The 53545-nt window shown below is 56.3% G+C and carries 42 protein-coding genes and 2 pseudogenes; 20 read left to right on the plus strand and 24 right to left on the minus strand.

Features of this window, described 5'->3' with window-relative positions; genetic code table 11:
- From AC27VU_RS24585 to AC27VU_RS24595, 3 genes are all read left to right on the plus strand, one after another.
- Positions 1–690, plus strand: a 690-nt coding sequence (locus AC27VU_RS24585) for a DUF4123 domain-containing protein (protein ID WP_488725089.1), incomplete at its 5' end; no start/stop codon positions are given.
- Positions 690–5564, plus strand: a complete 4875-nt coding sequence (locus tag AC27VU_RS24590; RefSeq protein ID WP_488725090.1) for an RHS repeat-associated core domain-containing protein — start codon at positions 690–692, stop codon at positions 5562–5564. The genes AC27VU_RS24585 and AC27VU_RS24590, both read left to right, overlap by 1 nt.
- Before the next feature lie 2 nt (positions 5565–5566).
- Positions 5567–5788 (plus strand): hypothetical protein, encoded by a 222-nt coding sequence (locus AC27VU_RS24595; protein ID WP_488725091.1) that lies wholly within the window; start codon positions 5567–5569, stop codon positions 5786–5788.
- Positions 5789–5998: 210 nt separating this feature from the next.
- Here the strand turns inward: AC27VU_RS24595 and AC27VU_RS24600 are convergent, their stop codons facing one another.
- The 10 genes and pseudogenes from AC27VU_RS24600 to AC27VU_RS24645 form a co-directional block, all read right to left on the minus strand.
- Positions 5999–6628 carry a hypothetical protein gene (locus tag AC27VU_RS24600; protein WP_488725092.1) on the minus strand — a complete coding sequence of 210 codons (630 nt, stop codon included), beginning with the start codon at positions 6626–6628 and terminating at the stop codon, positions 5999–6001.
- 460 nt (positions 6629–7088) lie between these two features.
- Complete coding sequence (locus AC27VU_RS24605; protein WP_488725093.1) at positions 7089–8045, minus strand: hypothetical protein; 957 nt, start codon at positions 8043–8045, stop codon at positions 7089–7091.
- Complete coding sequence (locus AC27VU_RS24610; protein WP_488725094.1) at positions 8042–8371, minus strand: hypothetical protein; 330 nt, start codon at positions 8369–8371, stop codon at positions 8042–8044. Before AC27VU_RS24610 ends, AC27VU_RS24605 begins: the two co-directional genes overlap by 4 nt.
- A gap of 262 nt (positions 8372–8633) precedes the next feature.
- A pseudogene (locus AC27VU_RS24615) lies at positions 8634–8783 on the minus strand (terminase small subunit); the annotation flags it as partial.
- A gap of 327 nt (positions 8784–9110) precedes the next feature.
- Complete coding sequence (locus AC27VU_RS24620; RefSeq protein WP_488725095.1) at positions 9111–9443, minus strand: phage holin family protein; 333 nt, start codon at positions 9441–9443, stop codon at positions 9111–9113.
- Positions 9444–9982: 539 nt separating this feature from the next.
- The gene (locus tag AC27VU_RS24625; protein ID WP_008080173.1) at positions 9983–10342 is read right to left on the minus strand and encodes a PA0613 family protein; all 360 of its coding nucleotides are present in this window, start codon (positions 10340–10342) and stop codon (positions 9983–9985) included.
- A complete protein-coding gene (locus AC27VU_RS24630; protein WP_488725096.1) occupies positions 10335–12554 on the minus strand; it encodes a VapE domain-containing protein in 2220 nt (739 codons plus the stop codon). The genes AC27VU_RS24625 and AC27VU_RS24630 overlap by 8 nt, the downstream gene beginning before the upstream one ends.
- Entirely contained in the window at positions 12544–12768 is a 225-nt protein-coding gene (locus tag AC27VU_RS24635) for a TraR/DksA family transcriptional regulator (RefSeq protein WP_116254822.1), read from the minus strand. Before AC27VU_RS24635 ends, AC27VU_RS24630 begins: the two co-directional genes overlap by 11 nt.
- A complete protein-coding gene (locus AC27VU_RS24640; protein WP_009049401.1) occupies positions 12761–13279 on the minus strand; it encodes a phage regulatory CII family protein in 519 nt (172 codons plus the stop codon). The genes AC27VU_RS24635 and AC27VU_RS24640 overlap by 8 nt, the downstream gene beginning before the upstream one ends.
- Before the next feature lie 319 nt (positions 13280–13598).
- Positions 13599–13856 (minus strand): hypothetical protein, encoded by a 258-nt coding sequence (locus tag AC27VU_RS24645; protein WP_085700750.1) that lies wholly within the window; start codon positions 13854–13856, stop codon positions 13599–13601.
- Positions 13857–13932: 76 nt separating this feature from the next.
- Between AC27VU_RS24645 and AC27VU_RS24650 the strand changes: the two genes are divergently transcribed.
- The 7 genes from AC27VU_RS24650 to AC27VU_RS24680 all read left to right on the plus strand — a co-directional run bounded on the left by AC27VU_RS24650 (position 13933) and on the right by AC27VU_RS24680 (position 17618).
- Positions 13933–14655 carry a LexA family protein gene (locus AC27VU_RS24650; protein ID WP_488725097.1) on the plus strand — a complete coding sequence of 241 codons (723 nt, stop codon included), beginning with the start codon at positions 13933–13935 and terminating at the stop codon, positions 14653–14655.
- Between the two features lie 272 nt (positions 14656–14927).
- The gene (locus tag AC27VU_RS24655) at positions 14928–15518 is read left to right on the plus strand and encodes a hypothetical protein (protein ID WP_488725098.1); all 591 of its coding nucleotides are present in this window, start codon (positions 14928–14930) and stop codon (positions 15516–15518) included.
- 10 nt (positions 15519–15528) lie between these two features.
- The gene (locus AC27VU_RS24660) at positions 15529–15810 is read left to right on the plus strand and encodes a phage antirepressor KilAC domain-containing protein (protein ID WP_488725099.1); all 282 of its coding nucleotides are present in this window, start codon (positions 15529–15531) and stop codon (positions 15808–15810) included.
- Positions 15811–15835: 25 nt separating this feature from the next.
- Positions 15836–15976: a hypothetical protein gene (locus AC27VU_RS24665; protein ID WP_170929787.1), complete on the plus strand. Its 141-nt coding sequence runs from the start codon at positions 15836–15838 to the stop codon at positions 15974–15976.
- The gene (locus AC27VU_RS24670) at positions 15969–16325 is read left to right on the plus strand and encodes a pyocin activator PrtN family protein (RefSeq protein ID WP_488725100.1); all 357 of its coding nucleotides are present in this window, start codon (positions 15969–15971) and stop codon (positions 16323–16325) included. Before AC27VU_RS24665 ends, AC27VU_RS24670 begins: the two co-directional genes overlap by 8 nt.
- Positions 16312–16548, plus strand: a complete 237-nt coding sequence (locus AC27VU_RS24675) for a DUF4224 domain-containing protein (protein WP_116254740.1) — start codon at positions 16312–16314, stop codon at positions 16546–16548. The genes AC27VU_RS24670 and AC27VU_RS24675 overlap by 14 nt, the downstream gene beginning before the upstream one ends.
- A gap of 2 nt (positions 16549–16550) precedes the next feature.
- Positions 16551–17618: a tyrosine-type recombinase/integrase gene (locus AC27VU_RS24680; protein WP_488725101.1), complete on the plus strand. Its 1068-nt coding sequence runs from the start codon at positions 16551–16553 to the stop codon at positions 17616–17618.
- Between the two features lie 247 nt (positions 17619–17865).
- Here the strand turns inward: AC27VU_RS24680 and AC27VU_RS24685 are convergent, their stop codons facing one another.
- Complete coding sequence (locus AC27VU_RS24685; protein WP_488725102.1) at positions 17866–23241, minus strand: NACHT domain-containing protein; 5376 nt, start codon at positions 23239–23241, stop codon at positions 17866–17868.
- A 257-nt stretch (positions 23242–23498) separates the two neighbouring features.
- Here AC27VU_RS24685 and AC27VU_RS24690 point away from each other — a divergent pair, with 257 nt between their 5' ends.
- Positions 23499–23699 (plus strand): hypothetical protein, encoded by a 201-nt coding sequence (locus tag AC27VU_RS24690; protein ID WP_488725103.1) that lies wholly within the window; start codon positions 23499–23501, stop codon positions 23697–23699.
- A gap of 626 nt (positions 23700–24325) precedes the next feature.
- On the opposite strand, the gene AC27VU_RS24695 is transcribed toward AC27VU_RS24690, so the two are convergent.
- From AC27VU_RS24695 to AC27VU_RS24705, 3 genes are all read right to left on the minus strand, one after another.
- On the minus strand, positions 24326–25021 hold the full coding sequence (locus AC27VU_RS24695; RefSeq protein WP_488725104.1) for a hypothetical protein: 696 nt from the start codon (positions 25019–25021) through the stop codon (positions 24326–24328).
- A 464-nt stretch (positions 25022–25485) separates the two neighbouring features.
- On the minus strand, positions 25486–26958 hold the full coding sequence (locus AC27VU_RS24700; protein ID WP_488725105.1) for a hypothetical protein: 1473 nt from the start codon (positions 26956–26958) through the stop codon (positions 25486–25488).
- Positions 26959–27180: 222 nt separating this feature from the next.
- Positions 27181–28818, minus strand: coding sequence for a restriction endonuclease (locus AC27VU_RS24705; protein ID WP_488725106.1), 1638 nt, complete (start codon positions 28816–28818; stop codon positions 27181–27183).
- 656 nt (positions 28819–29474) lie between these two features.
- Between AC27VU_RS24705 and AC27VU_RS24710 the strand changes: the two genes are divergently transcribed.
- Complete coding sequence (locus AC27VU_RS24710; protein WP_003224440.1) at positions 29475–29633, plus strand: hypothetical protein; 159 nt, start codon at positions 29475–29477, stop codon at positions 29631–29633.
- Positions 29634–29737: 104 nt separating this feature from the next.
- On the opposite strand, the gene AC27VU_RS24715 is transcribed toward AC27VU_RS24710, so the two are convergent.
- Positions 29738–30220: a GNAT family N-acetyltransferase gene (locus AC27VU_RS24715; RefSeq protein ID WP_262142900.1), complete on the minus strand. Its 483-nt coding sequence runs from the start codon at positions 30218–30220 to the stop codon at positions 29738–29740.
- Between the two features lie 614 nt (positions 30221–30834).
- Between AC27VU_RS24715 and AC27VU_RS24720 the strand changes: the two genes are divergently transcribed.
- Positions 30835–31002 carry a hypothetical protein gene (locus tag AC27VU_RS24720; RefSeq protein WP_232324067.1) on the plus strand — a complete coding sequence of 56 codons (168 nt, stop codon included), beginning with the start codon at positions 30835–30837 and terminating at the stop codon, positions 31000–31002.
- A gap of 83 nt (positions 31003–31085) precedes the next feature.
- Here AC27VU_RS24720 and AC27VU_RS24725 read toward each other — a convergent pair whose 3' ends face one another.
- Positions 31086–31361: a hypothetical protein gene (locus tag AC27VU_RS24725; protein ID WP_488725107.1), complete on the minus strand. Its 276-nt coding sequence runs from the start codon at positions 31359–31361 to the stop codon at positions 31086–31088.
- A 368-nt stretch (positions 31362–31729) separates the two neighbouring features.
- Positions 31730–32866, minus strand: a complete 1137-nt coding sequence (locus AC27VU_RS24730) for an MFS transporter (protein ID WP_488725108.1) — start codon at positions 32864–32866, stop codon at positions 31730–31732.
- Positions 32867–32964: 98 nt separating this feature from the next.
- Between AC27VU_RS24730 and AC27VU_RS24735 the strand changes: the two genes are divergently transcribed.
- Both AC27VU_RS24735 and AC27VU_RS24740 read left to right on the plus strand, forming a co-directional pair.
- Positions 32965–33744, plus strand: coding sequence for an AraC family transcriptional regulator (locus AC27VU_RS24735; protein ID WP_488725109.1), 780 nt, complete (start codon positions 32965–32967; stop codon positions 33742–33744).
- Between the two features lie 270 nt (positions 33745–34014).
- Positions 34015–34266: a hypothetical protein gene (locus AC27VU_RS24740; protein ID WP_003224431.1), complete on the plus strand. Its 252-nt coding sequence runs from the start codon at positions 34015–34017 to the stop codon at positions 34264–34266.
- A 45-nt stretch (positions 34267–34311) separates the two neighbouring features.
- On the opposite strand, the gene AC27VU_RS24745 is transcribed toward AC27VU_RS24740, so the two are convergent.
- The 3 genes from AC27VU_RS24745 to AC27VU_RS24755 form a co-directional block, all read right to left on the minus strand.
- Positions 34312–34641, minus strand: coding sequence for a hypothetical protein (locus AC27VU_RS24745; protein ID WP_003224429.1), 330 nt, complete (start codon positions 34639–34641; stop codon positions 34312–34314).
- A gap of 130 nt (positions 34642–34771) precedes the next feature.
- Positions 34772–40855, minus strand: a complete 6084-nt coding sequence (locus tag AC27VU_RS24750) for a hypothetical protein (protein ID WP_488725110.1) — start codon at positions 40853–40855, stop codon at positions 34772–34774.
- Between the two features lie 202 nt (positions 40856–41057).
- Positions 41058–41768 carry a TetR/AcrR family transcriptional regulator gene (locus AC27VU_RS24755; protein WP_488725111.1) on the minus strand — a complete coding sequence of 237 codons (711 nt, stop codon included), beginning with the start codon at positions 41766–41768 and terminating at the stop codon, positions 41058–41060.
- Between the two features lie 55 nt (positions 41769–41823).
- Here AC27VU_RS24755 and AC27VU_RS24760 point away from each other — a divergent pair, with 55 nt between their 5' ends.
- Entirely contained in the window at positions 41824–42972 is a 1149-nt protein-coding gene (locus tag AC27VU_RS24760) for an alpha/beta hydrolase family protein (protein WP_488725112.1), read from the plus strand.
- Between the two features lie 255 nt (positions 42973–43227).
- Here AC27VU_RS24760 and AC27VU_RS24765 read toward each other — a convergent pair whose 3' ends face one another.
- Positions 43228–43458 carry a hypothetical protein gene (locus AC27VU_RS24765; RefSeq protein WP_003224423.1) on the minus strand — a complete coding sequence of 77 codons (231 nt, stop codon included), beginning with the start codon at positions 43456–43458 and terminating at the stop codon, positions 43228–43230.
- 232 nt (positions 43459–43690) lie between these two features.
- Here AC27VU_RS24765 and AC27VU_RS24770 point away from each other — a divergent pair, with 232 nt between their 5' ends.
- Entirely contained in the window at positions 43691–44230 is a 540-nt protein-coding gene (locus AC27VU_RS24770) for a GAF domain-containing protein (protein ID WP_488725113.1), read from the plus strand.
- 131 nt (positions 44231–44361) lie between these two features.
- Entirely contained in the window at positions 44362–44823 is a 462-nt protein-coding gene (locus AC27VU_RS24775; protein ID WP_488725114.1) for a hypothetical protein, read from the plus strand.
- Between the two features lie 107 nt (positions 44824–44930).
- Here the strand turns inward: AC27VU_RS24775 and AC27VU_RS24780 are convergent.
- The 3 genes and pseudogenes from AC27VU_RS24780 to AC27VU_RS24790 form a co-directional block, all read right to left on the minus strand.
- Positions 44931–48119, minus strand: a pseudogene (locus tag AC27VU_RS24780) (beta strand repeat-containing protein); the annotation flags it as partial.
- A 903-nt stretch (positions 48120–49022) separates the two neighbouring features.
- Positions 49023–49463: a hypothetical protein gene (locus AC27VU_RS24785; protein ID WP_201137809.1), complete on the minus strand. Its 441-nt coding sequence runs from the start codon at positions 49461–49463 to the stop codon at positions 49023–49025.
- A 298-nt stretch (positions 49464–49761) separates the two neighbouring features.
- Positions 49762–51267, minus strand: a complete 1506-nt coding sequence (locus AC27VU_RS24790) for a sensor domain-containing diguanylate cyclase (protein WP_488725115.1) — start codon at positions 51265–51267, stop codon at positions 49762–49764.
- A 350-nt stretch (positions 51268–51617) separates the two neighbouring features.
- On the opposite strand from AC27VU_RS24790, the gene AC27VU_RS24795 reads away from it, so the two are divergent.
- Both AC27VU_RS24795 and AC27VU_RS24800 read left to right on the plus strand, forming a co-directional pair.
- The gene (locus tag AC27VU_RS24795) at positions 51618–52313 is read left to right on the plus strand and encodes an SDR family NAD(P)-dependent oxidoreductase (RefSeq protein WP_201137810.1); all 696 of its coding nucleotides are present in this window, start codon (positions 51618–51620) and stop codon (positions 52311–52313) included.
- 90 nt (positions 52314–52403) lie between these two features.
- On the plus strand, positions 52404–53423 hold the full coding sequence (locus AC27VU_RS24800) for an AraC family transcriptional regulator (protein ID WP_338801677.1): 1020 nt from the start codon (positions 52404–52406) through the stop codon (positions 53421–53423).
- Positions 53424–53545: the final 122 nt, after the last annotated feature.

Raw genomic sequence — 53545 nt, forward strand, 5'->3', positions numbered from 1 at the left:
TTGCAGACTGGCGAGCGCCTGTACCTGATCATCAGTGCAGCGAGCGATGCCGACGCGCTGAAAACCCTGTACCTGACCGAACCCACCGCCCAGCTCCTGCCGATCTGGGGCGGCACGCCCTACTCCACCTGGCAACCGGTGATGCCCTACGTCACCGAACTCAAACCGAACTCGGCATTCCTGCCGTGGATCGCCGAAACCGACGCCCTCGACTGGGGCTGGCTGGCAGTATCACGCGCCGAACCGAACGACGTGTTCGAGCACCTGCGCAGCCTGACACAGGTGAAGATGCCGGACGGAACTGAGGTGTTTTTCCGCTTCTGGGATGGGCGGCATATCTACCCGATTCTGAAGGGGCTTGGGGAGAAGGCTGGGGAAGTAATGCCGATGTTTGAGCGGTATTTGATTAATGGGCAGACGCTGGAGGTTGGAACGCGGGTGTTGCCGAAGGTGAAGGATTGGCCGTGGTGGGAGGTGCCGAAGGATTTGCTGGATGGCTTAGCCAAGGACAACCCGACGACACTGATCAGCAACCTGATGCAGTGGCTGGAAGAAGACCGCCCGGATATTTACAACGCTTGGCCTGAGAACAACCTGAAGCTGAAAGTCAGCCGTTTCGTGCGCCGCCCGGATGCGCCGAAAAACCTTAAAGAAGCACTGTTAAACCACCTGATTCTGGAGCAAGGCTGATGGATCGCGTTGCCACTATCGAAACCCAATTGGACTCCTTCAAAAACAGCCTCAAGCTTTACCGCGAGGAAACCAAGAGCTGGTACGCACAGCTTGCTGACAAAGCCAGCCGAGCAGCTAACATGCCCTCCCTGCTTGGTATGGAGCGCGTGATCAAGGCCGGTGACTCCAGCAAGTCTGTCAGCATGACTGATGGTGATTTTTCATACGTCGCCAAGTGCCCGCTTGTAGGGCCACTGCTGATTGAAAGCAAATTCGAATCGGTTTTCGACATTCCTATCGGCGATATCAAAGTCGATATCATTGCCGTGGACGGGGGCGCCAAGTCGACGATTACCTTGGACAAACAGGGTAAAGGCAGTTTTCAGGGAGAGCCTGGAAAATCCTATAAAATCCACGTCCACGATCAGGTGACGCCTGCGCAGATCGACACGCTGTTCAAATCCTACGACGGCTTAGCTGCCGATCTCGAAGGATTCCTGCGAAAAGAATGGGCAGGCTTCAAACCGCAGTGGTCGAATCAGAGTGCGTCAGCCAAAGCGATGGCAATTGGGGTCGGCATTCTTGAGGGTGGATGGGAGGCTATCAAGGGAGTTTGGGATGGCATCTCGAAGGCCCTGGACATTCTTCAGAACCCTAAAGATTTCGCAGCAGATTTGGGTGCAGGAGCAGCGGAACTGGTAAAGCTTGCCGAAGACGCGCCGGACGTCATGAAGCAAGCCATGCTGCTGGCAAGTGACGAAGCTGCGTTGTTTCTGATGGTTCACTGTGCGTCTATCTGGGTCGCGGGATTACCACCAACACAGATGGCCGGCCAAACGGCGAAGATGACATCCGCTGCCGTTATCGGGATCCTCATCGACATTGTAATTTCAGTCGTGCTGACCGTTGCGGCCGAAGGCGCCGGGTTGTTTTACCTCGCCGCGCGCCTCGCTAAGTACAGCCAGATCATCATCAAGGCTGTTACTGGCTTTGTGAAGTCGTTGTTCTCCATCATCAAAGGCTTCATGGGTTACGTCGGTAAATACGTCGCTGTCGCAGCTCGTGGAGTGGCGACTCGTGTAGAAAAAGGAGTCGCGCAGCTACGCTTTGATGGCAAACGTAATGCGACCGTTGAGCACGGCAAGCGTCCCGATGACGCCTCGAAACAATCGAAGAATCCTGACGACAAAAGCGCGGCGCCGGCGCAAGACACTTGCACCAATGGCTGCCCGGTCTCGATGGTCACGGGCGAAGAATTACTGACTCTTACCGATGGTCAACTCGATGGTCTGCTTCCGTTTGAGTGGACGCGCCTCTATCGCACCAGTGCGGTCGAGATCGACAGCCGCCTTGGGTTTGGATGGAGCCACGCTCTTTCTCATCGATTGGCTCTGGATGATGAGGGCGTCCTGTGGACGGATAACGAAAACCGAACCACTCGTTTTCCCATGCCGACGCAGCAACGCCCCGCCATTATCAACAGTCTGTCGAAAGCGGCCATCTACCTGGGATCGACACCAGGCGAACTCATCCTGACGCAGGCCGGGCAGGATCCGCGCTTTTATCATTTCCGTGCGGGACGCTTGATCACCATCAGTGACGCGTACAACAACCAGTTACAGCTGAGTTACGACTTCGCTGACCGAATCCAGCGTATCGACAACAACGCCGGACGCTCCCTGTTAGTCCGCCACGAAGATCGTCACATCGTTGCCGTGGATTATCAGCAGCGCCGTGCTGAGTACACGGAGCAGGGTCAACGGCAGGAGCCATGGATCACCGTTCAAACGCTAGTGACCTATCGGTATAACGCACAGGGCCAACTCATCAGCGCCACCAATGCTGCCGGTGAAACTGAACACTATCGTTACAACGACCAACACGTCATTTTTGAACGACAACTGGCCGGTGGTGCGAGCTTTTTCTGGGAGTGGGAAAACGAAGGCAAATCGTCACGCAGCATCCGTCACTGGGCCAGCTTTTCGCAGATGGACTCGCAGTACGCTTGGGACGATGCCGGCAAGGTTACCGTTACAAACGCGGATGGGAGCGAGCAGGTTTATGTGCATGACGAAAATGCTCGACTCATCAGCGAGATCGCTGCGGACGGCGCTGAGACTCAAAAGACCTATGACGACAAAGGTCGGCTGATTGCAGAAAAGGATCCTCTCGGAGCAATTACCGAATACCGTTACAACGATGCCGGCCTGCTTGCCGTTGTTATTCCTCCTGAAGATGCGCCGACGTTCTACGAATATCGACATGGCTTTGTGAGTGAGATTCACCGAGGTAAAGCGAGCTGGAAATACCAGCGAAATAGCCAAGGCGATATCACCCGCCAGACAGATCCTGACGGCAACGAAACACACTACAGCTACGATGCCCAAGGTCGCGTGCTGGAGATCGTTCATCCAGACGGCGGACGGCATCAGCTCGCCTGGAATGGACTGGGTCAATTGCTCGAAGAAGCATTGCCCGATGGTGGTCGTCGTAAATACCGCTACGACGCACTGGGTCGTCAAATCACCCGCCAGGACGAACACGGCTCGATCACCCATTACCAATGGGATGCGGCTGGCCGCTTGACGCAGACCACACAGCCTGGCGGTGCGACCCGCACTTATACCTATAACGCCTACGGCAAGGTCACAGCCGAGCGCGATGAACTAGGCCGTATCACACGCTACGAATACGCCGACAATCTGCAACTTGTCAGCCGCCGCATCAACCCGGACGGCAGTGAGCTGCTCTATCGCTACGACAACTCACGCCTGCTGTTGACTGAGATCGAAAACGAGCGCGGCGAACATTATCAGCTCGACTATTACTCAAACGGGCTGATACAGCAGGAGACGGGATTTGATGGTCGCCGTACTGCCTACGAATATGACCTGAATGGCAACCTGCTGAAGAGAACTGAGTACGGCGACGACGGTAGCGAGCTGGTCACTGAATACCAACGTGACTCCGCTGGCCGCTTGCTTGTGAAGAAATTGGCCGATGGTGAGGAAGTTCACTACAGCTATGACGCACTCGGTCGCTTGGTCAATGTTGATGACGGTCATTGGCCACTGGCTTATGAATACGACTCCCAAGATCGGCTGATTACCGAGCACCAGGGTTGGGGCACCCTGCGCTACGAGTACGACAACGTAGGCCGACTAAAGCATTGCCGTCTACCGGACGGTAGCAAGCTCGACTATCGCCGGTTACCCGGCGGCAATCTCAGCAGCATTGACCTCAACGGTTCTCGCCTGACATCTCACCAGTTCAAAGCTGGTCGTGAACAGCAACGTCAGCAAGGCTTGCTGTTGAGTCAGTATCAATACGACGATCAGGGTCGACTGCAGGCGCAAAACGTTAGCCAGCGTGATAGCGTTCTGCTGCAGCGCCGATATAATTACGACGCGGCGGGTAACCTTGCAGGTATCAACGATAGCCTTAAAGGTGCCCGCAACTTTCACTATGATCCGCTTGATCGCCTGATCAGTGTTCGCGGTTCAATACCGGAGAGCTTCGCGCACGACCCAGCCGGCAATCTGCTGGGCCAGAACAACGAAGGCACCGCCAACCTTGCCAACATCAAAGGCAACCGCCTGCTGATGCAGGGTGACCGTCACTACGACTACGACGCCTACGGAAATCTGATTCGCGAGCGCCGCGGTACAGGGCAGAAGCTCGTCACTGAATACCGCTATGACTGCCAGCATCGCTTGATCGGCGTCAGCCTACCCGGCGGCAGTATCGCGACCTACAAGTACGACGCCTTCGGTCGACGTATCGAGAAAACAGTCGATGGCCACACCACCGAATTCCTCTGGCAAGGCGAACGGCTGATTGTAGAGAGCGGTGAAAGTCGGTATCGCACCTATGTCTATGAACCAGACAGCTTCCGCCCCTTGGCGATGCTCGACGGTGAAGGCCCGCTCAAGGCAGCGCCTTTCTATTACCATCTCGATCACCTGGGCACACCGCAGGAAATCACCGATTACAGCGGCGCGGTAATGTGGTCAGCCCAGTATCGGGCCTACGGCAACCTGGCTAAGCTGGATGTCGCAGAGATCGACAACCCGCTACGGTTTCAAGGCCAGTATTTCGACGCAGAGAGTGGACTTCACTACAACCGCCACCGGTACTACAACCCGGGCACAGGACGGTTTCAAACTCCGGATCCGGTTAAGCTTGCAGGTGGACTCAACAACTACCAGTACGTACCGAACCCTACCGGCTGGGTAGATCCGCTTGGTCTGATGTTTAGGGCGATTACCAGGGCGGCGACCGGTGTCGCTAAAAAGGCACCACTGAAGCCCACTGCAAACTGCCCCAAGCCCGGAGGGGGATCATCTCCGAGCACTACCCCTACCCTTGCAGACTCCAGCGTAAAGACGGGAGACGTCACTCCACCGGCCGTCATCGAGTCGAAACCAGACTTCTATGTCGGACCATCCGGGCCGGACTCGACTTTGCCTGCGACAGGGTATCGGTATATGGGCTACAAGAATGCTGACGGAACTGTAAACACACACGCACAGAACACGATCAACACTCAGGAAGCTCGGCTGTCGTATTTTGGATTTGAAAAATTCGAGACGGGGGACGCGGCAACGGAAGCCTTCCAAGTACGAGCACCAAAGCACGTTACTGCGGCTGACCCGGATCCGGCATGGAGTGATGGCCGTCTACGCTTGAAGTTTGACACGCTTCAGCTCTACAAAGATGGTGTGCCCAACGCTACAGTGCCGTACGAGCTTGGTGGGAAAGGTCCTAATCTGGAACCTTTCACCAAAGCGTATCCTGAGTACGGTACTGGGGGAGCTCAGCAACTCATCCCCAAACCGGGTAATCCCACTGTTATCAAAGTGGATGAAGTCACGATTTTGCCGGAGAAGTAATAGTGCTAACCGATCTAGAGGCGCGCGTAGCGCTCAAGGAACTGATTGAAAAATACCTCAAGGGTAGAGATCCCGATTACGACCGTTTGATCGAAATTGTTCAGGACACTTCGCGGCAAGTTCCGATCAGGGGTGTGCTTGAGGATATTCGAAGACACAACAAGGTCCAGTACACGCAGCAAGAGCTTGAGCTGATCGACGACCTTTTGTACATGTATGGGTAGAGCGCTCTCCGACCTAAGATCTTCAGCCCAGGAAGGAGCGGAAGCATCCAAAGCAGTTTGATGGTGCAGACTCTTAAGCAGACTTCAAATAGCTAGCCCCCCCCTGGCAAGTTTTGCTGGCCCTGTCGGCTAGGCTTATCAGCGAACACAGCGCGGAAAGCATCTTTCCATAACGGAAAAGCCCAGCCAAAGCTGGGCTCTGTTTGCATGCTATTGCAGCGGCCAGTTGGTCTGACCGTGGGTAATCACGCCGGGAGTACGACCGTAGCGCTGCGCCAGAGAGGGAGCCAATTCAGGAAGAAGCTCTTCGATATACGGGACCATCATGGCCACGTATACCTCGAAGGATGGGTGCTTACGCCATTGGCCTGCTTCGATAGCACTGCAATACGAGCGATCAAACCATCCGCGCAAAACCAACAGTGCCCCCTCTATACGATCTTCCATGGGGCCGCCACCGCGCGCCTTGGTATAGCCATCCTTTTTCAAGATTTCGCGCTCCACGTAGGTACCCGGGCGATAGCCGGTGATCTCGTGGACCTCCATGATCCGTTCGTGAATCTCGCGGTGCTCCCGCTGATCATCCTTAAGATCAGCCGCGAACCGGAAGTCACAGTAGAGGCAATGCGCGACCGCATTCGGGCCACCTGGTGAATCCAGGTACTGATCGATCACTGCCTGAAACCGGCGGTTCAGCTCGTGATAGTTGCGAAGACCGAGAAGGTCAGCCGCGGCAAGGTCGAGCCGCTTGCCGTGAGGCAGTTCAGGATGTGCTTGTTTGAGTTGCTTCGCGAGGCGCTTGACGTTCTGTACGTCAGCGAAAGTAAGGACATGTTGCATAATCAGCCTCCAAAAGGCTGGGCCTGTTGTCCACTACGAGAACCCAATACAGGGTTGGTTGAAACGGGTGAAATCACGATAGCGCTATTGCTTCGCCAGAGTGGACGGCGGGCACCTACCGAACGTGCCTGTTGCTAGGTTACTTGAATCCTAAACATCTCCGCAAGTAACCCAAAATAGAGGTGAGCGTCCGGCGCCTACCGAGGCTGCGGAGTCGGCAGGCTACTAATGGCGATCATTCACTTCACGGCTAGAAACGCGGGGTCGCTGCCCGGTGCGGATATCGATTACTGCAGAGGGCTTCACGAGACTTTGAGCTACAGGGTGTATGAATTTCAAGGGAGCGAGCGGATCATCATGAGGTTCAGCTTTAAGTCTGGGCAGCCAGCCTGAATAGCAGCCATGAGTACAGCTGCCGCAGGTCTCTAGCCCCCTGATCCTGAAACGCTAACGCAGCACTTTACTCCTCCGACTGCTCTTGAACCCCCAGATTTCGATACCTTTGCTTACCCCACACGGTAGGATCAGGAGTAACCTCAATCACCGTGGTCGGCGGAGTATTGATACGAAACCCAGGCTCCATTTTTGCCCGCATTTCGAGATACTGGCCGAGGAAGGCGTCGTACGCCAGGCGGGGCGCGTACTGTACGTTTCCTTTCTGGTCCACAGCCTCGCCATGGTAGAAAAAGTCCACACCCTGGGCGAGTGGCAGCGACAGACTAGCGATAGGCTTGTAGTCCCCCTCATAAAGCGTGAGTCGCAGCTTGGCCCTGGTCCCGTACAGCAACCCCATCTGTTCGGCGAACCAGTTGATGTATCTGTCGCCGTTGATCCGTGTCGGTTCGACAGGCAATGTATAAGCACTGTCCAGCTCACGGTTTTTACGCAGGCGGCTGGCCATGCCATTCAGCTCCAACCCCTCACCGAACTTGATGTCGACCTGTTCTCCAGCCTCGATCTTGATTGGCTTGTTCACTGAAAGCGCAGGCCACAGCAAGTTCCTTGAGCCGAATGAGCCGCCGCCCTTCGACAGATTTGTCGCCTGGACTATCTCCCACTTGGCTGCTGTCAAGACAATGGGTGCAGCCGTGATGTTCGTCGCGCGCACGGACAAGAAAACCTGCTCGTTAACAGATTGCTTGTCACCGCTGGGTTGTCCGAATATCGGAGTCGGGCTGAGCCAAGCCTCTGCAACAAAGACCCTGCGGCCTTGGCTCGCAGCAGTGATGTTGGTCAGGCGCTCCAACGCTTCTTTGGTGATACCGATGCAATAACTTGTCCCCGATGCGCCCGCACCGCTGACGATGGACGAACATGGACCCGTGGTCTGCATACTCGGTGACTGAGCCTCGGCCAGCTGAGGCATCACCAGCACAGAAAGCATCATCACCGCACTGCGAAGTTTTGCCCAGCTCATGGCCGAGTATCGACTGTGGATTTAACCACAGCGCCTTGCCCGGTCACTATCGGCGAGGCCGCTCCGTGGGTGGACATTCCGTCCTTAGCGGAGGTTTGTGCAGGCGCCGATTTAGTTAGTCCCGTGACGTGGACCTCGACCTTCGCATCAGGTGCGGTAACGATGGGAGAGCCGTCGTCGTGGGTGGCAATATAGGGGGCCGGCTGCTCCGACGGATTGAGCTTCACGCCGAGTCCATTGGGCTTTGCATCAATCTGCAGCCCGCGATTTTGGACCAGTGCTGCAGCGACCAATAGTCCGACCACAACGAACAGCGTGATAGTCACAAACGATCTCTTGCGGCTGCTTCTCCCGCCCGCGCGCGTTCTCTGCGAGAAATTGTTCAACTTCAAACTCCTGTAAATGATGGGTGCGGTATCCGTGCGGCCGCTGCACACAGCGACGGTTTCAAACTACTTACGAAACCCACAAGAGTACATGAGCGCACTCATTGGTGATCTCGAAATCTTCATTGCTCAGATTGCAAGCCTATGACTAGGAATTGGGCAGGTACTTGCGCGCCACACGGGAGATAAGTCGGCATTGGCCTATCAGCGCTTCAGTGGCCAGCACATCAACCTGCTTGCCATTGGGAGACAGGACCAGGCGACCGTTTTCTTTGAGCCAGGTGATGTAGCTCGGCGACCGGCCGATGTGCGCAGCGAAAGCGCTCTTTGACAGGTACGTAGCTGTGCTCATAAGCCCTCCTTTTCAGCGGCTTTTCAATGAATCCTTTCAAGATTTCAGTGGATTTAAATTTCAGTAAGCTGGCGGGCCTCCCACTAACAAGATCCCGCGGGTTTCCGACCCCGTGTCCTTTGGAAATCCCCAGGGTCCCCGGCGGGTTCTGCCCGGTCCGGTCGGTCGAGCCGGCATCCGAGTGCCATGTCCTGCCCCCACCCCTTTGGAAAGACGGACATCCCTGCAAAGGTTTCAGCTAGAGAGATCTCGCGAGTTCGATAACCCGTGTAGGGGGCGGCCCTTGGGGAGGACCCGTGAAATCTGCGCCTACCCGGCCTGCCCGGCTCACGCCTTCGGCTCGGCCTCGCCCAGATCCAGCCGCCTGGCCACCCAGCGCTCGTACAAGCCGATGGCGACATCGGCGCCGGCCATCGCGGTCAGGCAACCCAGGGCGCCCGCTGTCCAGATCGACAGGCCCGCCCCGAACAGCAACATCATCGCCGACACGCCGCAGACGATGCAGGCGCCGGACCTAAGTGCGAGGCGGCGCAGTAACACCCAACCTCGTGCCCCATCCTTGTCAGCGCGCCACATCTCGCCGGACACGCCGCCTACCAGGGATAGGGCAATCACCAACCAGATCGGCATCTCTGCCAGTGCCTGTTGCTCGTTCGTCATTGCCCTGCCCCTTAAACAAAAAGACCCGGCGCTATGGCCGGGTCAGGTGGTGGGTGGCCTGCCGCGCTTTGCGCTCGCACCCATCGAAGATGGCCCCTTTTTACAGGTCGATTCTGGTGGCAGCAAGACCGTTTTAATGCCATCCGGTGAATGTGTGGGTGACGCCCGGTGAACGGCTGGCGCATGTCGGTGAATATCTCAACCCGGCTGGCTTCTGCTTCTGGTGTTTCGGCGGCGTCCCATGTGTCCCACCTCTGTAAAATAAGGTGGGACGTCTGAAAGCCCCGCAGATTGGGGCTTTGCCCCACCGTCCTACTTTTATCTCTCTTTTCTCGTGTATAGAGAGAATATTTAAAAACACGCGTGCGCGTGGACACGCGCATTGATGCCCGCTACGCATACACGGGCGGGAAGCCTGAAAAAGGTGGGACGGTGGGACAGCCCAACAACGACACGGCCTGCGCCCGTCCCACCACTGCAAAAAGCAGTGGGACGGAGGCAGGCCGGTGGGACGGCGTGAGCCAGAGGGATGCCCACGATCAAGCCGCTTCCCCCAGGAGGAAGTGCTCGACCACGATGTGAGCGTCATGCAGGCGCTGGTAGTAGAGGTTGCGTGTGCAACCACTGTTCGCAAGGCGTGCAGCCAGAGGCGCATCGGGCTGGAAGTAATGCACCTTGACCACAGTCATCAACTCGGGATCGAGACGTTTCTTGACGATGCGCTCAATGTCCAGAGAGGCTTCCAGCGGCACCCTGCTCCCACGCCTGCCGCGCACCAGCTGACCACCGCTGTCCATCATCATGGCTACCATGTTGCCGCCCGAGTAACCGGCGGCGACCTCATCGCTGTGCAGCTCCTGCGCCCATTGCTTGAGGGCCATATCGATCGCTTTAATCATCGAAGCACGGCTCCTCAAACGCAGGTTGTTCCAGCGCAGGCGCCCTGCCCCAACCCTCAGGTTTCTTGTACGCCCAAGGCCGCTGGCCGCTCTTGCTCAAGGCACCTAAACGGAACCGTCGCCACCCCAGTCGATGGAGGATCGCACCCACGCGCATCTGCTCCGGTTTTCCCCAGTGACCCGGATCGAGCTTGAGCGCCTGACTCATCACTTCACTGCCGGTGGTGGTCTCGCCAATCTGCGACTCTTCGAGCCAGGTCAGGATGGGCGTTTCCCATTCGTCCACCACAAAGCGTTCGTCCTGTTCCTCGCTGAACATTGGCGCTTCCTCTCGCGTGACCCACCAGAGGTCCCCGGCCTCAAAGCAGAACATCGCTTCGGCCCACAACTGGTCGCGGATCTCGCGCAGCAACGGCACGTCGACCTTGGTACAGGCCACCGGCCAATACCGGCGGTTGCCGGTGGCATCCTTGAGGTACTCGTCCTGGTTGGTCGTGCCGACGAAGACACACTGGCGTGGCACGTCCAGGGTTCTGCGACCATAGCTTTCGCGGTAGGTGTCTGTGGACGCCGAGAAGAATTGCTTGGCCTTGGTGCTCTCGGCCTTGTTGAAGCTGTCCAGCTCGCCGAGCTCCACGATCCACTTACCGCGGATCGCCTGGAAGCCGTCCTTGTCGCCGAGAGAAAACGGCGTGTCCATGAACCAGTCACCGCCGAGCACGCTCATCGCGGTCGACTTACCGGCGCCCTGTACGCCTTCGAGGATCATCACCGAGTCGGCCTTGCAGCCGGGTCTCATCACCCGTGCCACGGCCGAGAGCAGCCAGCGTTTACCGACCTTGGAGGTGTAGTCGGTTTCCTTCACCCCCATGACATCCGTCAGCCAGCGGTCCAGGCGCGGTACACGATCCCATTCGAGTTTTTTCAGGTACTCGCGCACCGGGTGAAAGGCATGGTCATGGGCCACGACGCTGACGGCCTCGATCACGTGCGAAGACTTCACACGCAGGTTGTACTGCTGCGCGAGCCACTTCATCACCCGCACGTCGTCGATGTCGGCCCACTCACCGGTGCCGCCGCCATAAGGCGCTGCACGTAACTTGACGATCTTCGAGCTGAAGGCGCAGTAGCTGATCACCCCGGCCCAGCGTTCATCGTGAGCGAGGATCAGTTCGACGTTTTGCATGTGCGCGATCAAGGCGCCGCTCTCGCTGCGGGCGAGCTGATCTTTCCAGCCACCCGCCGCCGGCGGACGCACCACGGCCAGCACTTGCCGGCGAACCGCGTCCAAACCCTCAGCGACGTGCAGGTCGTTGAAGTCGGTCCACTTGTCGTGACGCTCGACCGAAAAGATCGGCGCAACCACCTGGGCACCCACGATCAACGCGGCGTTGCTAGCCTTCTCGTCGCCGGGGTTCCAGGCATCGCCGTTGGGCTTGGCGGTCTTCCAGTCGTCATCGCGGCAGATGATCAGCGGGCATCCGGCAAAGCGCTCGCGCATGACCTTGCACACGGCCAACAGGTTCCCCGCATCGAAGGCCACCGCCACTGCCAGCGACGTCGCCATGTGCAGGCTGGCGCCGGTAGCGTAACCCTCACAGACCAGCACCGGTTCGCCCGGTACAGGATGCGGGCCGAGCAGGTGAAAAGTGCCCTCTTTCGCCATCCCGTAGGGCCAGTAGGATTTGTCGCGGCCGGTGTCCTCCTGCTTGTTTGGGAAGATCACCTGCAGGCCCATGACCTGGTCACGAGCGTTCTTCATTGGGACCAACACGGCGCCGGTACGCGGTGCATAACGCACGTTGATGCCAACAATCTGCTTGCGGTCCAGATAATCGCTGCGGCCGGTGGTCGGCATGCGCTCAAACAAACCCTGCGCCCTTTTCGCGGCCCGCCGCGCAGCGTTGTTCGCGATTTCGGCGGCGCGGCGCTTGGCTTCTTCCTGGCGAGCGCGCATCACTTCGCGCTCTTCCGGCGACATGCGACCGGCCTTGACCTTGATCTTCTGCGTCTCGCCCGAACGCCAGTCACCGAAAGCACCGAAGATCAGCGTGTCGCCCTTCTCCGTGCGCTGCTCGTGGACCACGTACCAGCCGTTCTTTTCCTTGCCCTTGTCCTGCGATGTCTTGCAGCGGGTCAGCTTGCCGAACACCAGCGGCTGCGCTGGCTCCAGACCGTAATCGGCGAATTGACCCAATACCTCATCGAGCATGCTGAATCCCCCGTTCAGAGAGGGACTGGCAACTGATGCACTGCGAGCAACCCGGTGAGGCCAGGCGGCGCGCTTCCGGGATCGGGTCGTCACAGGCTTCGCAGAACAGCAAGGAATGGGCAGCGCTTTCGGCCTTGGCAGCGCTGCGCGCGGCCATGGCCTGATCGATACGTTCCTGCACCAGATCGTTGGCGAAGTCAGCAATATCAGCCACGGTCGGCACCTCGCGTCGTCTGGTTGACGTAGGTGGCGCGGTTGAACAACCCCAGCAGTCCTTGAATACCCCGGAACACCTGCAGACGAATCGCCGCGAGTTCCTGATCAGTGACGACGCCGTCGCCGATGCTCTTGGCCCAGGTCTCGGCCAGATCAGCGACTTGGCGGAAGTATTCGGCGATGCCGGTGGTGAGGGTCTCGGGCATGTCGTTGGTGTAGGTGTCGGCCAGCTCCTGCCAGATCGTGTCGCCGACCAGCGCATGCACCGCATCGAGAATGCGGCGATCCTTGGTCAGTTCGAGGATCTCGCCAAACTCCTGAATGTTGATGGAGTGGCTCGGGTGGGTTGGCGACAGCTTGTGCTGCAGCGTGGTCGGGTTACGACCGGTTGTGGCAGCGATGGCAGCAGCACCGCCCGGGTAATCGCGAGCAGCGTGGTACAGCGCTAAATCGAGCGGCAGGATTTCCCGCTGCGCCCGTTCCAGAGAACTGAGAGCAATTCGGCTCATGGCATTAATCCTAAAAGTTGCCAGTGCCGCGCGACAGGGAGTGGTGATACATTTGTCGCGTGGCTTGGTATGGCCCAAACGCCGGTAACCCTTGCAGGGGACAACCGGCACCGTGCCGGGGCGAACAGTCCGTTGTTCACCCCTGGCGCAACAGCTGCCAGCTCTGTGGTAAGAACGGCAGCAACACCAAGGCTTCCGAGCCTTGGAAACGCGATGGAGGTCGGCGGCATGTGGTGTGCGCACCTACCGACATCGCGGCCCGATAGCATTGTGGTGATGCTGTCGGGAGGAACTGGGCGACCTTTGGGTCGCCTTTTTTCTATGCAGTCTTCTGCGGTGCAGATTTTCCAAGCAGCCAATCGGCGTCGAATGGGTTGCCTTTTTCTCCTGCAGCTGCAGCAAGCAATTTCGCGTACTCAGTCTCACCTGTGTAATCGGTGCGTGGTAACGAAGCTGCTAGCCTCCACTTGTTGAGTGCTTGGTAACTGCGTCCACACACACGTGCTGCCGCTCCAATACCGCCTACGGCCTCAAAGGCGAAAGCAATGGCATTAGGGAAACTCTGTGGGTCCAGCATGAATGCCTCCTTTCAACTGTCGGTTGATAATAATATTCAACTGACAGATTAGCAATCATTATGTGACTATCAACCTATGATTGATAAAGAATCCGAAAGACTTATGTTTGCCGAACGGCTTAATACTGCGCTGGACGCCAATGGCGTTCGCCAGCGTGGCCGAGGGGCAGACATCATCAAACAGCTCAGCTCCAAAGGAGTGGTTAAGACCGCCCAAGCCGTTAGTAAATGGCTTAACGGAGCGGCCATTCCTGAAATAGACAGTTTGACGGCGCTATCCGCTTGGCTGGGCGTGCGCAGAGAATGGCTTGAGCACGGGGTCATGCCTGTTTTCCCTCACGAAGCAGGTAATTCGCAAGCAGCGCAGGACGAGAACGTCATTGCCTTGACATCAAGCATGAACAAAGTACCGCTGATTTCATGGGTTCAAGCGGGAGCTTGGTGCGAGATTGCCCCCACCGTTGAACTACTCCATGCCGAACAGTGGGTGCCCTGTCCCGTGAATATCAGCAGATCAGGGTATGCGCTTCGCGTTGTTGGAGACTCAATGACAAACACCGGTCCAGGTCGCAGTTACCCTGAGGGCTGCATCATTTTTGTCGACCCTGATCTCGTTGTGAACAACGGTGATCGAGTTATCGCTTCTTTGCCGAGCAGCAACGAAGCCACGTTCAAGGTGCTCGTGAAGGACGCCGGAAAGCATTACTTGAAACCGATCAACCCGCAATACCCCATCATAGAAATGACGGACGATATGCAAATTTGCGGAAAAATCGTTGGGTCATTCACCCCCGAGTGAATACTCACTCCGTGTTTTTCACCTGATGGTTGTTGACTTAATTTAACCACTGGTTGATATTTGCCTCACTCTTTACCACAGAGCGAGGCAAAACCTATGCGCACCACTGCAACCTTGCATGTTCATCCGGCATGTGTCAGTAATCGTAAATTGATCGAACAACTGCAGCTCGCCACGGGCTGCCTAGTCGTCATTCATAACAACAAACCCAAGCTAGTCTCCAAGTCCTGCCAGCCCTCTCCTGTCGACCCGAACGGCGGAGGGCACGCGGCATGATCAAGTACAAGATCGACAACCGCACCCTCCAACTGCTCAACGCCCAGGTCAACCTGACCGAGACCTTCAACCACGTCTTGCGCACAGCACCGAAGCGCGAGTGCCTGGCATTCCGCCTCAAGGCCGAACGCGGCCCCGTGGAAAGCACTTTTGTCATCGAACTGGGCAGCGAACGCCACACGCTGACCCTGCCGAACGACAAGAAGATGCACCTCAAGCTGGCCGACTTCATCGAGGAGATTACCAACGGCCCGCTCGATCCGAGCAACACCAGCGATCGGGTGCATCGTACCCACGCAGGTCGACAGTACGGCCGCTTTGAAGTGCAAGACAAGCAGCGGGTATTCGAGCTGATCCGCACCGGCGGCGTGCTGAGCCTCGACATGGGCTTCGATCTGCCGCTGCACGTCGTTGTTCATCGCCCGCACACCCTCTCCTGCATCACCGCCATCCTCAGCATTGGCACAAAGAGCCCGCGTACCCGGTGTTTTACCGCGTGCGGTACCGATGTCGAGATCTACGGCAAGGTCAGCGAATCCATCAGCCAAATTGCTGCAGCGGCCACTCCTGCCGCACACGCGGCTTAAGGAGGGCGCCATGGAACGTACCCTCGCCCAAACAGCTGCTCATCTTGGCCTGACCCGTCCCAAGCTCATCGCCCGCATGCGCGAAAAGGGTCTGCTCAAGGGAAACCTGCCGGCAGATCTGAAACGCGACGATGAGTATCTACGAATCAAAGACACTCCCTGGTACGACGAGAAATACGGCATGCAGTACAGCCAGTCGACCCGGGTCAAGCAAGCCGGCATCCGCTGGCTGGCTGAACAGCTGGACATCGATCTTCCCGCCATCCCGGCAGACCGCCGTGACGTGGCCTAGAGAATACGCCCGCCAGATCGTTGCCATGCGCACACGCGAGGAGCGCAACGCCGCGCTCCTCGAAGTGCCAGAACATCTGCGCGAGCTGACGAAACGCCACTGCCTGAATGCCTGGAACCACCCGGCACGAAAACAACTCAAGGAGGCTCGACAAGGCCATGAGTAAAGCCACGCAGAATCCGCTTCGCCTTCATCCGGCGCCGGAATCGACCACCGTCGAAATGCTCTATCGCACTTTCGGAAATGTGCTGATCCCTCTGGAAAAAGTGCGGGAGGCCTATTTTCGTAACCTGAATTCACAGTTATTCGTGACTGAGATCTACAACGGCAGGATCCAGCTTCCGATCACCACAATCGACGCCAGTCGCAAGGCACTCAAATACGTCCACATCCGGCACATGGCCTCGTTGATCGACATCTGCGCCTACAAGGCTGATGAAGACATGCAACGACAGCAGGACGAGTCCATACAAGCCGACGTGAATTCAGAAAGGAATAGCCGTGGAAATTCATAGCGAAACACTTGCCGAGGACGAACTGGTCGCAATCACCGGATATCAACGACCTTCGTTGCAACTGGACTGGCTCAATCGAAATGGCTGGAAGTATGTACTTACTGGCGCAAGAAGACCCGTTGTAGGCCGCGTATATGCCCGAATGAAGCTGTCAGGTGTAAAGCCTTCATCTGACAACATTGCGGCTGAAGCCTGGTCGCTAGATCTTTCTCGTGTGGGGTGAAAATGCGACCAAGAAAGGCAGTAAATCGCGATCTTCCCCCTCGAATGATCAGGCGAGTCAGGTCAATGAAAAATGGCTCCGAGTGGGTCGGGTACTATTACGACGGAAGGGACGCTCAGGGAAAGAGGAAGGAAATTCCTTTGGGTAGCGACTTAGATGTCGCCAAGGCGGAATGGGCAAAACTCGACTGCAAACCTATTCCACAAAAGAACACCTTGCTGGGTAAAGTTTTCGACCGATACGAGGCCGAGATCATTCCAGGGAAAAAGCCTAGAACCCAAAAGGACAACTTGCTTTCGCTGACGCAACTCAGGAAAGTATTCAATGAAGCGCCGATCAATGCGGTGACACCACAGGTGATAGCCCAATACCGCGACAAGCGGACTGGCAAGGTTCGGGCGAACCGCGAGATCTCATTGCTCTCGCACATTTATAACATCGCAAGGGAATGGGGAATCACCGACAAGGAAAACCCAGCCTCCGGTGTGCGCAAAAACAAAGAGACGCCACGTGACTTTTACGCTGATGCCACGATTTGGAATGCCGTCTACGGCGTTGCCGTGCCAGAACTCAAAGACGCCATGGACCTGGCCTATCTTACTGGTCAACGCCCTGCTGATGTTCTGTCCATGCGCGCTACCGATGTCACCGACAACTTTCTGCAGGTTGCCCAGGGTAAGACCTCGAAAAAGCTCCGCATCCGGCTTGATGCCGGCGAGATCATTAACGGCTTGGGTGAGCTGATAGAAAAGCTGCTCGCACAGCGGAAGGCACGCGCAGTCCGAAACCCATACTTGATCGTCACGGAGGACGGTCGTCGCGTGACCGCACCAATGCTTCGCCTGCGGTTTGACGATGCGCGAAATATTGCCATCACGAAAGCTCTAGAGGACGAAGATACGCAACTCGCTTCGAACATTCGACAGTTCCAATTTAGGGATATCCGGCCTAAAGCAGCCAGCGAAATTGACGATCTTGGGCATGCCAGCAGACTGCTTGGGCATACCGATAAGCGCATAACAGAAACGGTTTACCGACGCGTCGGTGAGATCGTGAAACCTACCCGATGAACCCAACGATCGATTGGATTCGTACACGATTTTTCTTAACCTCCGCTTTTCCTGAAGTACGGATGTCGGCCGGAGGCGGACATTCGTGAAGGGCAGCTTTCGGCAAAAGCGGGCATACAAGGCAGTCGGCCAAGCCGTCACTTTGGGACAGGGTACCCTTTGATTGTCGCACTCATGGCCCCAGCGTTCGGCCCCTCATCGGGGCCATCTCCTTGCTGGAGTGACGGCCCTCCTCGTATAGATCACGTCAGGCTGATGCGGCGAGACACACGCCACGGAAGGACTCGCTCTGTTGTAAGGCCGCGCTACGACGGTCGCCAAGATCGACCAGCGCATCAAGCACCTGTAGCAGCTTGCGGGCCAGAGGAGCCGGTAGCGGATGCAGTCGGTCAGCGTGTGCCTGCACCAGAGCCGCAATGGCGGCTGGTACCGAGGAGCCCTTCCAGCCTGGAGGCAGGCGTCCATCGACGATTTGCGCCAGCACCTGGTCGGCGAACGTTTCGACAGGGTAGGCAGCACCGGAACGCTCGCACAGTGAGACGAACTGGCGCGCGACATAAGGGTTCCAACCGGCGACGCGCACCATGCGATTTACGAGCGGCATCACTTGGCCAAGATCTTCCCAGCGGTTGTTGGCAAAGCGCGTGGCGCCAGGGGCGTGTTCGACGTCCACGAAGAGCAGTGATTTAACTAGCCCTGGTAGATCGAAGCCACCAATGCGCCCGTCGTTGTATTCCGAGCTGCGCAGGTCATGGTTCTCCAGCGTTCGTTCAAGCACGGTGTGCAGCAGTTGCAAGGTGTCAGTCCGAAGCTCAGGCGAATCGAGGACGTCGCAGCAGACTACCGAACAAGTAAACGGCGCAAGCAGCCGCATCGCAATCTCGTCAGGCTGCGCGAGGATTGGCCTTAGCAACCGCTCCTGGATTTCGTCAGCAGGAAGATAATGTGCAACGCTTGCCACCATCCGACTCAGCTGATTCTGCCACTGGTACAAGTTACCATTGCCATGCTCACGCCCCCGTCGCTGCTCAGCTCGCCACACTGGGTTAATCGTATCGAGCGTCCAACCAACAAACGACTCGATGGCGTCGACAAAGTGCGCGCGGGCCGTGCTTGCCATAACCGCCACGACAGGGACTTGCTGCAAGACACTCGCGGCGTACTGGCCGTCCCACAGATCATCGGTGCTCTGCCAACCGTCTTCCTCGTATTCATCAATAACTTGCTGATTTTCAGCATCCTGCGTGACCTGTGCCCACGAAGGCCGTGGGCGCACCCAAGTAGGCAACACGCCTGGCGCTCGGTACTCTTTGAGAGCCTCCGCCAACGTCGCGGCACGCCTGTCGGACTCTATTTGCCGCCGAGCCTCGGCATCAAGCCTGTACATGTCTCGATTTCTTGCGAGCTGTGCCAACCGCAGCCCGAGGTTGAAGCCACACCAGGCGAACCGCGCATCGCGCTCCCAGCAGCCTGCGACGCCGGCCAGGGCAACGAGCGAGACCGCATCAAGCGGGTGCGCGATCAAGCGATAGAGCGCTTCGCGGTCGTCAGCATGTTCGCGACCAGACTTAATACGCGCCGCCAACGCGTGCGCCACGAAGATCTTTGGGTGCCAAGGGATCGCTGATCCGGCAAACGTGTCGTCAAAAATCTCATCTTCCGCAACGAGAAATCGTTCGATAATCGCATCGGCCCAAGCCTCATGCGTGGTCACACCGGCAAAGCAAATCACCCCCGCCGCTGCTCCTGCAATCGTGCCTTCCAAGTGCCCACTGCCTGGCATCAGCGACATTAACCGCCTCTCAGCGGTCGCTGCATCCAGCTCCCTAGCGCGCTCGACGGCTTCGTCGACCGAGAAGCCCGCCGCCCAGTGGCGCGAGGTGAAGCATTGGTCAACCCATAGCCACAACTCAGTCTCGCGCGTCACCTGCACATGGCGCTGCATGGTGGCTAGCACCTCGGGAGCTTCGTGCCGAGGACTGTTTACCGAAATTTGGATGGCATCATCGCGACCTGGGATCGGCTCTGTGGTGTAGTTCTCGACATGCCCCAGCTCGGACCAGAGTTCAGCCGTGCCGCGCAATTCCGCCACATGTTCGAGGTCCTCCGCCTCTTCCTGGTAGGCGAATTCAAGCTTGTTCGGGAAATCGTCGAGAGCCATACGGCAGGAGTGCCGGAGTGCCGCGTCGTCGCTGAGGACAAAAAGAGGTACAAGGTCGCGTAATTCCAAAAAGCGCGATTTCATCTGGAAGTTGTCGACAACTGCTTGTCGGTGGGCCTCATCAGCGCTCCCCTTTTCGAAGCCGATCAACCCGGCACTTTGCACTTGCCGCTCCTCGAGCTTGCGGCTTAGGTCGACTCGCCATAGTCGAAGACTACTCAGTAGCGCCAAGGTCGTTGGCGACACTTGCTTTGCTCGCAAGGCAAGGTGAACCGCAATACCCAGGATTCCGATACCAATGTGCCCTTCGAGCAGCTGTCGCAACACTTCGTCCAACGGGCGTCCGGTATCCAGTTGCCCAATAGCCCAACGTTCTAGCGCCATTAGCGCGCATTCCACGACCTGCGGCCCACCATGGCCGCGGAACCAGATGTAATGCCGGTTGCTTCCCCAGAACTCCTGCGGTCCCCATGGAAACTTCATCACGAGCGGAATAGGTGTCGAGCTACCATGGCAGTGTCGATGCAACTGACGCCATGCAGTGGTCGCATGATTAGTCACGTCGCGAATGAGCGCTAATGCTGTAGCCGGATTGCGCGTTAACAGTGAATAGAACGGCTCGCGCAGCGGCGAGGCGGGAAAGTAGCCTTGATGGTCGCCACCGATCGACAGCCGGTCCCAATCGTGGTGGGAGAACGAATTGTGCACTATCGACGTACTTGAGAGCATCAGCTTATCGAACCGAGATCGGTTCTCCGGCGAGATAGCCTCCACTTCCTGGCGACGGCGGTAATGTTCATCAGCTTCGCGGCGCCATCGTACCAACGTGTCGTCAGGTAGTTCCTCCAAGAACCAGCGCCGTGCGACCCGCGCCAACAGCTCCGGATGCGTTTCTGCTAGCACTGGTGCATAGGTCATGAGCTCGCGGAACGTGCTGTCAGACCGGCGTTCAATTGCCTCGACCTTGCAAAGATAAGTATCCACGACAGTCGGGTAGGCTCGTGCGGCTCGTAAGACCAACGCCCGTAATTCTGCCTCGAATTGCGTAGGGGCTCGCGGGCGCGGCGCGGCATCGTTCGCCGACCAACTGAAACGGCGGTCCATATGCCCGTCCTCAATCGCGTGCAACCAGGTTGCGCACTGCGCCACGATGCGCTCCGATACTGCGTTGGGGTAATCCGCGACAGCGACTTGCCAGGTTCCGAATAGTGTGATGAGGTCTCCGAGGAGTGTGTCTGGCATCGAGTCAGTGTGATCGATGGCCCATGTAATTAAGCGGCCCCAAGCCGCGAAGTCCGACGGCCAGCCCAGCGAGTCCGCGAGACGGATGCGCGCGGCGGCGTCCAGATTGCCGCCGAAAGCTCCAGACAGCACCATTGGATTGGGCGTTGTCTTCTCAGCCTGCATCCATACCAGGAGCTTTCCAAAGAGTCGGTGGCCGTTTGCCGCTAATGTCGAAGCGAATATTTCGACGTGCTCGGCGAAGTTTGGATTAAATACGGGCGCCACGAGCCAAGCGCGTAACCACTGCGGCCTCACCTGAGCCTGCTCTAGCGCTTGAAGATCGCGCAACCACTCGTTAGGGACCGTATAAGTCGACTGAGCGAGCAGCTCCACCACCCGCGCCAAGGCAGGCGGCTCACCGGCGGCGGTCAGAGCTGCGATCCAGTCGTCTCCTTTGTCCAGCAGCAGATGAAGGAAGGACCACTCGAAGAAGATGTCGTGGCTAAACTGCGCGGTATGGCCCATGCGCACTTGATGCACCAGGCCATCCTCCTCCAAGGCCGGGAGCACTCCCTGGGTCGCGGTCGACAGGTCGCGGATGCGGACATTACGGCCTAGGTTGGGCGCGCTGCACTGCGCCAGCTCAACCAATGCCCGCTGTCGCGCCAAAGCCTGAGGTGCGTGGGCGTCATAGCCGCCCCGCACCCACCAGGCCTCCACAAGGTCCACCTCCGACTGAGGCTCGAACCCGGAGGGGTAAGCCGACAGCGAAAAACCCCGTGCCAGCACAGCAGCAAAGAATGGACGGCGCGCCAGTGTGAGTACGCGCTCGTTTCCGCCAGTCAGGAGAGGCCGCAGCGCCGGCAGCGAATCTGCGAGCGAGCTGGCCTCTTCGTCTGTCAAGTTCTGCACATCGACATAGCCGACGCCACTGTTAAGCAGCGCTGGAGGTATCCAATTGCGCAGGGGCTCAATGCCGGTGTCGCGTGCGGTAGCGACCACGCGCCAATCGGAAAGCGTCGGGTTCGTCAGTAGCTGACCAAGTAAGTCAGTCAATATCGCGCGCTGTTCCGGCGCAATGCGGTCCAGACCATCAATGAGCATAGTGGCCTGCCCAGTGGCGGCAACCTCTACAAGCAGCGACTCGATCGATGTCGTCGCCAACCCCATCGACCGGGCATGCTCTGACCAACTGCGACCCGAGATCCGGTTGGCGGCGAGGAACAAGGTGGTGCCATCGGCAGCCAGCTCTTGCAGCAGATCTCGTAATAACACCGTCTTCCCGACGCCTGGCAGGCCCTTAATCAGGGTCAAGCGGTGAGCAGTCATCTGATCGCTGAGCTGGTTGCGCAGCAGCCCGCGCTTGATGTGAGTTCCCCCGATGTCGACTGCCTGCTGGTCAAGCCAGTTGCGCGTGTTGTCACGCAGGATTTGCATGTCACCGATAAATGCGGGTGCCCCGATGAAACGCCAGCCCGCCAGAGCGCGTACCAGCGATGCACGGGTGTGCACGGCGCAGCTACCCGCGCCATCGCGAGCGAATTGGCGCAGCAAACCCCACAAGTCGTTGGCACGTGCGACTTGCGCCGGCACCAGCGCGCGTTGCAGGCTAACGATAGCCTCCGCTTCATGCGTCGATCCGGAGTGAAGGAAGTCAAATCGGATCAGCACCAAATGCGAAAGGAGACGGTGCAACTGGTCGTCAGTTAGTGATATGCCTGTAATCTGTGCAACCGTTCGAACAGCTTCGACCACAGCGCGGTGGGCGGCTGAGGCGTTCCCACCGCCGGCAAATCGATGCATGAAAACCGCAGTTGTATCGGAGGCTCGCGCCCATTCGCATACGGTGGTGAAAGCCCGGGATGGCTCTTCCGCAACTGCTCCTGCAACCACTCCGGCACGGTCCACGTGCTCGCGAAAGTTGGGATTCTGTAGCGTCTGCCAACTGCGCTGGATCACCTCGCGGAAGTCGGTGTTGGTCTCCGCCCCCGAGATAGTGAGTGAACGCTTAACTTGTAGCGATAGCCGCATGACCGATCCGTCAGCCAAAGAAACCGCATCCACGATCACATCGTCGAGCGGTTCGCCAAAGTCGGCCTGCTGCTGGGCCACACGCTGCACAATCCTCGTATCAAGGGCCGCCGCCGTTGTACCGCCGACCATTGCTGCGAGGTAATGAGCCGCGACCGCATCTTCATAGGTAAATCCGGCGCCGCCGGTGAGTTCAGGCGAAGTCATGCTTTGTCGGTAGGTCTCGTCTGATTATAAGAATGATACTTTCGACTAACACCAGCTAGGTCCTTGAGAGGCTATTTCCTACATCATAGCGGCCAGACGCAGCTATCGAAAAAGCCGACTGTATCACGGGACATTCTTAAGAAAAGAAGATAAGGCCCGTAACCCTTCGGCCATAAGTAGCGCGGGTCGTAGAGCTTAGTCGTGCTGATATTGGCCTCGTGCTCCAAGGTAATGGTCGTGGCAGTGGTGCACACGCAGTGGATTTCGAGCCCGGCCACCTGAATACCCGACGCCTTGACGCAATCGCCGGCAAGGGCAGAGTTCCTTTCACCGCAGCCATGATGTTCGACCAAACCGGTGACGACAGGCAGAAAACGGCCAAAAGCGGACGCTCGGGAGTTACCGAATACGGCCAATATCAGTCGACGGAGCCGATTGCGGCTGTTCCATTTTTCTAATCCGCATTGCGCCCCGACACGTGGCCGTTCCACTCCATATCTGTAAATCCACTGGTTTTGAATTAGCAGCGACGTTTAGGACGACTGTATCCGGCTTGTTCTAGAAGTTTACTAGCCTCGTGAATGTCGAGTGAGTACCTATCTGGATCCATTAGATCGGTGTAGAACTCTGCGCAACCGCCGACTACATGACCGCTCCAGATTGAGACCTCTCTACTTTCTTTGCGAAATAATTGAAGAAAGAAACGTTTAAAGTCAGATGTAAGAGAAAACCTAGCTCTGTAAGGGTTACCCTTGCGCAGATAGTCATCCCAATTTAGCCTAATCGGAAGGCGAAAACCTTCCATTCTAGTGGACAGGTCTAAAATGATATTAAATGTCAAAAACTCTACTCTAACTCCTAAAAGATCCTGCACCAAAATCCTATTCAATACGTTATTTCTTCCTTCGTCGGTATTGTATAAGCTGGTCCATATACCTTTTTGTGACGACTGCACCACAACAATGTGGGCTCGTTGTATCGAGCCAGAACTATCAACGACTATTGCATATTCTGCTGCACACGGTTGACGATCATTGCCAGCATAAAAAATTTGCTTCACAAGATAATCTCACTCTCTAAGCAGTCAACTCAAAAAAGCCACGAGCTTGCTTCCGAATTTTGTGTTCTGTTTTGACAGGCAACTATCCGCACTTAGAATCATTTCAAGCTGCTTTACCTCAACCAACCCCTTTTGGTATAGGTCACTCCATATGCTGTCAAGGATTTCATGATTTTCAATTAGTTCGGGCATAGCACTTGCAATAATTTGAGATAGAGATACTGAAGTTTGGTATGGTTTAACACGATTATTCTCTATAAACCACCGTTCAGGATCCTCGAAAAGCTTTAGGAGCCTAATGTGTGAAACTGTGCACACGTCTACAAAATTAAGGAAAATCTGTCGATAATCATCACTTGGGCATGTAGGTAGCGCAGAGTTTATTACGGCATTTCGTAATGCTTCGAGCTTTTCTGCCTGATGGTTCCTTAGTGAGATATTGCAAACTTCTGCAACCGTACTTATAAATGCTTCATTTTCCTTTAGCCCTGCTTCCGTTACAACCCCTTGATCTATGAGGTCGTTTAAAGCTGCTCCAATCGCAAGCATTGTTTCTGTGCGGCGCTTATTTAAAGGGGCCTCAAGTAAAGAATTAAAAATCTCCAACAACGGACTTCCAACAATGGGTACTGCACCTATGGCAACTCTTCCAATGCGGTGTAGCTTCTCATCAATTGGTTCAACTTTTGGATCAATCGCTTCAAGATTAATTTTTTCCATGATTAGAGACTCCTTGATGCCATACGGTCTATGCTAAATATTGGTATGCTTTCCGTTGTCAAGCATATCAATTTTATCCAACTCAAAGTAGTCCATCGCGGTGAGCCCCAAGTGCTAATCAAAATTAGAAAAGAGGACGCATTTATTTTTAGGATCAACCGGCTGCTTTGGGTCGATAGCAGCCACTCGCGTACGACAGCTTTCGGCCAATAGCGGATGCTGCAATCTTCTATGAAATGTTGATGCAAACCCTGGCCAAACCATTCGTCAGCTCTGAGAAGCTAGAGCTAATAGGGACCGCCATCGGTATGCAACCACAAACTTTTGATTCGGTTGGCACAATCAAGGGTTAAAGGGTAATTATCCGCGTCTCTAGCAGCCCAGCCTTGGTTGTGCTCTTTCACTCTGGAGCCCCGATAGTCAAATTCCAGTCCACACACATAGGAGCGCTCATATAGAATTTGTTATTCCTTTTTTGCCAATTCCACCAATTTCCTAAGCTCTTCCAGGCTAAACTTTTCAAGCAACCTATGTATAGGCATTTTTTCAGTATGCTTACCATCGAGTGTATTTGACGCGTTGAAGGAGATAGCTTCGATAGCCTTAGCGATTAACTCTTTCTGCAGAACATCTGCATCAATCTGGAGCGCTTGGAGTTGGTTTTTATAGCTCTCATATGAAGATGCGAAAGCTTCCTTATGCGCATACTCTTGCTGGAGGCGCTCATACTGACTGCGGCGAGTTGCGGAAAATATAGCGACCCAAATAACGGGCAAAATTATTGGACCTCTAGTCAGCAGCGTTCTTATCATTTCCTCCCATGTACTCGTTTTTACGAATTCAATGTGAAATGGCGAAAGGCTGATTGTTTCAGAAACAATCGTCAACCCGCCAAAAAATAACGTCAGCATCGAGGCATAAAATGCAACGGTATAACCGATGATCGGGATATTAAATTTGTCCTTCATCGTTTTGTAAGCGGATGCCAGCCCTGCACTGGTTGCTCCGGGCAACAAAGTTTCTATACTTGCAAATAGCGCCTCTTGGCGTTTGATTTGTGCTTCTTCGTGATCGGTTAGCTGCTGAAGCCGTAAATCGAGCTCACGCTTTAGTCCGATTTCTTGAACTTCTTCACCATCAATAGCTTGACTTCCAAAAATGCGCTCATAGAAAAGTTCTAGCTCTTCGTCTCTATTAGTAGCCGAGTTCAACATTTTATTCATTAACCGGTAGGTCTTATCAGCCTCACCAGCAAAAAACTTTACTTTTTCAGAGATTGATTCGGGACCTTCGAGAAGTGAATTGTATAGGGCATCAACGCCATCCTGTTTCTCTTTTATATTCGAAACCATTTCTTTGACGTATGTTTCAGCGGGGCTGTTACCATCTACGCCCTCGAACAAATATTCGTCGAACTGTTTTGCTCGAACTTCAATATCTGCAATCTGCTGTTGTTGTTTTAGGGCAACGCTCATGGTCGTTTCGATCCTTTCCTGCACCGTCAACGTTCGCTTTTGGAAAGAGTCTACATACTGCGATACTTGATTGGCGAAAGCCCGCTCGGCTTTGCCAAATGCTTCCATAGCCTGTTGTGGGAGGACCATATATGGTCGAACGTAAGTCAGAATATTATCGGCATGTTCGTTTGCCAGAATGAGATGTGCAACATTTCGATTGTTGATATATGCACGAATTTGTTGCAAGCACGCTTCAGACTGGCTAAGGCTATTTACCCACACTGATTTGGGCGTGAGTTCCATATCTGCATTAGCGATTATGCTATCGACGAATGTGAGCACCTTTTTAAGTCTCGCAAGCTCCTCAACAGTTGTCATTACTGTTTGGTCATCGACCTCCATAGGGGCGATGGTTTCCATCAACGACGCCCACATCGCCTTAAAGGGGTTCTGTTCAAACTCCTGGATCCATCTCGTCATTTGTCGCTCCTTCCCTATTTATCCTCATATCACACAGGATCGGGGGTTAGCACTACGTAGTATTTTGATCATCGACGCCGGAAGAATCAGAGTCTAGCGGTCGTCAGAATAGGACAGCTCTAGGCCACCAGTAGACTTACGCTGACAATTGCTTCGACTCTTTGGGTTGGAAAGAGCGCCGCACGGATCATTATGGCTGAAAAAGTATTTGAGCCGTTCGACTTACTCCGTAGGCATCAAAATTCGCGCTTCCACTCCAATTTCTTGAAGGAGAAAGAGTAGCCCTCCGCCTTCGATGAGCTCGATCGGCTTGTCTTTAGCAAATTCAAATGCATCTGGACCATAACCGCTAGTTGTAACCAAAATTCCCTTATTGGCACCTTCATTCATCATCGTTCCGTAGAGGTCACGAACTGCTGAGACGCCGACGGTGTGTTTATACCGCTTTGCTTGGATAACCACCTTTCCACCTAAAATCGGACGAGGGTCGTACGCAATACAATCGACTCCTCCATCGCGGGAGGATCTAGTGAGCTTTGACTCCAATCCCATTTTTCCAAACAAATTCGCTACGAGCGCTTCAAATTCATAGGGGTTCAAATCCATAAGATTTGTAGCTGAACTGAGTTGAGACGCTAGATCTTGTTGATCAACAAAGCGCTTGTCGACCATGTTGAATTCAATTATTGGCCTTATCGGTTGTGCCTCGCTAGGTGACCGCGAAACATGCGCACCGAGATTTTTAAGGCAAACGGAACGATCAACGCGTGCAAGATCGATTTTCGTAAACGTTTCACGAGTAGCTCGTACTGATACGAGATGTGGCTGCACCCCAAGTCCGGTCGCAGGATCGATAGTATTTACATAGCCGTTGAAACAACATACCTCTATAAACTCTCCTTGGTCTGCCTCATAAAGCTCATGGATACACCTGAGTGCAATACTTGCGACTAGATCCGCATATAAAGATTTGATTTCCGCGGGTTTGCGTTGCTTAGTGGTGACCTCGTCCTTGGACTTTACGTAACGGTACTCTACAACTTCAGGAATGATCTCCGATGTAGGCAGCTCATATTCGACGACAAGTTGTTTTGATTCAGGCACGAAGGCCAAAGAAAAATTCTGCGGAAAGCCTTCTGGATAATCAGATTTTTCAAGAACCATGCTGCAATAAGCAATAATAGACTCCGGGTCTCCTTCATAGTAAGAGTAACGGAAGGCATCGACTTCGGAGTCGCGGAGTGCCTTTTTTTCAAGAAGCGCGGACACACCGTCATCATAGATGTTTCGCGCGCTTTCCAGCGCTTCCAGACGCTGGATATTCTGAGCTTTACATTCTTCTTCACTTGCTTTGAATTGTTCTAATGCGGCCCTCAGCTTATCAGCATGTTGGGCTTTGAATTTTGGTATAAACGAAAGATACCAAGGCAACGGAGCAACCTTCGAGGTGAAGAACTCCTGTGAAGGCCCCTCGACAGTAGCAGTCAACGCTTTCGGTGGAGTAAAGGGGGGCGGGTTGTCAGTGATTCGAAGGGAGTCGAATGTAACAGTATCATCCACCATCAATGCTGCCGACAAAATGGATTGCAATCCTTCTATCCAAAATAGAATAGTTGCGTTACCGTCGCGGACTTCCTGTTCGCGAAACTCCAAGTAATTTTGTTTTGCCGCTCGCTCAGATTCGCGATCATATCGAACGCGTTCACGCTCGCGAATCGCGTGCGCTCTGAGCTGCTGGCGTTCAGCACGATCAGCTGCACGAACAACTGCACGGCGCTCTGACTCATTCAGCCTTTGCTGTTTCGCTGTCTCCCGGGCAATTGCTCGGATTACTTTCTCGAATCCACTTCGCTTTGCCATACATGCCGCCTCCTTACTAGTGGCATGATGGTATCAAAAGATAATCCTCGCTGAATACGGAGTTGGACGTTTCTGGTTGCGTACCAAAAATCCATTTTTCAGGCTGAGTGGCCGCTTTTGGCCGTTTTCTGCCCGTCACGACTGACCAGGGCTGACTCCAAATCCCCACTTCAGATGAAGGCCGCTTTCCACCGAGCGCAGTCTCTCGGTTGCAGCTATGAAATTTAGGGCGATCATGAGCCCCCCCAGAAAGCCAAAATACCGGCCAAATTCGTTTCCGCAAATAAACTTCCACCCCTTGATTTCAAAGGCCTCCTGAGCATAAATGAATACTGCTTAGCGGAAACGAATAAAATCTAAGATATTGAAATATAAGGATTAATCTTCGGACTTGAAAACCGTCGACTGTAACAGGTCCATGAGTTCGAATCCCATCGCCTCCGCCATATTTGATACGACAAAGCCCTGATTATTCAGGGCTTTGTCGTTTCTGGCGTTTATGAAAACTTCTGCCTTTCGGTATGTGTTCCATATCTTTTGTGGACGCGTTCCATAACTCGAGCGATTTTTCCCCTCTCCGGCGCCGTGCCAATCGTTAAAACACTCTTCATGTAACACGGTGCTGCGCTCATTCCTTGGCCGCCAAGGAAGCCAAAATGCCCAACTCCGACCTGCTCCCTTCCCTGCTCTTCAAGATCAACGAAAACCAACTCGCCCTCGAAGCCGCCATCATGGAGCTGTCCAACTGGGTCGAGCAGCGCGGATCGGCAGATGTCGCCGAGAACGTGCGCGGCGCACTCTGGACGATCGACTAGAACGAGGAGTTCATCAAGATGACCTTGGCCGTTTTGATGGCGCCCGAGTGAGCGCTATCGGCCCAGAGTGTGTAAAAACGTACCTTGAGGTGCGTCACATCCAGCTAGCAATCTGAGCCAACCGCCGGAACGCTCTGACGAACATAATAATTGTCGAATTCACTGCTTTCGACAAATTGAAAGCCATGGCGGATATAAAAGCGATTCGAAGCGCTTTCTTTGAGAGCTCCAACTTTAATAGGGAGCGCAGCCTCATCCGCCACTTTGAAAATCTGAGTGAGAACAACAGAGCCTATACCTGATCCTTGCGCGCTCGGTCTCACATACAAATGATCGAGCAAGAGTTCATTGTGGTGATGCTTGACCACTACAAAACCAACCTTCTCTCCAGATACCTCGATGTAGTGTGTGTTGCGAGCTTCAAAACCGCTAAGAAATCGCTCGCGCGCACGCACCGGATCAAATCGCCCAACACGCTCCAGACTTTCGCGCATGGCCTCAATTCGAATGGCTACAAGATTGTCCAAGTCGCTTTGTTGAGCTAGGACCAAAACGACTGGGGAATTTTGATTGGGTGTGATGGGCATATTTTGCGCTCTATTTACCATCCTGGAAGGCCAGTATAGAGAGCCTGATCTGTGGGGCCCAGTTTGGCTTCACCGTTGAGTTAAGACTGAGTGGCACCTATTTTTCTAAATGTCGCAACAGGCTGCTTTTGGCCGATCTCTACAGTAACTCCCTCCCCCTTCAAAGTCAGCCGCTATAGCGGCAAGGACGAAGTCATGTCTGAACAAAAGCCAATAATCATGTACGACGCTCCGGAAGCGGCCAGCCTCAAAACGGTAACCGGCTGGGTTTCCGCTGACGGTCGCTTTTCGGCGCCGACGAAAACCTTGCCCGCTACTGCGGAGCCACCCACCGCCGCTGCGAAGCGAACCCGGATCACGATATCTACGAAGTGAACGGCTACTGCAAAGCGTGCCACCACGCTCGGCGCCAAGCAAAATTCGCGGCGATGCCAGTAAAAGAATGGGCCGGCGAACCTCTGGTCATCTTCGATAGTGATCGGTACATCTTCGATTAAGACGATCTGCGCGACTACCTAGTCGACAGCGATATCGATCTGGCCGACCTGCAGCTCTGCATCTGCGAACCAAACTACCCCAGTCAAATCGAACCGGCGAACCACTTCTGCGACGACTTGCCAAAGGACAGCGAGATCCGCGACGACCAGTTGCTCGCGGCGTTCAATCTGCTGAACGAGATAATCCGCCAGTCCGAGCCCTTGTCGTGGTCGGAAGGCAAGTACGCCGCGCAGCTCCCGCAATCGCTCATTGATGAAATTGCGGCTGCTCGGGTGACGCCATGATCGCCACCCTCTGGTTCGCCTACGTCTTTATCTACAAGGGGCCGAGACCATGGCTGTAAAGTCCAGCCAACGCGAAGCCTCCGTCACTTTCTTGGAAATAGCCATCTCAGAGCGACCGAAAGAGCCGCTGCCATGAAGGAGCCAGCAATGTTCAAAGTTGAGTGAATCACACTGAGAAAATCACCGAAGGTCGCCGTCTCCGGATCAGCTTTCATGAGAAACAATATAATGAAGCCAAGATAACAGCCTAGAGCACACCCTAAAAATGCCTTCATTTCAGAGCGGGCAAAAGCTATGAAGCGTTGAGTTAACAAAGCACCGCTGTGGGCAGCGCTTCTTAGCGACTCGTTGAAATTCATAGACTGGTTCCTTCCATTGACTGTTGGCTGAACAATAGTAAATCAACGTAAACCAAACCCCAATCTCCCTACATGCCTGAGGCTGTCTTCAAAAGGCAGCTTTCGGCAGAAGCAGTCATTGAATAGATGGATTTAAATCAAGGCGGAATACTTTATGCGGCCGAAGGCTGGCATCAAGAGTTAGATCCGGGTAAAGAAATCTGATTTAGGATCACGATGGAACTCAAGACGCGTGGCTGTTTGGGCTTAGAGATGATTGCCAGGATTTGACTCTCCGCCACGTTTTGGCGGCATCCATCGCGGCGTATCCGTCCGGTGATCACCGGGCGATGCAACAGATTGGTCAAATCGTTCAACGAGTGCTGCGATCAACGTCTGGCCGTTGGAAGGCGTGCAAGCCCTAGCAATATTGCCAGCAAGGCACAGATCAACAGCGTCAGCCCAAAAGCCTGGCACCAGGCTGCCAAGGTCAAGCCGGCGCCGATCACCAAGTAATACAACAAACCGAACAGTGCCCCTGCCGTGCCGAGGCAATCGCGATAAGCAGCCAATGCCGCCCCCAGCACATTCGGAATCGCCATACCGAAAGCCATCACCACCAACAACATCGGCAGAATGAACAGCCAGCTTTCCTGCAGCATCATTACCAGAACGCTGCCTGACAACGCCACGCCTCCGGCGACCAGGACCAATTGCTCACTGTTCACTCCCCGCTTGAGCAATCCTTTGTTCAACCACGCTCCCAACCCTGACCCCAGCGCCAATAGCACACCACTATAGCCAAACTGTTCACCGGACAAACCCAGTCGCTCGAAGATGAACGGTCCCAAGCTGTAGTAACTTGACATCGCAATGTTGAATACCGCCACCAACCCGACTGAGCGCCATATGGCCCAATCCTTGAGCATTAAGCTTAAGGTGCCGAACAAAGGCGCAGTCGGGAGTGAAGCCGGGCGAGTTTCAGGCAATGCCCAGAGGCACCAGGCCCACAACACCAGCGCCAGCAACAGCAGGCAAGTGAGCATGCCGCGATAGCCGAAAAAGTGAACCAGGCTAGCCCCGGTAAACAATCCGATTGCAGGACTGGCTGCCAGAGCAATGCCCATTAGCGAAAACACTTGAGCCAGTTCAACGCCACTGAATCGATCACGCAGAACAGTTTGCGTCACCACCGACCCCACTGCTGCACCGAAAGCGGCCAGTGACTGGGCAATCAACAACCCGCCAAAGGAGCTGACGCTCAAGGCCAGACAGGAGGCCCCACCGTATAGGGCCAGCCCGGACAGCATGATCGGGCGCCGTCCGAATCGGTCGCACAGCCGCCCCCACACCACCACACCCAAAGCGAAGGCCAGAAAATACACGGAGAGAATTTGCCCTGCCGCTTGGGGACTTACTGCAAACGCCTGCACGATATCCGAGAGCGCGGGACTATAGAGCGCTTGGGCAAGCTGAGGAAACATCAACAGCACCACCGCCAGCACCAGCAGATTTTTCAGATTCATTGAAAGGGACTTCCCAGGGAAACAGGGAAGGATTTTAAAGAGACGTCAACGGCGTATTATCTAAACTACGACAACTTATCAATCAAATCGGACAATTTATGGCTTGGCTACCTGCCAATGCGCCTTTCGATCCTGACAAGTTCAAAGCCCCGGTAATCGGTATCGGAGCGCTTCTTGGCAATCATGATTCGGGGGTTCACCAACACCAACGTGGCCAGCTACTGTTCACTCAACAGGGCTGCACTCGTATCACCCTGGTCAATCAGTTGTGCCTGTTGCCACCGACCCGAGCGGCCTGGATTCCCAGTGGTGTAGCGCACCGTGCTGTGATGCAACAGACCGTCGACTACCGGTCGGTGTACGTTAGCCAGGCGTTGGCTGCGCAGTTGCCCGAGAAAGTTCGAGTAATCGAAGTCAGTGCCCTGCTGAGGGCCGTATTGGAGGCGATGTGTTTGGCCCCTTTCGAGACCGAGTGGGAACACGGCAAATATGCTCATTTGCTTGGGCTGTGCCTGGTCGAAATCAACGAAGCCACCGAGCAACCGACACTGCTGCCACTCCCCCGAGACAAACGACTGACGCCGTTGCTGAAGAACCTTGAGCAACTACCACCCGAGTTACAGGTACTACAGCGGCAGGTAGGTGCCAGTAGCAAGACCATCAGTCGAATCTTCCTGAGAGAAACCGGCATGGGTTATCAGCAATGGCGTCAGCAATGGCGACTGATGCGCGCCATCGAATTGCTCGCCACTGGCCACAGCATCGCCTTCTGCGCCTATGAGTTGGATTTCGCCAGCGAAAGTGCGTTGATCGCCTTCTTCAAGGGCATGACCGGCACCACGCCACGGGGTTATTTCAAGGAAAAGCCTTTAACTTGAGGGGGCATTTTCGAAATATCTCTCGTCGGGCAATTTACCGGGATCAATCAGTTGCAACCCTGGAGGCCTTTGCTCCCGTAAAATCGGCAGCCAAGCGCTCAAAATCGGCTCTTCAGGGATTGCCCTGAAAATGTATGTGGCATAGGTGAGCACTGCCCCCTAAGTATTGAATAGCTAGACAAACATCACTCACCGTACTATCGGTGTTTTCCAGCCAAAGTGCTTCATCGTAGTATTTGGCTCGAGACTTCTTCTCATAAGGTGACGTCCATGAAAGCTAATGAACTTCTTCCAGACCACGCCGACTCACGCGAAATTAACGGGGTGGTTGTGCGCAAGGGAACGGTTGGTGCATTTTTGATCAACGCGAAAGTCTGGCTTGATTCCTCCTCGGATTCGACGCAGCACCAACAGGCGGAACGCGACATGGTCGAGTCGCTGCCTGCCCTGCGGGCGCTTGGTTTTCTTGACGTATTTGCAGCCCGCGATCCGGCGTTGCAAAAGCTGATCGATTCCGTTTGACCGCACAGTTAAAGATTCCGGTTTGTTTGCCCTCTAGTAAGCGGTTCAGCACGTTGACATCGCGAACGTAATAAACCCCGTGGTCAGCGTGGTGAAAATCAATCCGAAAAAGAACAAGCCGTCGGCGATTCTTTCCAATAGGTGGTTGCGCTTGGTTCCTCGAGTGCGTAACGCCCAATAGGCGATCAGGCAAGTCATCAGGTAAATGATCGCATTGATCGCCAACATGCTCTGCCCCATCACATCTTCCTGGCGAGTATTGATGACCACCCGCAGGATTCCGACCACCGTCAGGCACACCCCGACCATCGCGCCGGACGAGTTGAAGATGTGGATGCAAATATCGTCATCAAGTTTGGTGCGCCGTTCACTCATTGAGTCAACTCATCTATTGCGAAAAAAAAATTGCCCGCATTGATACTGTTCTTGATCATTTTTTCAGCCCCTTATCGATTCGACTGGTCGGGACTCCACCGTCAAAACGCGGTGGAGTCCGACTCGCTCATCAGAAAAAGTGAGTGAACCGAATGGCGCCTTCACCCATGCGGTAACCATCCCCGGACTGCCCGGTGTAGTCGAGCCGTACTTCGGAATGCGCGCTGACCTTGAGATCGACACCCGCGTTGTACTGATTCAGTTGGTGAGGCGTGGCCATTTCGCTGTTGAACGACTGCACACTTTCGCCAGAGCCGATCAGGCGCATATCCGTGTTCCAGTTATCGCCGCTGTAGAACGCCTTGCCCAGGGCCACCGAAGGTTTCACTTCAGCACCGTTGCTAAAGCGCAGGTGTTCACCGATTTCAACCATCGGTGATGCCGAGAAGATCGTACCGTTGCCAGCGTTCACTCTCAGGCCGAGCACTCCGGCATCGGACTCCTGGAAGCCATCGGTATGGATATTGATCGCATGCACATCGACGTAGGGTTTCACATACCAGCTGCCTCCATCGACCAGATAAGAAGTGCGCGAATGCAGGCCAATGTTGTAGGCATCGAACGAGCCCTTGGCGTCGAGGTTCTGATTACCGACTTGCAAGTGCCGTGTTGACTGGTACTTGCCTTGCGCCGCATCGAGAGCACCACTGAAAGTCCACTGGCCGATCTCGCGTTTGACCACTGCGCCGAGGCTTACCCCATTGTCGGTGACACTGCCGACGCCGCTGGAGGCCGACTCACTGCCGTCGTTATAGGCCATCGATCCGCCGACCCACCAGCCGTCCGCAAGCTCGTGCTGACCGCCCACTTGCACCACATGCTCGTTGACGCGATAAGAGTCGTCGCTGCCGTTGACATGGGTATTCTGATCATCGGCCCGGGTCCAGACACAGTCGTGTTCATGCTTGTCCGAGTTGAAGTCACGCTCATCCGGGCACGTGTTCATCCGATCAACGAACGACTCACTGGCGTTCAACCGCGCAACGCCAACCATTTGTAGCGATTCGGCACTCAGGCCGGATAGCGCCGCACTGTATTGTTGCGGGTTTTTCACCTGGTCCAGTGCGCTGTAGAGCGGTGCCAGCGCCGTCACGCCACTGTCGAAGTTGGCCTGCAAATGGTTCGCCAGTTGCTGCGCGTTGCGGCTCAGGCCAGCTGAGTGGGCGGCGCTTGAGAACTGCGCATCGGGTGTTACCGAAAGCGTGTTGTCGGCCAGTTGCGACTTATAGCTATACAGATAGTTGGAGTCATCCTGGACAGCCAGATTATCTACAGTCAGTCCTTTGGTCGCGGAGATGACTTGTTGGGTTGATGAAGCCATGGTCACGGGTGCGACTTTCAGCGTGCCGCTCAGATTCGCTGTCCCTTCGACGACCAGTGTCGACGCCTGTCCGCCAGCGAAATCAATGTGGCTGAGCAATGTTCCGGTGCTGGCAAGATTGCCTTTGATCATCGTGTCGGGGGTAAAAATGTTGCCGGCCTGCAGACCGCTGCCAACCACCAATGTGCCCGGGTTCACAATCGAACCGATGTAACTGACGCCCCCCAGTACGGGAGCCCAAGTACCATCGTTCGCCAGCGCCCCGCTTCCCAGATTCAGCGAGCCATTGAGTGTGCCACCTGCGCTATTGTTTACGTTGACCTCATTACGCTGTGCAACCACCGCATAGGAATCACTGCCAATCTGCCCGCTGTTGGTCACCGTGTTGCTGGTCGCATTGCTGTTGATGACAATGGCATTGGAGTGACTACTGTTAACCGTACCGCTCACATCTACATTTACCGGGTTAGCCGATGGCGCAGAGCTGTCGGCGTTGACGAAAATAGCCGGAGAGTTGATCCCAGTAGTCGTCACCGCCCCCTCGACCTTCACTGTGACAGGCCCGGAAGTGCCCAGCCCTCCGGCGGTGCCCATATAGAGCACGCCATCGCTGGCGACCAGGCCGCCGCCGCCGCCAACACTTTGAGCAAAAATGCCGGTGGCGTTGCTGCCGGTTGTCGCAACGCTGCTGTTGGCCTTTACGTCGACCTGCACCGCACCGCCATCGCCCGTGCTACCCAGATTGAACAGACTGCGATTTTGCGGTGTGAAGGCGCCGACCGCACTACCCGTAGTCGAGAGATCGCCTGCCAGCAATCCACTACCCCCAACGCTCTGGGCAATGACGCCAAAGGCTCCGGCACCACTGGTGAAAACATCGCCCAGCACATTGACGCTGCTGGATTGCCCGTTGCCGGACAGTCCATTGGCGACGGTGAAATAGTCTTTTCCGCCCGTGGCTGCGGCACGTACCCAGCCGCCACCACCTCCGATGCTTTGCGCGACGATGCCATGCGCATCAAGGCCACTGGTCTGGACATTCTGCGCCATGACCAGCACCGGGCCTCCGTCGCCGCAAGTCGCTACGGTGCCACCGCAAGCCTCTACCGCCGATTTTCCGGCCATCTGGAAGCCGCTCATCTGCAAACCACCGGTGCTGACGGCGCCCCCGGTTTGCGGGTTGGTTCCAGTGTCATTCAGGGTCACCAAACCGCCGCCACCGCCAATGCTCATGGCGGCGATCCCAGCGGCGTAACTGCCGGTAGTGGAGACGAATGTCGCCGGACCTCCCGTCAGGGAGGGCATGCTGTAAACGGCCACGGCCTGGCCATTACCCGTGGCACCGGCATTACCGCCCAACTCGACGTTGAGTGTCTGCACCTGATTGGTCGCCCCCGGAATGCTGGTGGTGGTAAAGCCGCCCGTGCCGCCGCCACCGCCGATGCTTGCCGCGAAAATACCCAGCGAAGCACTACCCTCGGTCTGTATGTTGCCTTGGTTGATGACACTGACTTCGCCACCGCTGCCGGCGCTGCCCCCCTGTCCACCCACAGCGATGGTGGCGTTAAGTTTGCTCAGATCAGTGCTGGAGTTATTCGAAGCGGCCACCATCCCGCCGCTGCCGCCACCGCCACCGATACTCATGGCGTCGATGCCGTCGGGCATCGGGCCCAACGTGTGGATCGCACCTGTCGCGGCGTTGGTGACGTTGACTTCTTTGCCGTCGCCACCCGCGCCACCCTTGCCGGCGAAACCGCCGCCGATATTGAGCGTGACGCTCAAATCGCCACCGCCGTCGCCACTGGCCGGCGGCTTGGCGCCGTTGGTACTGTTGTCCTTGTAGTAACCCTTGATCAGGTCGACTACGTTCTGCACACCTTTGTCGAACAACCCACTGGCACTGGGCACAAAGCCCATCGTGTTGTTGCTGTAAGTGGTGACGACGCTTGGCAGTGAGTTCTGCAAATACTTGAAGAGTTGAGTCTGAGGATCATCGCCACCGCCCGTGGAGGCATTACCGCCCGAACCGCCACCACCGCCGACACTTTGTGCATAGATAGCCGCCGCGTCACCGCCGCCAGTGACGATGGTCCCGGCATTATTCACAGTGACCGTGCCGCCGTTATTGCCGCTGCCGCCATTGCCGCCGACCGCGACCCTGGCGTTGAGCGTGCCGGAACTGCCGTTGGCCACTCCGCCGCTGCCGTTGCCGCCACCACCGCCAATGCTTTGCGCAAAGATGCCGCGGGATCCGTCGGCCATGGTGATGATCGCGCCCGTCTGGGCGTTACTGACATTGACGTTGCCGCCAGTATCGCCTGTGCCTCCGCCGCCACCGATGCCCAGTTCCAGTTCGCCGGCCTTCTTGCTGTCATTGTCGGCGTACTGCGAGGTGTCGCTGCTGCCTACGCCACCGTTACCGCCACCACCGCCGATGCTTTGCGCAATGATCGCATCACTGTCGCGGGCCATGGTCCAGATCAGGCCGTTATTGTTGGCCGTCGCCGTACCGCCGCTGCCACCACCGGCACCATCGCCGCCGATGGCCAGATTGATGTTGAGCGTCGATCCCTTGGTGCTCAGTTGGGTTGAATGGGAGTCGCCACCGTTGCCGCCACCTCCGCCAATACTTTGCACCTGCAGGCCATGGGAACCGGCACCGTTGGTGACGATCGAGAAGTCATTGGTACCGGTGACATTTCCGCCATCACCACCCGCGCCGCCCTTGCCACCCACGGAAAGGTTGAAGTCCAGCGAGGGAGCTTCCGAGCTGTTGATCAACTGATAGGCCGCCGCCTTGCTGGCGCCGCCATTGCCGCCACCGCCCCCCACGCTCAACACTTGCAAGCCAAAGGCATCGCTGCCCTGAGTCAGGATCTGGCCATCATTGAGCGCCAATACGTCACCAGCATTGCCGCCCTTGCTGCCATCGCCGCCCACGGCCAGAGTCACATCCACCTGCGCCCCGGCCTCGAGTGAGCTGGCGGAGCCACCATTACCACCGCCACCGCCTACGGCCATGGCCTGCATACCAATGGAGTGCGCGCCCGAGGTCTGAATCACGCCGTTGTTGGCGGCAGACACTTGCAGCGTCCCACGCTGCCCCGCGGACCCGCCGCTGCCACCCTTGCCACCAATAGTCATGGCGAATGCACCACCCACTGTCGACGAAGCGTTCCCTCCGGAACCGCCGCCGCCGCCGACACTGATTGCCGAAATGCCATCCGAGCGATCACCGCTGGTGACAATCACCGCACCGGGCAACAACTTGCCATTGGCATCATTAAAATCGCCGTTTTGTACGGTAACGGTTCCACCGGTACCGCCAATCTCACCGTTGCCACCGACGGCGAATCCGGCAATTACGCTGCCAGTACTGACATCGCCACCGGCGCCGCCGCCCCCACCTATGCTCTGCGCGACGATGCCACTGGCGTCATTGCCGGTGGTGGTGATAGTGGTTTGCGAGGCATCGCCGGAAGTACTCGAGAATGTTTGAACGGAGACGTTCGAGCCGTTACCGCCTTGCGCACCATTACCACCCTTGGCTTTGAACGGCGAGCCAGCGCTCGCTCCGTCACCACCGGACCCACCGATACTCTGTGCCAGAATGGCCGGCGCCGTGTAACCCGTGGTGCTGACATTGATATCGCCCAGGGTCACTTGTACCGCGCCGCCAGATCCCGCCGCCCCGCCAGGCCCGGCGATGGCGGTGGCACCTTCTGCGGTGCCGCCCATTCCGCCGTCGCCACCAAAGGATTGCGCCGCAACTGCTGCACTGAGGAAAGACGTTTCGAAACTGTTGCCCAGGGGAAGATTTACGATCTCACCCTGCCCGGAGATCGGTGAGCCAACGGCGGAAATCCTCCAGCCGGGATTGTGTGCCTCTCCAGTGATATTGGCGGTAACGCTACCGCCATTCCCCCCCGTACCGCCAACACCACCATGGGCTGTGCCACCACTGGCGTCGGCTGACGACCCTGCGCTGCCCTGTCCACCTTGGCTTAGCAAGACAATGCCCGAGCCGCCGGAGACGAACGAGGCGGTACGGGAAACCAGTGAAACCGCGCCACCATTGCCGCCGTTACCGCCGGCACGGCCATTCGCATCGCCGACCGTTTTTATCGTTTGGCCAGAGCCGGAGTAGTCGGGATTGGAGTCGGCACCGGCTCCACCGGTCGAGGTCACCAGTAACGCGGTGGCACCGGGTTTGTTGGCACTCGCACCTTGAAGACTGACAATGCTGCCAGCTAGATTGACGTCTACATCGCCACCATTACCCCCGGATCCAGCCGTACCGGCGATACCTTCAGCGGCATTAAAACCGCCCCCATAGCCGCCTTGCCCGCCAGCGCTTTGCACCGCTACTGCCGCAGGTCCGGTGGTCGAACTGGTGACTTGCGAGCCTTGGCTCATGGTCAATGACAACGTCCCGGGTGTACCGCCCAAACCGCCTGCACCCGCAGCAGGCCCGCTGTTGCCGCCCTCGGTGCCATTGCCGGTACCGCCCGCGCCACCGGTTACGCTGAGGCCAAGCGTCGGAGCCGCGCCACTATCGGTGAGCGTGGTGCCGCCGTTGATCTGCACCACCAGTCCCGGGCCGGTCGGTGCCGGGCTACCGTCCTGGGGATTTTTGTCATCGCCGGTACCGGCGGCACCGGACTGCCCCGTCTGATTATTGGTGTAGGCGCCCTGTTGACCGGTCGGCAGTACGACGGTCTGAGCCAACGCAGGCGTTGCCTGCAACATGACGCTCAGCACCACCGCCAGTGGCGTCAGGACGAACGGATTCAAGCCGGGCAGCCGGGAGCCACCAACATAATTCGGGGACATTGAAGTTTACCTTGGAGTGCCCGTGAAATTGGGCTGAGGCGTCCATGATAGGAATCAGCGCGAGTTTTTTGGACTCGCTTTCCCCAAGGTCTGAATCAAGCCAAAAAAACCTTTTTAATCAGTTAGTTAAAAAGTAATCGGTATGGCAAAAACGACTTTTTGCTTCAAACGAACTCAGGTTTTTTGCCGCTATCGAAAGGACTCAGGTGAAGTTGACCACCATCCGTACCAAAGCATCTTCAATGGCTTGGCGACTGCCAGGTTCAAGGGTTTGCGGGTCGTTGAGCATGGCGCGCAACACACCACTGATTGCGTGAGTCAGCACAAAAGCCTCGGCCTCATCAAGCGTGCGCCGCTGGTGGTTGGCGTCAATCAGACCAGTGTCAGTGAAGTACTGGATGACCGCTGCGCGCAACTGCGGCAACGGCGTGCCCGCCCCCCGACTCAACAAGTAGTGCATCAGTACACCATGCACCCCGGTACGCCCACCATAGGCGCTGACAATCGCACGGATCACCGCTCGAACCCGCGCCCCGGGCACGACAGGCCCATCACTTGTGATGACTGTCATCACCTCGCGAGTCAATGCTCCCAGCTCACGCAACGCCAGTTCATCGAGAACCCGCTGTTTGTTGGGAAAATACTGATAGAGCGTGCCGATGCTTACACCGGCCAGTTCGGCGACATGGTTGGTGGTAAATCCCTCGATGCCGTCCCGCTCCAGGATGCGCCGTGAGGCTTCCAAAATGAGTTCGACCTTGACCTGCGCGCGTGTTTGCGACGGAGATCGACGGCTATCCAACTGATTTTCTTTTATTTTTTTTACCAAGAGCGCTCTCCCGGAATGCGAGTACAGGCAGGCGAAATGCTTGCCTATTATGGCAGCCATATCGCAACTAACGGGTGACTCCATGAATCACACACCTCAAGTAACAGAAGTAGAGCAGAACCCGACCCGTCGGCTTGGCATGACCTACCGTTTCAACGACGAGCATATGGATCTGTTTTTCATGGCAGCTTTGGGGTGGGGGCCAGCCGGCGGTCTGGATGTCGGTCAGGTCTACCACATCGCTGAAACGATCACAGACGGTGACCCGGACACGTGGGTGAACGCCTTTGCTCTTTACGGCAACTATCTCGATCAACAAGCCAACACCTGGCGGGCCAAAGGCTGGCGGCATTCCGCCGGTGAAATGCGCCTGAAGGCCTTTGCCAGCTATCGGTCTGCCTGGCAGTTTGCTGGCCCCGGCCAACGTTTCAGCGAGCTGTATGCCCAGCATCAACGCACCTTCGCCTTGGCCATCGACGAACTACGGCTACCCGCCACACGTTTCGAAATCCCGTGGAAACATACCAGCCTACCTGGGCATTATTTCGCTAATCCGGATCCGGACGCTCCGTTGGTACTGGTGATTGGCGGCGCGGACACGTGCCATGAAGACCTGTTCCTCACCGTCGGCCGCAACTTGCTTGAGCGCGGCTATTCTGTGGCACTCGCGGACTTGCCCGGCCAAGGTGAGTTGCAGGCGCAAGGTCTGTATTGGGAAGCCGAAGCGGAGAAGCCGATAAGCGCCATCATCGACCAATTGATCATTCGCTTCGGTGCCCGTCCAGGTCGAATTGCCCTGCTGGGGTTGAGTCTGGGGGGGTATTTCGTCAGCCGTGCAGCCGGGCACGAAACCCGTCTGGCAACAGTAATCGCCAGCACTCCACTACATGACGCCGGACTGCTGTTTGCCCGTTCAGTGCAAGCCGCCACCAGGAACCAGGCCAGTACTGCGTTTTCTGCAGCCACGCTGCGCAGTTACCAGACGACCTTCTGGAAGGCTGGCGCTCGAACACCAACGGAACTGGTCGACCGCACTTGCGCCATGCGCGCCGATCCGGCTCGGGTCACGGTACCGTTTCTGTCCTTGCTCGGCGGTGGCGAATCGGACCTGTTCACCGAGCAGGCTAGAACTTGGCACGCAGCCATTGGATCAACGCAAAAATCGCTGGTCGAGTTGCCGGCGCAAACTGGTGCAGATGGTCATGTGCAACTCAACAATCGGCTGCGTCTGGCGCAAGAATGCTGTGGCTGGATGGACGATCTATTCGCGGCAAATCCCGATCAATAATCATCTTGCTAACGAGTGAACACCTCTCAAAATATATCGTACGGAAAGCCCCGATCAATCCGACTGGCCGCTTCTATAACTGACTCATATCGATAGTAGCCGTAGCTTCAAAAAACCTCTGATCCCTCCCTTCCTCTGTACGACAAAGCCCTGATTATTCAGGGCTTTGTCGTTTCCGTAATTCTAAGATGTGTTCGTCAACTGCGTTGATCCAGGCGCTGCTTCCTTCACTTCAAGCTGAGGCTGACGGGCCGTTCAAGGGCGTGAAAGCGTTTTCAGACGCTCTACCAACGCCGCTTCAAAAATGACGTACAGCTTTTCAGCATCGCCGGCACGCAAAACCCCACTGGTTTCCAACCCAAGCACGAAGCCATCTGCGCGAGCCCCCGCCTTCACCGCGATGATCATCGAGTCTGCCCGGACAATCTGCGCCAGAAGCCGATCAGCTTCACGCCGCATCTTTTCGTTCAACACTACGCCTTCCACTTCCTCACCCTTATATTCAGTGTGATATCCAATAAATTACCGAACATTACCCGCCTGATCAAAGCTAAAACGCTGGTGATGATCCCTGGCGTCTGATGCCAATGATCCTTCGCTATGGCAGCCATCAGGAACCTTTCAAGTGAACGACTCCGTTATGTTTAGAATCAAAATGGGCAGTTTCAAGCGCGTTTAGCAGTCGCCAGCTCGATCATTCATTACCGGAGAACAATGCATGCCTCTCAGTGAGACCATTCACAGAGCGTTGCTAAGCGCAGAGGAACGTTCCTCTATCGCTGAAATTGAAGCTACAACCAATATTCTGCAGCTCGTCACACGCATGACCGGAACGCGGTTCGCGGCGATCGCAAAATTCACCGAGACGGACTGGATAGTCTGTTCCGCCTACGATCCGATCGAGCTTGGGATCAACACCGGCGACACCCTGGAACTCGAGACCACACTTTGCAGTGAGTTTCGCAGAGACCCGCAGGTGCTTTTCGTACCACAAATAAGTCGCGACGGCAGGTTTTCGACACGTCCCGTGGTGAAGCAATATTTGATTGAAAGCTACGCAGGGGCGCCTATCTTCCTTCCTGACGGACAACTTTGGGGCGCGTTGTGTGCATTGGACTCGAGGGCCGTCATTTTCGACGACCCGGATCTGGCGGACACGTTAGGCCTGTTCGCGAGACTGATCGGCTGCATCTTCTACTCGAATCTGACGGAGGCCGGCAGCGGCTACAGCAAGGACGGCTCAGGCATTAGCGAATAACTACAAAACAGCCCTGAATATTCAGGGCTGTTTCATTTGTCGCGTGTGTAAACTGACAAGATGCCGATACCGTGCAGGGACACCGAATCACGGCAGCAGCACTTACTCCAAGGAAGGCAGGAATCTGAACAATGTTGGAACACATCTGGCGCAGCATCCATTCACCGGGCTACTTCCCCAACGTCATGGAATGGATGGTCGATATTCTCTTCAAACCGTTTATGGTAGTCATGTGCCTGATGGTTGGAGCACTGGCCGGTAAATGGTGGAGAGCCATCCCCTACGGTGGCTTCACTTGTTATGTAGTGTTCTTGAGCCGGTCATCTTTCTATCGATGGGACAGCATTTTCCCAGAAGCCGGCCTGCCTGCGCTGTTGATTGACGGCGCGCTGCTTGCCCTCCTCGGCTTTTATTTGAAAAGCGTGCTCAGAACCCACGCAGAAGCAAAGCCCGAGGGCCATTGGTTGCGCTGGCTTTACCGAAGCTTGAGGGGCGTCATGCTGACAGTCGTGGTGATGTTCTGGGTACTCGTCTTGCTGTTCGTGGTGATCTTCACCGTCTCGGTCGCTACCCAGCCGTCAGTGGTGCACTGAACGTCCTGCTGCCAGCCAGTATCTGTACGAAAAGTCATGGCCCGCCTAGAGCGGGCCCTTTATCACCCAAAGGCCTGACATCTTCACGCCCGCAACCAAGCAAGATTTTATGTTGGAATCCGCGAAGCCTCGACCCCGCCTTCATCGTTGTCCTCAGCCCTGACCAGCACATTGCTGTCCTCGTCAATCTGATACGGAACGTCAGCCTCTACCCCGTCGATCCCGGTCTTGACGACCACGTTGGTGTAGCGCTTGCCATCCCAGGAGCGGAAAACCAGGGTTGAATTCTCCCCGCCTGAAAGCGTTGAGCCGAGGCTCCCGATGAGTCGGCTGTCGGCACCGGCGGTCAACACGCAGTTTTTGCCGGCGGTCAGCTTGCTGCGATCTCCTGCCATCAGCACACAATCGTCACCGGCGGTGAGTTTGCTGCGATCGCCAGCCGTCAGGTAACTGTTGCTGCCGGCCAGGAGTTTGCTGCGGTCGCCGGCTGTCTGGGTGCTGTCGGCACCGGCAGTCAGCTTGCTGCGATCGCCCGCCATCTGGATGCTGTTGGCACCGGCGATCAATGTGCTGCGAGAACCCGCTGTTTGCGAGCTGCCCTTGCCGGCGATCAACATGCTTTTATGCCCGGCAATCTGCGTGCTTTCATGGCCCGCAATCAGGGAACTCTTATGGCTGGCGATCTGGTTGCTGCCATATCCGGCCGTCAAGCTGCTGCGCATTCCGGAGGTCAGGCTGCTGCCATACCCGGCAGTCAGGACACTGTGCAGTCCACTGATCAGCGTGCTGCCGTAACCGGCGGTCAAATAGCTGCGAACGCCGCTGGTCAAGCTGCTGCCGTAACCGGCGATCAGCGAGCTGTCTTGTCCTGCAACCCCGGTGCTGCCATACCCGGCGGTGAGTGTGCTGTCGCGCGCCGCCATCTGGGTGCTGCCATAACCCGCCGTCAGCGTGCTCTCGTAACCGGCAGTCTGCGAACTGCCGTAGCCGGCCATCAGCGAACTGCCAAATCCTGCGATTTCCGTACTGCCGTAACCAGCGGTCAGGGTACTGCTGTCGAGTGCAGTGAGCGTGCTGCCATACCCCGCCGTCAGGATACTGTCGTACCCCGCGGTCTGGGTGCTGCCATATCCGGCGATCAGGGTGCTCTCGTACCCTGCGGTCGAAGTGCTGCCATAACCTGCCGTCAGGCTGCTGTTGAAGCCGGCGGTTTGCGTGCTGCCATAACCGGCAACCAGCGTGCTGCTGTAGCCTGCCGTTGAAGTGCTGCCATAACCGGTGGTCAGCGAACTTTGTTCCTGGGCGGTCTGCGTACTGCCGTAGCCAGCGGTAAGGGTGCTGCCATAGCCAGCGGTTTGCGTACTGCCATAACCGGCGATCAGTGTGCTTTCGTAGCCAGCGGTCGAGGTACTGCCGTAGCCGGTCGTTAACCAGCTTTGCTCCTGAGCTGTCTGGCAACTGCCGTAACCCGCCGTCAACGTGGATTCGTAGCCTGCGGTCTGGGTGCTGCCGTAACCGGCAATCAGCGAGCTTTGATAGCCGGCCGTCGACGTACTGCCGTAGCCAGTGGTCAGTGAGCTATTGTCCTGCGCGGTTTGCGTGCTGCCGTATCCGGCAGTCAGGGTGCTTTCATACCCCGTTGTTTGAGTGCTGCCATAACCTGCGATCAACGAACTGTTGAATCCAGCGGTCGAAGTGCTGCCATATCCCGCAGTAAGTGAACTGTCTTCCTGAGCAGTCTGGGTACTCCCGTAGCCCGCGGTCAGGGTGCTTTCGTGTCCTGCGGTCTGCGTGCTTCCATAACCCGCGATCAGCGAACTGTCAGGGCCGGCGGTGCTCGTGCTGCCATAACCGGCTGTGAGCGAACTGCCTTCCTGTGCGGTCTGTGTACTGCCGTAACCGGCAGTCAGGATGCTGCCGTGTCCGGCAGTTTGCGTACTGCCGTAACCGGCGATCAACGAGCTGTCGTAACCAGCGGTTTCCGTACTGCCGTAGCCTGTAATCAGGTCACTGCTTTCCTGGGCGGTCTGAGTGCTGCCATAACCCGAGGTCAGAATGCTTTTGTAACCGGCAGTCTGGGTGCTGCCATAGCCTGCAATCAGCGCACTTCCGTGACCGGCGGTTTGCGAGCTGCCGTAACCGGCAGTCACCATACTGCCGGGGCCAGTGGTGGCCGTGCTGCCGTAACCGGCGGTGAGGTCACTGCCTTCCTGGGCAGTTTGCGTACTGCCGTAACCCGCGGTCAGCGAGCTTTCCTGCCCTGCAGTCTGCGTGCTGCCGTAGCCGGCGATCAGTGAACTGTCGGAGCCGGCGGTGCCCGTGCTGCCGTAGCCTGCGGTGAGATCACTACCGATCTGAGCGGTTTGTGTACTGCCGTAACCCGCGGTCAGAGAGCTTTCCTGCCCAGCAGTCTGCGTGCTGCCGTAGCCTGCGATCAGTGAACTGTCGGAGCCGGCAGTACTTGTGCTGCCGTAACCGGCGGTGAGATCACTGCCCTCTTGAGCCGTCTGGGTGCTGCCATAGCCGGCGGTCAAGGAGCTTTCTCCGCCAGCCGTCTGCGTGCTGCCGTAGCCCGCGATCAGTGAACTGTCGGAACCGGCAGTGCTTGTGCTGCCGTAACCGGCGGTGAGATCACTGCCTTCTTGGGCTGTCTGAGTGCTGCCATAACCGGCGGTCAGCGAGCTTTCTCCGCCAGCCGTTTGCGTGCTGCCATAGCCGGCAATCAGCGAGCTGTCGGAACCGGCGGTGCCGGTGCTGCCATAGCCAGCGGTGAGATCACTGCCGATCTGAGCGGTTTGCGTACTGCCGTAACCAGCGGTCAAAGAACTTTCGCCACCGGCAGTCTGTGTACTGCCATAGCCAGCTATAAGCGAACTGTCCGAACCTGCGGTACTTGTGCTGCCGTAACCGGCGGTGAGATCGCTGCCCTCCTGGGCGGTTTGCGTACTGCCATAACCGGCAGTCAGGGAGCTTTCTCCGCCAGCCGTTTGCGTGCTGCCATAGCCGGCGATCAGTGAACTGTCGGAGCCTGCGGTGCCGGTGCTGCCGTAGCCAGCGGTGAGATCGCTACCTGCCTTGGCTGTTTGTGTGCTGCCGTACCCCGCCATCAGCGAGCTTTCATCTCCGGCAGTTTGTGTACTGCCATACCCTGCAATGATCGAACTGTCGGACCCCGAAGTCCCGGTACTGCCGTATCCCGCAATAAGCGTGCTGCTATCGCCGGCGGTTTCAGTGCTGCCGTAGCCTGCAATGAGCTGGCTCTGACTGGCGCCAGTGAGCGTACTGCCATAAACCGCTGTTTCAAGCTTTTGCGTGGCCCTTACAGTTGTACGGTGACTGATGACATCGGGAAGACTGCCAGCAATAACCGGGAGCCCGGGAAGTGTCTCGATTGTCTCGGATTGCACTTCAGGAAACTCAAAAGTCTCAATCAAGTTCTTCGTCGACGCTTCATAATCAGCCGCATTATCGGCGATGTAATCCAATGCGCTATTTCGTGTCCCCACGTGAACGACTTCTGCACGGCAAAACTTGACGCCTTCGTCGTCCTCGAGAAATATCAAGTCGCGTACCGCCACTTCGCACACAACCCATCGCGCATCCGCCTGCATGCTCAAATGGGCGTTTGTGCCTTGGCCCCAAAGCAAGCCAGCCAGCCCATTTTCAAGTTTTCTCGTCGGCTCCCAAAACCTGCATTCCACCGGTCCTGAAACGGGCCATATCAGACCGCAGTGGTCGGCCATGTTATTGGCGCATGTTCTCAGGACCAGTACTTTTTCGGTTTTCATTTTGCAACACCTTTACAACTTCAATCTCTAAAATCCTTTGGAGACAAACGTCCATAATATATTTCCATACTCAAAACCCACGCAGGTAACAGCCCTCGAATTAACAGAAGCATTCGACTGCGCAGACCTTGAACTAAACATGAAACTCTTGAGAACCCGGAAACCTATGGCTCGAGGCGAAGAGAGGGGCCGTATTGCCTTATCGAGGCGGCATAGGACATGATTGGACAGATCCATATTTAAAAGAAGTAAAACGAAGTAGATTTCATCGATGATTAGAAATACTTAACGTAAAACCCCATCGCATACATCATCTATATACGACAAAGCCCTGAATAATCAGGGCTTTGTGGTTTCTGCCAGGCGCATCTGGATGGCGGCAAATCAGAATGGCTAGTGCGTCCTCAGCCACTACGCAGCCACACTCTCATGCTCGCTTTCATGAACATAAACCCACGAGATTCCCGAAGGCGATGTGGGGTCCAGACGCATAAGCGCCGAATCGACTTTCTTCTTGGTGATTCCGTCTTTGACGAGATCGAAAACCGTGAGGAACAGGTCGCCCGGCAGAGGCGTGATCGAAAGATTGATGATGTGCGATTCGGGGCTGCCAACACGCTTCCCGTACAGCCCCCAAAGTCGCTCCCAGTAATCCGCCCGATCCATGATCTGACCATCCGTGAGCACCACTCGGAAGTCGCTCGCCAGTGCATCGTACAAGGGTTTGATGGCGCCTTCGGATTGCGAAGCCACACCGCGTGACCACGGGAAAAAGAGGTTGTACCAACGGTATACCTCTGCTTCGACGAGCGCGCTTTTATCGGATGTTTCGGGTACTCGGCTGATTGCCATCTGTGTTCTCCTTAACAAGCAAAAGGTGGCGGGCACTGCGTTACAGACCGGGAGTCTGGATACGCATTCGCCAGAGCGATGCACCGCGCCTTATTCAAGATCCTTCCTGAAATCAACGTCATTGAGGCCAACTGAATCAACGTTTAAATACTGTGTGGTACCTCCTGTCACTTTAACGACCGAGCCACAAAAGTAGTCGCTAGGCAGTCAGGTTGCATTGAAAGCTGACCAACGGTTTTAGTCATGCTCCATGACGAGATCCAGATCGATGAGTTCATCGGGTCGGCAACGACGCAGATCACCAGAGTCCCTGCACAAACCGGTCACGCCCCAGCGTCTTGGCGTTGTACAACGCCTGATCTGCGACCTCGATCACCCCTTGCAGGCTTTCCAGTTGCGCGCCCGTGGCCGTAGCGATGCCAATACTTACACTCAACCGTCCGAACGGACTGGACGGATGTGAGATGTTCTCTTGTTGCAAGCGCTCGAGGATCAACTGAGCCACCACTGCGGCACCCTCACTATCGGTGGCCGGCATGATCACGCTCATCTCCTCGCCGCCGTAACGTGCCACCAGATCCGACGGGCGCCGTACACAACCTTCAAGAATTTTGCCGACCTTCTGCAGGCAGGCATCGCCGGCGACATGCCCGAATGAGTCGTTGAACAGTTTGAAGTAGTCGATATCGATCATCAGCAACGCCAGCGTCGTGCCGTCACGCTGCGCCCGCCGTGCTTCCATGGCGAGGCTTTCATCGAAGCAGCGCCGGTTGGCCAGACCAGTCAGCGCGTCCTTCATCGCCAGCAACTCGAGCTGGCGATTGGATGCGAGCAATTGCTGCTGCGTACCGCGCAATTGATCTTCAGCCCTGGTACGCCTGCGGATATCCAGAATCAGGAACCAGCCGATGAGCCCGGTAAGTCCCAGCAGCCCGATGACGACTACTGCCGAGAGCCATGCTTCCATGCGCCACGCAGCGAGGGCCTCGCGCTTGCCGAGTGCGACGGTGGTGATCAGCGGCAGCCGGTCACTCTTGCGGAACGCATAGAGCCGCTCGACGCCATCCAGGCTGGAAGTAAACGACGCGGTGCCGACGGATCGATCGACCAGATACTTCTCATAGATCGGCGATTTGGAAAAGTTGCGCCCCATGTCCTGCTCACGGAAGGGATAGCGCACCAGCAACGTTCCGTCGGTGTAGGACAAGCCGATGGCGCCCTCCTGCCCCACATCGATCTTGCCGAACAGACGCAGGAAGTTTTCGACGCCCAGGGTCACCGCCACCACCCCGGCAAACTCGCCGTGCGCATCATTGAAACGGCGGCTGACGGTAATCACCCACTCCTGATTGGAGCGGCTCTGGATCGGCGGACCGATAAAAGTCTCGCGGCTTGGATCGTCACGGTGATGGATGAAATAAACACGATCACTGCTGTTGGCCCCGGCCGGAATCGGTCGGTTGGACGACATCAACCATCGGCCCTGATTGTCGTAGATGGTGATGCCGCTGAGCTGTGGCATCAGCGGTTCCTGACGATTGACCAGCGCGCTCAGACGCTGGATCTGCGCAGGGCCGCTACCTTCGGTTTCCAGGCGTTCGACGAGCCCAAGCAGCAGCAACGAACTTTGGTGGACGATCCCTTCGGAGTAAGTCGCCAGCGCCTGGGTCAGGTTCAAGCCATGAACGTTGACTTCCTCCAGTGCCCGCTCTCGGGAGGCCAACACTTTCCACACCGTCAGTGACGCGAGGGAACAACCGATCACCAACAACAAAAGCACAACCAGGTGGGTATCACGCTTCACATTACTACCTTTGGGAAAGTCCGGTTTTCCGTTTCAACGACTGGTGGATCGACGCAATGGCGGCGGCCATTTGTCCTTGTTTTGAACAAGAATACAAGCAGCGGTGGATAGATTATGAAGCGCAAAAACAACGACAAGAATGCCAGTCCAAACCGTCGCCAGGCTTTCAGGATTTGACAGGGCTGCGCAACCCCAAAGCCAACTTTCTGACGCCTGTTTCACGACCCTTTTCGCCTGTTTTGCCAGGCATAAAATTTTGGCACTTTTGCACAACAAGTTGACATCCAAAAGCATGCCACGGGTCACCGATATCATTAGAGTATGCGCCCTTAAAAAGGAAAGGACTCTTGATGACTCAGTCACTCTCACGGCGCGTTGTGGCGATTACCGGCGCCCTGGGGAATCTCGGCGAGACCCTGGCGGACATGGCCGCAGCCCGGGGCGCAGATCTGGTGCTGATCGATCGGGCGATGATTACGCTGCCCAGTTCGCACAATCGACTGGTCCTGTCCGGGATTGATCTGACTTCCTTTGCCGATTGCCAGGAAGTCGCCCATCAGATCAATCGCTATTTCGGTCGCCTCGATGCGCTGGTCAACGGCGCCGGCGGCTATGCGTGGGAGCCGTTGCTGGGCGGTGCGATAGAGGCCTGGGATCGGCTCTACTCGCTGAACCTTCGAACCGCATTGAATGCCAGCAAAGCCCTGCTGCCATTGCTGCTGCAATCCTCGGCAGGACGCATCGTCAACATCGGTGCGAGCATGGCGGCCAAAGCCGGGCTGGGCATGGGCGCTTACGCTGCGTCGAAATCCAGCGTACTGCGCCTGACCGAAAGCCTCGCCGAAGAGCTCAAGGACATGAGCATCACGGTCAATGCCGTGCTGCCGAGCATTCTCGACACCCCGCAAAACCGTGAGGCCATGCCCGACGCCGAACATCAGCGCTGGGTGACACCGGCGCAACTGGCGGCGGTCATTCTGTTTCTGATCTCGGAACAAGCGTCGGCCGTCACCGGCACCGGCATTCCGGTGATCGGGCGCATGTAGGGTCTATTGACGCCGCGCGCCTTGGCGACGTCGCTTTCTTCACCTTTCGGAAAAGCAAGATCACCGGATTACCGGACTTCCCCTCCCCCCATGCGACCCGCCACTTCCAGCGCTGCTTTTGTTAACCACGTCCTCGATGTCGCCGAACAATACGGCTGCGATGGCGATTGGCTGTTGCAGCAGACCGGACTCTCACGCGAGCAGTTGTCCGACTCGATTGTGCGCATTCCCATGCGCCAACTGCGTGCCTTGCTGGAACTGGCGGCACTCAGCAGCAACCTACCGCATTTCGGTCTGTTGGTCGGCACCGCCGTGCGCCCGGGCACCTACGGTGTGCTGGGTTATGTGCTGATGACCAGCGCGACACTGGGCGAGTCGCTGAACATGATTCTGCGCTTCGGCAAGATCGTTTACGACAGCCCTGCCAGCCAGACCCGGATCGTCATCGGCGACGGTCGCGTGACCCTCGAAGATCAGCGCATCAGTGAACTGGAGCCTTACTGCGCCCTGCATCAGGAAGCCCTGATGGTCGGCTGGGCAGCGTTCGGCCGCTGGTTGATCGCGAGTAACCAGCCGATGCTGGAGGTCCGGATGATGCATCCGGCAGTCGGCGAACCGGCGCTGTACGAAGACTTTTTTGGCTGTCCGGTGCAGTTCGAGGCCGGGAGCAATGCACTGGTGTTTGCCGAGTCGACACTCTCGACGCGAATCCAGGGCGCCGACCCGCGCATGCATCGCAACATGCTGCTGGAGGCCGACTGGCAGTTGTGTCTGACGTACCCGGCATTTTCCGTAACCGATCGCTTGCGTGCATTGCTCACCGAACAATTGCCGACCGGCGATTTCAGCTTGAAAAGCCTGGCCCGGCAGTTGGCGATTTCACCGCGCACCCTGCAGCGCAAACTGGCGGCCGAAGGGGAAAATTTCAATCAAGTACTGGAAACCATGCGCATGGAACTCGCCGACCATTACCTGCGCCGGACCGAGACCAGCATCATGAACATCGCCCTGATGCTGGGTTACTCGCAGGCCAGTTCTTTCAGCCACTCCTTCCGACAGGCACGCGGGATCTCGCCGGTGGATTACCGCAAGTTGCTGCGGGCCCGATGAAGCGTCACTGGCCTATAGCTTGATTGGCCTGCGCTAAACCAGTGGACCTGACACCACCCAATTAAACCTGTGGGAGCGGGCTTGCTCGCGAAGGGGCCGCGTCAGCCAATTCATATGCTGAC

The organism is Pseudomonas sp. 14P5.3.2 (genome assembly GCF_057799175.1).

What these genes read in the sequence shown, in the direction of transcription:
- AC27VU_RS24685 (WP_488725102.1), bottom strand. Translation starts at nt 23,241, where the DNA reads ATGACTTCGCCTGAACTCACCGGCGGCGCCGGATTTACCTATGAAGAT.
- AC27VU_RS24745 (WP_003224429.1), bottom strand. Translation starts at nt 34,641, where the DNA reads ATGAGTGAACGGCGCACCAAACTTGATGACGATATTTGCATCCACATC.
- AC27VU_RS24705 (WP_488725106.1), bottom strand. Translation starts at nt 28,818, where the DNA reads ATGGCAAAGCGAAGTGGATTCGAGAAAGTAATCCGAGCAATTGCCCGG.
- AC27VU_RS24735 (WP_488725109.1), top strand. Translation starts at nt 32,965, where the DNA reads ATGGCTTGGCTACCTGCCAATGCGCCTTTCGATCCTGACAAGTTCAAA.
- AC27VU_RS24680 (WP_488725101.1), top strand. Translation starts at nt 16,551, where the DNA reads ATGCGACCAAGAAAGGCAGTAAATCGCGATCTTCCCCCTCGAATGATC.
- AC27VU_RS24730 (WP_488725108.1), bottom strand. Translation starts at nt 32,866, where the DNA reads ATGAATCTGAAAAATCTGCTGGTGCTGGCGGTGGTGCTGTTGATGTTT.
- AC27VU_RS24605 (WP_488725093.1), bottom strand. Translation starts at nt 8,045, where the DNA reads ATGAGCTGGGCAAAACTTCGCAGTGCGGTGATGATGCTTTCTGTGCTG.
- AC27VU_RS24795 (WP_201137810.1), top strand. Translation starts at nt 51,618, where the DNA reads ATGACTCAGTCACTCTCACGGCGCGTTGTGGCGATTACCGGCGCCCTG.
- AC27VU_RS24775 (WP_488725114.1), top strand. Translation starts at nt 44,362, where the DNA reads ATGTTGGAACACATCTGGCGCAGCATCCATTCACCGGGCTACTTCCCC.
- AC27VU_RS24640 (WP_009049401.1), bottom strand. Translation starts at nt 13,279, where the DNA reads ATGAGCCGAATTGCTCTCAGTTCTCTGGAACGGGCGCAGCGGGAAATC.
- AC27VU_RS24750 (WP_488725110.1), bottom strand. Translation starts at nt 40,855, where the DNA reads ATGTCCCCGAATTATGTTGGTGGCTCCCGGCTGCCCGGCTTGAATCCG.
- AC27VU_RS24655 (WP_488725098.1), top strand. Translation starts at nt 14,928, where the DNA reads ATGATCAAGTACAAGATCGACAACCGCACCCTCCAACTGCTCAACGCC.
- AC27VU_RS24620 (WP_488725095.1), bottom strand. Translation starts at nt 9,443, where the DNA reads ATGACGAACGAGCAACAGGCACTGGCAGAGATGCCGATCTGGTTGGTG.
- AC27VU_RS24665 (WP_170929787.1), top strand. Translation starts at nt 15,836, where the DNA reads ATGCGCACACGCGAGGAGCGCAACGCCGCGCTCCTCGAAGTGCCAGAA.
- AC27VU_RS24645 (WP_085700750.1), bottom strand. Translation starts at nt 13,856, where the DNA reads ATGCTGGACCCACAGAGTTTCCCTAATGCCATTGCTTTCGCCTTTGAG.
- AC27VU_RS24755 (WP_488725111.1), bottom strand. Translation starts at nt 41,768, where the DNA reads ATGGAGTCACCCGTTAGTTGCGATATGGCTGCCATAATAGGCAAGCAT.
- AC27VU_RS24630 (WP_488725096.1), bottom strand. Translation starts at nt 12,554, where the DNA reads ATGCTCGATGAGGTATTGGGTCAATTCGCCGATTACGGTCTGGAGCCA.
- AC27VU_RS24695 (WP_488725104.1), bottom strand. Translation starts at nt 25,021, where the DNA reads ATGGAAAAAATTAATCTTGAAGCGATTGATCCAAAAGTTGAACCAATT.
- AC27VU_RS24660 (WP_488725099.1), top strand. Translation starts at nt 15,529, where the DNA reads ATGGAACGTACCCTCGCCCAAACAGCTGCTCATCTTGGCCTGACCCGT.
- AC27VU_RS24785 (WP_201137809.1), bottom strand. Translation starts at nt 49,463, where the DNA reads ATGGCAATCAGCCGAGTACCCGAAACATCCGATAAAAGCGCGCTCGTC.
- AC27VU_RS24760 (WP_488725112.1), top strand. Translation starts at nt 41,824, where the DNA reads ATGACCTACCGTTTCAACGACGAGCATATGGATCTGTTTTTCATGGCA.
- AC27VU_RS24770 (WP_488725113.1), top strand. Translation starts at nt 43,691, where the DNA reads ATGCCTCTCAGTGAGACCATTCACAGAGCGTTGCTAAGCGCAGAGGAA.
- AC27VU_RS24715 (WP_262142900.1), bottom strand. Translation starts at nt 30,220, where the DNA reads ATGCCCATCACACCCAATCAAAATTCCCCAGTCGTTTTGGTCCTAGCT.
- AC27VU_RS24725 (WP_488725107.1), bottom strand. Translation starts at nt 31,361, where the DNA reads ATGAATTTCAACGAGTCGCTAAGAAGCGCTGCCCACAGCGGTGCTTTG.
- AC27VU_RS24650 (WP_488725097.1), top strand. Translation starts at nt 13,933, where the DNA reads ATGATTGATAAAGAATCCGAAAGACTTATGTTTGCCGAACGGCTTAAT.
- AC27VU_RS24710 (WP_003224440.1), top strand. Translation starts at nt 29,475, where the DNA reads ATGCCCAACTCCGACCTGCTCCCTTCCCTGCTCTTCAAGATCAACGAA.
- AC27VU_RS24625 (WP_008080173.1), bottom strand. Translation starts at nt 10,342, where the DNA reads ATGATTAAAGCGATCGATATGGCCCTCAAGCAATGGGCGCAGGAGCTG.
- AC27VU_RS24800 (WP_338801677.1), top strand. Translation starts at nt 52,404, where the DNA reads ATGCGACCCGCCACTTCCAGCGCTGCTTTTGTTAACCACGTCCTCGAT.
- AC27VU_RS24590 (WP_488725090.1), top strand. Translation starts at nt 690, where the DNA reads ATGGATCGCGTTGCCACTATCGAAACCCAATTGGACTCCTTCAAAAAC.
- AC27VU_RS24740 (WP_003224431.1), top strand. Translation starts at nt 34,015, where the DNA reads ATGAAAGCTAATGAACTTCTTCCAGACCACGCCGACTCACGCGAAATT.
- AC27VU_RS24600 (WP_488725092.1), bottom strand. Translation starts at nt 6,628, where the DNA reads ATGCAACATGTCCTTACTTTCGCTGACGTACAGAACGTCAAGCGCCTC.
- AC27VU_RS24670 (WP_488725100.1), top strand. Translation starts at nt 15,969, where the DNA reads ATGAGTAAAGCCACGCAGAATCCGCTTCGCCTTCATCCGGCGCCGGAA.
- AC27VU_RS24700 (WP_488725105.1), bottom strand. Translation starts at nt 26,958, where the DNA reads ATGACGAGATGGATCCAGGAGTTTGAACAGAACCCCTTTAAGGCGATG.